Origin of the sequence: Rhizobium sp. rho-13.1 (assembly GCF_007000305.1) — a bacterium.
Classification (GTDB): domain Bacteria; phylum Pseudomonadota; class Alphaproteobacteria; order Rhizobiales; family Rhizobiaceae; genus Rhizobium; species Rhizobium rhododendri.
Genome location: NZ_SCFL01000007.1, coordinates 57672 through 115342 on the forward strand (window position 1 = coordinate 57672; position 57671 = coordinate 115342).

The 57671-nt window shown below is 61.3% G+C and carries 51 protein-coding genes and 1 pseudogene (2 of these 52 cut by a window edge); 34 read left to right on the forward strand and 18 right to left on the reverse strand.

The window, feature by feature from the left end; translation table 11 throughout:
• Nucleotides 1-250 carry the end of a glutathione peroxidase gene (locus tag EQW76_RS17780; protein ID WP_142830145.1) on the forward strand. 302 nt of this gene lie to the left of the window's left edge, so only the last 250 of its 552 coding nucleotides appear in the window; its start codon lies beyond the left edge, outside the window; the stop codon is at nucleotides 248-250.
• Between the two features lie 22 nt (nucleotides 251-272).
• Here EQW76_RS17780 and EQW76_RS17785 read toward each other — a convergent pair whose 3' ends face one another.
• The 6 genes from EQW76_RS17785 to EQW76_RS17810 all read right to left on the reverse strand — a co-directional run bounded on the left by EQW76_RS17785 (nucleotide 273) and on the right by EQW76_RS17810 (nucleotide 7248).
• The gene (locus EQW76_RS17785; RefSeq protein WP_143123046.1) at nucleotides 273-1787 is read right to left on the reverse strand and encodes a carboxypeptidase M32; all 1515 of its coding nucleotides are present in this window, start codon (nucleotides 1785-1787) and stop codon (nucleotides 273-275) included.
• 12 nt (nucleotides 1788-1799) lie between these two features.
• Entirely contained in the window at nucleotides 1800-2816 is a 1017-nt protein-coding gene (locus EQW76_RS17790) for an oligopeptide/dipeptide ABC transporter ATP-binding protein (RefSeq protein ID WP_142830141.1), read from the reverse strand.
• Nucleotides 2813-3811, reverse strand: coding sequence for an ABC transporter ATP-binding protein (locus EQW76_RS17795; RefSeq protein ID WP_143123052.1), 999 nt, complete (start codon nucleotides 3809-3811; stop codon nucleotides 2813-2815). The genes EQW76_RS17790 and EQW76_RS17795 overlap by 4 nt, the downstream gene beginning before the upstream one ends.
• A complete protein-coding gene (locus EQW76_RS17800) occupies nucleotides 3811-4662 on the reverse strand; it encodes an ABC transporter permease (protein ID WP_142830139.1) in 852 nt (283 codons plus the stop codon). Before EQW76_RS17800 ends, EQW76_RS17795 begins: the two co-directional genes overlap by 1 nt.
• Entirely contained in the window at nucleotides 4659-5591 is a 933-nt protein-coding gene (locus EQW76_RS17805) for an ABC transporter permease (protein ID WP_224128623.1), read from the reverse strand. The genes EQW76_RS17800 and EQW76_RS17805 overlap by 4 nt, the downstream gene beginning before the upstream one ends.
• A 79-nt stretch (nucleotides 5592-5670) precedes the next feature.
• A complete protein-coding gene (locus EQW76_RS17810; RefSeq protein WP_142830135.1) occupies nucleotides 5671-7248 on the reverse strand; it encodes an ABC transporter substrate-binding protein in 1578 nt (525 codons plus the stop codon).
• 187 nt (nucleotides 7249-7435) lie between these two features.
• Between EQW76_RS17810 and EQW76_RS17815 the strand changes: the two genes are divergently transcribed.
• The 6 genes from EQW76_RS17815 (at nucleotide 7436) to ggt (ending at nucleotide 13975) form a co-directional block, all read left to right on the forward strand.
• Nucleotides 7436-8458, forward strand: a complete 1023-nt coding sequence (locus EQW76_RS17815; RefSeq protein ID WP_142830133.1) for a GntR family transcriptional regulator — start codon at nucleotides 7436-7438, stop codon at nucleotides 8456-8458.
• 12 nt (nucleotides 8459-8470) lie between these two features.
• Nucleotides 8471-9172: a creatininase family protein gene (locus EQW76_RS17820; protein WP_142830131.1), complete on the forward strand. Its 702-nt coding sequence runs from the start codon at nucleotides 8471-8473 to the stop codon at nucleotides 9170-9172.
• Nucleotides 9169-10185: a 2-dehydropantoate 2-reductase gene (locus EQW76_RS17825; protein ID WP_142830130.1), complete on the forward strand. Its 1017-nt coding sequence runs from the start codon at nucleotides 9169-9171 to the stop codon at nucleotides 10183-10185. Before EQW76_RS17820 ends, EQW76_RS17825 begins: the two co-directional genes overlap by 4 nt.
• Nucleotides 10182-10937 carry an SDR family NAD(P)-dependent oxidoreductase gene (locus tag EQW76_RS17830; RefSeq protein ID WP_142830128.1) on the forward strand — a complete coding sequence of 252 codons (756 nt, stop codon included), beginning with the start codon at nucleotides 10182-10184 and terminating at the stop codon, nucleotides 10935-10937. Before EQW76_RS17825 ends, EQW76_RS17830 begins: the two co-directional genes overlap by 4 nt.
• The gene (locus EQW76_RS17835) at nucleotides 10934-12313 is read left to right on the forward strand and encodes a dipeptidase (protein WP_142830126.1); all 1380 of its coding nucleotides are present in this window, start codon (nucleotides 10934-10936) and stop codon (nucleotides 12311-12313) included. The genes EQW76_RS17830 and EQW76_RS17835 overlap by 4 nt, the downstream gene beginning before the upstream one ends.
• 72 nt (nucleotides 12314-12385) lie before the next feature.
• On the forward strand, nucleotides 12386-13975 hold the full coding sequence (ggt, locus tag EQW76_RS17840) for a gamma-glutamyltransferase (RefSeq protein ID WP_142830124.1): 1590 nt from the start codon (nucleotides 12386-12388) through the stop codon (nucleotides 13973-13975).
• A gap of 74 nt (nucleotides 13976-14049) precedes the next feature.
• On the opposite strand, the gene EQW76_RS17845 is transcribed toward ggt, so the two are convergent.
• Nucleotides 14050-14307, reverse strand: a complete 258-nt coding sequence (locus tag EQW76_RS17845) for a DUF2171 domain-containing protein (RefSeq protein WP_202617168.1) — start codon at nucleotides 14305-14307, stop codon at nucleotides 14050-14052.
• Nucleotides 14308-14483: 176 nt separating this feature from the next.
• Between EQW76_RS17845 and EQW76_RS17850 the strand changes: the two genes are divergently transcribed.
• From EQW76_RS17850 to EQW76_RS17870, 5 genes are all read left to right on the forward strand, one after another.
• Nucleotides 14484-15365, forward strand: coding sequence for a hypothetical protein (locus EQW76_RS17850; protein ID WP_142830122.1), 882 nt, complete (start codon nucleotides 14484-14486; stop codon nucleotides 15363-15365).
• A gap of 3 nt (nucleotides 15366-15368) precedes the next feature.
• Nucleotides 15369-16139 (forward strand): transporter substrate-binding domain-containing protein, encoded by a 771-nt coding sequence (locus EQW76_RS17855; RefSeq protein WP_142830120.1) that lies wholly within the window; start codon nucleotides 15369-15371, stop codon nucleotides 16137-16139.
• Nucleotides 16140-16273: 134 nt separating this feature from the next.
• Nucleotides 16274-17605, forward strand: coding sequence for an efflux RND transporter periplasmic adaptor subunit (locus tag EQW76_RS17860; RefSeq protein WP_142830119.1), 1332 nt, complete (start codon nucleotides 16274-16276; stop codon nucleotides 17603-17605).
• Complete coding sequence (locus tag EQW76_RS17865; RefSeq protein WP_142830117.1) at nucleotides 17602-20718, forward strand: efflux RND transporter permease subunit; 3117 nt, start codon at nucleotides 17602-17604, stop codon at nucleotides 20716-20718. The genes EQW76_RS17860 and EQW76_RS17865 overlap by 4 nt, the downstream gene beginning before the upstream one ends.
• Nucleotides 20715-23834, forward strand: a complete 3120-nt coding sequence (locus tag EQW76_RS17870; protein ID WP_143123048.1) for an efflux RND transporter permease subunit — start codon at nucleotides 20715-20717, stop codon at nucleotides 23832-23834. Before EQW76_RS17865 ends, EQW76_RS17870 begins: the two co-directional genes overlap by 4 nt.
• Here EQW76_RS17870 and treZ read toward each other — a convergent pair.
• Entirely contained in the window at nucleotides 23831-25639 is a 1809-nt protein-coding gene (gene treZ / locus EQW76_RS17875) for a malto-oligosyltrehalose trehalohydrolase (RefSeq protein WP_142830254.1), read from the reverse strand. The genes EQW76_RS17870 and treZ overlap by 4 nt on opposite strands.
• A 231-nt stretch (nucleotides 25640-25870) precedes the next feature.
• On the opposite strand from treZ, the gene EQW76_RS29055 reads away from it, so the two are divergent.
• The gene (locus EQW76_RS29055) at nucleotides 25871-26047 is read left to right on the forward strand and encodes a hypothetical protein (protein WP_153816483.1); all 177 of its coding nucleotides are present in this window, start codon (nucleotides 25871-25873) and stop codon (nucleotides 26045-26047) included.
• Between the two features lie 391 nt (nucleotides 26048-26438).
• Nucleotides 26439-27206: an SDR family oxidoreductase gene (locus EQW76_RS17880; RefSeq protein WP_142830114.1), complete on the forward strand. Its 768-nt coding sequence runs from the start codon at nucleotides 26439-26441 to the stop codon at nucleotides 27204-27206.
• A gap of 2 nt (nucleotides 27207-27208) precedes the next feature.
• On the opposite strand, the gene pncB is transcribed toward EQW76_RS17880, so the two are convergent.
• The 8 genes and pseudogenes from pncB to EQW76_RS17920 all read right to left on the reverse strand — a co-directional run bounded on the left by pncB (nucleotide 27209) and on the right by EQW76_RS17920 (nucleotide 35813).
• Complete coding sequence (pncB, locus tag EQW76_RS17885) at nucleotides 27209-28513, reverse strand: nicotinate phosphoribosyltransferase (RefSeq protein ID WP_142830112.1); 1305 nt, start codon at nucleotides 28511-28513, stop codon at nucleotides 27209-27211.
• A gap of 274 nt (nucleotides 28514-28787) precedes the next feature.
• Nucleotides 28788-28982, reverse strand: a pseudogene (locus EQW76_RS17890) (hypothetical protein); the annotation flags it as partial.
• A 114-nt stretch (nucleotides 28983-29096) separates the two neighbouring features.
• Complete coding sequence (locus EQW76_RS17895) at nucleotides 29097-30725, reverse strand: ABC transporter ATP-binding protein (RefSeq protein WP_142830108.1); 1629 nt, start codon at nucleotides 30723-30725, stop codon at nucleotides 29097-29099.
• Entirely contained in the window at nucleotides 30722-31222 is a 501-nt protein-coding gene (locus tag EQW76_RS17900; RefSeq protein WP_224128621.1) for a type II toxin-antitoxin system VapC family toxin, read from the reverse strand. Before EQW76_RS17900 ends, EQW76_RS17895 begins: the two co-directional genes overlap by 4 nt.
• On the reverse strand, nucleotides 31222-31482 hold the full coding sequence (locus EQW76_RS17905) for a hypothetical protein (RefSeq protein WP_143123049.1): 261 nt from the start codon (nucleotides 31480-31482) through the stop codon (nucleotides 31222-31224). Before EQW76_RS17905 ends, EQW76_RS17900 begins: the two co-directional genes overlap by 1 nt.
• Nucleotides 31483-31551: 69 nt before the next feature.
• Nucleotides 31552-32700: an ABC transporter permease gene (locus EQW76_RS17910; RefSeq protein WP_142830102.1), complete on the reverse strand. Its 1149-nt coding sequence runs from the start codon at nucleotides 32698-32700 to the stop codon at nucleotides 31552-31554.
• A gap of 1 nt (nucleotide 32701) precedes the next feature.
• Complete coding sequence (locus tag EQW76_RS17915) at nucleotides 32702-33793, reverse strand: microcin C ABC transporter permease YejB (RefSeq protein WP_111215967.1); 1092 nt, start codon at nucleotides 33791-33793, stop codon at nucleotides 32702-32704.
• A gap of 181 nt (nucleotides 33794-33974) precedes the next feature.
• Entirely contained in the window at nucleotides 33975-35813 is a 1839-nt protein-coding gene (locus tag EQW76_RS17920; RefSeq protein WP_142830100.1) for an extracellular solute-binding protein, read from the reverse strand.
• Between the two features lie 280 nt (nucleotides 35814-36093).
• On the opposite strand from EQW76_RS17920, the gene mepA reads away from it, so the two are divergent.
• From mepA to EQW76_RS17950, 6 genes are all read left to right on the forward strand, one after another.
• The gene (mepA, locus tag EQW76_RS17925; protein ID WP_224128632.1) at nucleotides 36094-37050 is read left to right on the forward strand and encodes a penicillin-insensitive murein endopeptidase; all 957 of its coding nucleotides are present in this window, start codon (nucleotides 36094-36096) and stop codon (nucleotides 37048-37050) included.
• A 106-nt stretch (nucleotides 37051-37156) separates the two neighbouring features.
• Nucleotides 37157-37531, forward strand: coding sequence for a methylglyoxal synthase (locus tag EQW76_RS17930; protein ID WP_142830096.1), 375 nt, complete (start codon nucleotides 37157-37159; stop codon nucleotides 37529-37531).
• A gap of 38 nt (nucleotides 37532-37569) precedes the next feature.
• Complete coding sequence (locus EQW76_RS17935) at nucleotides 37570-38595, forward strand: glucokinase (RefSeq protein ID WP_142830094.1); 1026 nt, start codon at nucleotides 37570-37572, stop codon at nucleotides 38593-38595.
• Nucleotides 38596-38685: 90 nt separating this feature from the next.
• Nucleotides 38686-40512 carry an ABC transporter ATP-binding protein gene (locus EQW76_RS17940; protein ID WP_142830092.1) on the forward strand — a complete coding sequence of 609 codons (1827 nt, stop codon included), beginning with the start codon at nucleotides 38686-38688 and terminating at the stop codon, nucleotides 40510-40512.
• Nucleotides 40509-41333 carry a 4-hydroxy-tetrahydrodipicolinate reductase gene (dapB, locus tag EQW76_RS17945; protein WP_142830090.1) on the forward strand — a complete coding sequence of 275 codons (825 nt, stop codon included), beginning with the start codon at nucleotides 40509-40511 and terminating at the stop codon, nucleotides 41331-41333. Before EQW76_RS17940 ends, dapB begins: the two co-directional genes overlap by 4 nt.
• A gap of 22 nt (nucleotides 41334-41355) precedes the next feature.
• A complete protein-coding gene (locus tag EQW76_RS17950; protein ID WP_142830088.1) occupies nucleotides 41356-41991 on the forward strand; it encodes a 2,3-bisphosphoglycerate-dependent phosphoglycerate mutase in 636 nt (211 codons plus the stop codon).
• A 66-nt stretch (nucleotides 41992-42057) separates the two neighbouring features.
• Here EQW76_RS17950 and phnF read toward each other — a convergent pair whose 3' ends face one another.
• Nucleotides 42058-42795 (reverse strand): phosphonate metabolism transcriptional regulator PhnF, encoded by a 738-nt coding sequence (gene phnF, locus EQW76_RS17955; protein ID WP_142830086.1) that lies wholly within the window; start codon nucleotides 42793-42795, stop codon nucleotides 42058-42060.
• Nucleotides 42796-42891: 96 nt separating this feature from the next.
• On the opposite strand from phnF, the gene phnG reads away from it, so the two are divergent.
• From phnG to phnN, 14 genes are all read left to right on the forward strand, one after another.
• Nucleotides 42892-43371, forward strand: a complete 480-nt coding sequence (gene phnG, locus EQW76_RS17960) for a phosphonate C-P lyase system protein PhnG (RefSeq protein WP_142830084.1) — start codon at nucleotides 42892-42894, stop codon at nucleotides 43369-43371.
• The gene (gene phnH / locus EQW76_RS17965; RefSeq protein ID WP_142830082.1) at nucleotides 43368-43973 is read left to right on the forward strand and encodes a phosphonate C-P lyase system protein PhnH; all 606 of its coding nucleotides are present in this window, start codon (nucleotides 43368-43370) and stop codon (nucleotides 43971-43973) included. The genes phnG and phnH overlap by 4 nt, the downstream gene beginning before the upstream one ends.
• Nucleotides 43974-43976: 3 nt before the next feature.
• Entirely contained in the window at nucleotides 43977-45086 is a 1110-nt protein-coding gene (locus EQW76_RS17970) for a carbon-phosphorus lyase complex subunit PhnI (protein ID WP_142830080.1), read from the forward strand.
• A complete protein-coding gene (locus tag EQW76_RS17975; RefSeq protein WP_142830078.1) occupies nucleotides 45083-45964 on the forward strand; it encodes an alpha-D-ribose 1-methylphosphonate 5-phosphate C-P-lyase PhnJ in 882 nt (293 codons plus the stop codon). Before EQW76_RS17970 ends, EQW76_RS17975 begins: the two co-directional genes overlap by 4 nt.
• Nucleotides 45961-46737 (forward strand): phosphonate C-P lyase system protein PhnK, encoded by a 777-nt coding sequence (phnK, locus tag EQW76_RS17980; protein WP_111215949.1) that lies wholly within the window; start codon nucleotides 45961-45963, stop codon nucleotides 46735-46737. The genes EQW76_RS17975 and phnK overlap by 4 nt, the downstream gene beginning before the upstream one ends.
• A 12-nt stretch (nucleotides 46738-46749) precedes the next feature.
• A complete protein-coding gene (phnL, locus tag EQW76_RS17985) occupies nucleotides 46750-47469 on the forward strand; it encodes a phosphonate C-P lyase system protein PhnL (protein ID WP_142830076.1) in 720 nt (239 codons plus the stop codon).
• A gap of 78 nt (nucleotides 47470-47547) precedes the next feature.
• Nucleotides 47548-48165, forward strand: a complete 618-nt coding sequence (locus EQW76_RS17990) for a DapH/DapD/GlmU-related protein (protein ID WP_142830074.1) — start codon at nucleotides 47548-47550, stop codon at nucleotides 48163-48165.
• A 156-nt stretch (nucleotides 48166-48321) separates the two neighbouring features.
• Nucleotides 48322-49176 (forward strand): phosphonate ABC transporter ATP-binding protein, encoded by an 855-nt coding sequence (gene phnC, locus EQW76_RS17995; RefSeq protein WP_142830072.1) that lies wholly within the window; start codon nucleotides 48322-48324, stop codon nucleotides 49174-49176.
• 89 nt (nucleotides 49177-49265) lie between these two features.
• On the forward strand, nucleotides 49266-50174 hold the full coding sequence (gene phnD, locus EQW76_RS18000) for a phosphonate ABC transporter substrate-binding protein (RefSeq protein WP_142830070.1): 909 nt from the start codon (nucleotides 49266-49268) through the stop codon (nucleotides 50172-50174).
• Nucleotides 50175-50252: 78 nt separating this feature from the next.
• Complete coding sequence (phnE, locus tag EQW76_RS18005) at nucleotides 50253-51218, forward strand: phosphonate ABC transporter, permease protein PhnE (RefSeq protein WP_142830068.1); 966 nt, start codon at nucleotides 50253-50255, stop codon at nucleotides 51216-51218.
• A 7-nt stretch (nucleotides 51219-51225) separates the two neighbouring features.
• Nucleotides 51226-52569: a phosphonate ABC transporter, permease protein PhnE gene (gene phnE / locus EQW76_RS18010; protein WP_142830066.1), complete on the forward strand. Its 1344-nt coding sequence runs from the start codon at nucleotides 51226-51228 to the stop codon at nucleotides 52567-52569.
• A gap of 122 nt (nucleotides 52570-52691) precedes the next feature.
• Nucleotides 52692-53387, forward strand: coding sequence for a DUF1045 domain-containing protein (locus EQW76_RS18015; RefSeq protein ID WP_142830064.1), 696 nt, complete (start codon nucleotides 52692-52694; stop codon nucleotides 53385-53387).
• Nucleotides 53388-53400: 13 nt separating this feature from the next.
• Nucleotides 53401-54540 carry an alpha-D-ribose 1-methylphosphonate 5-triphosphate diphosphatase gene (locus EQW76_RS18020; RefSeq protein WP_142830062.1) on the forward strand — a complete coding sequence of 380 codons (1140 nt, stop codon included), beginning with the start codon at nucleotides 53401-53403 and terminating at the stop codon, nucleotides 54538-54540.
• Complete coding sequence (phnN, locus tag EQW76_RS18025; RefSeq protein ID WP_224128618.1) at nucleotides 54540-55142, forward strand: phosphonate metabolism protein/1,5-bisphosphokinase (PRPP-forming) PhnN; 603 nt, start codon at nucleotides 54540-54542, stop codon at nucleotides 55140-55142. Before EQW76_RS18020 ends, phnN begins: the two co-directional genes overlap by 1 nt.
• 17 nt (nucleotides 55143-55159) lie before the next feature.
• On the opposite strand, the gene polA is transcribed toward phnN, so the two are convergent.
• A protein-coding gene (polA, locus tag EQW76_RS18030; RefSeq protein WP_142830250.1) for a DNA polymerase I crosses the window boundary here: on the reverse strand, nucleotides 55160-57671 show its 3' portion. It continues 482 nt past the right edge of the window; 2512 of the gene's 2994 nt are visible here — the last part of the coding sequence; the start codon falls outside the window, past its right edge; the stop codon is at nucleotides 55160-55162.

A 57671-nucleotide genomic window follows, 5' to 3' on the forward strand; every position in this document is an offset into this window, starting at 1 on the left:
CGCGGCCAAGCACCCGCTCTACAAAATGCTGACAGCCTCCCCCGTACCGACCACCGGCGATGGCCCGATGCGCGAAAGGCTGAAGGGCTACGGCGTCGATACGGGCGCCGCCAGCGACGTCCTCTGGAATTTCGAGAAATTCCTGATCGGCCGTCATGGTAGCGTCGTTGCGCGCTTTGCGCCGGATGTCACGCCGGACGATCCGCGCCTGCTCTCCATGCTCGACGAAGAACTGGCAAAAAGCGCCTGATGCGTGGCGCCCCTCTGGATGATCAGGCCGTGAGGTCGGCGACCTTGGCGGTCAGGTCTGCAATATAGGCATCTGCCGACAGGTCCGAGCCGGTGGCCGCCACCAGGATATCGCCCGGGCTTTTCGAGCGCCCGTGTTGATGGACATTGTGCTGGAGCCACGATTTCAGCGGCATGTAGTCACCGCTCTCCAGGCCTTTTTCGACGGCAGCCTCCTTCCGCGCCGTGGAAAACAGCTGCGAAGACATGATGTTGCCAACTGTGTAGGTCGGGAAGGAGCCGACCATGCCCGATGACCAATGCACGTCCTGCAGCACGCCTAGCGTATCCGTGGGGACATCGAGACCGAGATAGGACTTTACCTTGTCGCGCCAGATTTCCGGCAGGTCGGCAACCCGGGTGTCGCCGGCAATCAGGCCGGCCTCAATTTCCGAGCGCAGCATGATGTGGAAATCATAGGTCAGTTCGTCGGCCTCGACGCGGATGAGGCTCGGGCGGGCGGCATTGATCACACGCCAGAAATCATCGACCGAGACATCCGACAGCTGCTCAGGGAAAACGGCCTTGAGTTCATGGAAGTGCAGGTCCCAGAACCGGCGCGAGCGGCCGACGCGGTTTTCCAGCAGCCGCGACTGGGATTCGTGCATGCCGAAGCTGGCGCCGCCGACGGCGTAGAGATTGACGAAATCCGTGGTGAAGGTCGAGCGCGAAAACTGCTCCGAGATGCCCTGCTCGTAGAGACCGTGGCCGGCCTCGTGCCAGACCGCAAACAGGCCGCCCGGCAGCCAAGTTTCACGGAAACGGCCGGTGATGCGGACATCGGAGCGGGTGAAGGATATTTCGAACGGATGCACGGCGTCATCAAGCCGGCCGCGACCGAAATCGTAGCCGAGCCGCGTAGCCATCAAGCTGGAAAACTCACGCTGTTTCTCGACAGGATAAGCGCGATCGAGGATTTCACTGCGCACCCGCGCCTCTTTCGCCTGCGCCAGCAGCGGGATCAGCGATTTCTGCAGCTGCCCGTAAAGCGTCTGCAGCTTCGACCAGCGCATGCCGGGCTCGTAGGTATCGACGAGAGCGTCATACGGGTGCTCCTCGTAGCCAAGCGCGCCGGCGATCTCTCGTTGCATTTCCATGGTGCGCTCGAGGACGGGCGCGAAGCCTGCAAAATCGTTGGCGGCACGGGCCTTGACCCAGGCCGCCTGGGCCAGCGTCTTCAGGGTGGTCGAGGCAGCAACGAGCTTTGCCGGAATGCGCGACAGCTTGGCGATAGACGCTGCCGCCTGCTCGACAGCGACGAGGCGCAGATCATCCGATGGTGCCCCCGCTAGCTCCGAGCGCGCCGTCGCGATGGCACGTTGCAATTCGTCGCCTGTCGCCATATCGCGGGCGATGCCAACCAGCGTGGCGATCTGCTGGCCGCGCGCTTCGACACCACCAGCCGGCATCATCGTGCGGGAATCCCACGTAAGCAGGTTCACCGCACAGAGGATGTCGTTGATCCGGGCAATTTCGGTTTCGAACACAGCAAAACTCATGGGAAAATGCCTCTAGGCGTTGGATAGCGTTTGGGGTGCACCGAACTCGGTCAGGTGGCAGGCGGCGGACTGGCCGTTGCCACGCGGCGTCAGCACGGGTCGCTCGACGAGGCAGCGCTCGAAGACATGGGGACAGCGGCCGGCAAAGGGGCAGCCGACAGGCAGGTTCATCGGGCTCGGCAGTTCGCCACGGGTGGCAGCCGTACGCGTACGGCGGGTCGGGTCTAGCTCGGGCGCCGCATCCAGCAAGGCCTTGGAATAGGGGTGGCGAGGCGAGGTGAACAGCGCCTCAGACGGGCTCACCTCCATGACCTGACCGAGGTACATGACGGCGACGCGATGCGAGATGTGACGCACAAGCCTCAGGTCGTGGGCCACGAAAACCACGGTGAGCTGCAGCTGTTCCTGCAGTTGCAGCAAGAGGTTGACCACCTGCGCCTGGACGGAGACGTCGAGAGCCGAGACTAGCTCGTCGGCGACGATGACCTCGGGCTCGACCGCGAGCGCGCGGGCAATGCCGATGCGCTGGCGTTGTCCGCCGGAGAATTCGTGCGGATAACGGCCGGCGGCGTCCTGCGGCAGACGCACAAGTTCGAGCAATTCGGCAATACGGCCCGGTATGTCAGCCTTCGGCCGCATGTTGTGAACCCCGAGCGCCTCGCCGATGATCTGGGCAACGGTCATGCGCGGGTTGAGGGAGCTGTAGGGATCTTGAAAGATCATCTGGACGCGCCGGTTGAAGCCACGCCGTTCCGACGGTTTCAGGTCAGCAATATCCTTGCCCTCGAAGCGGATAGCACCACCGTCCGGATCGAGCAGGCGAACCATGCAGCGCGCCAGCGTAGACTTTCCGCAGCCGGATTCGCCGACGATACCCAGTGTCTCGCCGCTGTTGACCTCGAGGTTGACGTCGCTGAGCGCATGAACCGCAAGCGCCGGCTTGCCCGCCAGCCGGCGCGCGAGCGAATGGGGGCCTGCAAAGCGCTTGGTGACGCCATCGATGGATATGATCGGCCTTACCGTGTTCATAGGATAGCCTCCGAGGCCGCGACCCGGTCATGGTGGAAGCAGGCGGCCATTCTGCCCGGCGCGACCGGTGCCAAAGGCGGCCGCTCGCGTCGACATTGTTCCGTGGCGAAGCTGCAGCGCGGATGAAAGGCACAGCCGTCGGGCAGGTCCGTGAGGCTCGGCGGCGTACCATCGATGGAAGACAGCATGGTGCGCACCGCACGGCCGCGTGGCACGGAGCCGAGAAGGCCGCGGGTATAGGGATGGCGCGGCTGGGCAAACACATCGACGACGGTGCCGGTTTCGACGATCCGTCCGGCATACATGACAGCCATCCGGTCACAAGTGGCTGCCACGACGCCGAGATCGTGAGTGACCAGCACGACGCTCATGGCGAGTCGGTCGCGGAGGTCGAGAAGCAGTTTCAGGATCTGGTCTTGGATCGTCACATCGAGCGCCGTCGTTGGCTCATCGGCAAGCAGCAACTTCGGCGAACAGGCGAGCGCGATGGCAATCATCGCCCGCTGGCGCATGCCGCCGGAAAACTGGTGGGGATATTCGTTCAGCCGCCGTTCGGCGTCTGGGATGCCGACGATGGTCATCAACTCCAGCGCCCGGGCACGACGCGCGCGGCGGTCGAGGCCGGTATGAGCGCTCAGGTTCTCCTCGATCTGCAGGCCGACCGGCAGCACCGGATTGAGCGCGGTCATTGGCTCCTGGAAAATCATGGCAATTTCGCTGCCGCGAACCCGTCGCAGATCTTCGTCGGACATAGCCATCAGGTCGCGACCGCCCCATTCGACGCGTCCCGTCACCTTGCCCGGCTCACGGATCAGCCGCATGACGGAGCGGAGCGTCACGCTCTTTCCTGAGCCGGATTCGCCGACCAGACCGACGACCTCGCCGGGAGCGACATCGAAATCGACATCGGCTGCCGCGATTGCCGTGCCACGCGCGGTGTCGAATGTGGTGGTCAGTCCACGGACGACCAGGCCGCTGTTGTCGCTTGCCGGCATCATCGGCGTATCCTCAAAAGTTCGGCGACGCCATCGCCTGCGAGGCTGAACCCCAGTCCGGTCAGGACGATGGAGACACCGGGGAAAACGGAGATCCACCAAGCCGTCGTCATGTAGTTCTTGCCATCGGCGATCTGCACGCCCCATTCGGAGGCCGGCGGCTGCGCACCGAGGCCGAGATATCCGAGGCTGGAGCCGAGCAGGATGGCGAGCGCCATGTCGGTCATCCAGTAGACGATGGCCGGCGTGATGGCGTTCGGCAGCAGGTGGCGGAAGACGATGCGCGTCGGCGTGTAGCCCATGACCCGGCCGGCATCGGCGTAATCCAGCCGCTTCTGAACCTTGACCTCGGCAGCGACGATGCGGGCATAGAACACCCAGCCAACGACGCCGATCGCCACATACATGTTGCCGAGCCCCGGCCCCAGGACAGAAACCACGGCAATGACCAGAACCAGAAACGGAAATGTCAGGACGGCATCGACGATGCGTCCGAAGATGATCTCGGTTATCCCGCCGGCATAGCCTACGAAGGCGCCGACGAGGGTCCCGAAGATGAAGGGGCCGGTGGTGGCAAAGACGGCGATCTGCATGTCGATCGTATAGGCATGGATCACCCGCGACAGCACATCGCGGCCGAAACTGTCGGTGCCAAACGGATGAGCCCAGGTTGGACCTTTCAGCAGCGCGTTATAATCGAAGGCGATGGGATCGTAGGGCGCGAACCACGACGGGAAAAAGGCGAGCAGCAGGCTGGCCAGCAGGATGAGGCCGCCGAAGACCAGCGTCTTCGGCCATGTCCGGGGCTTCAATCGCCACTTCGCGCGCGGGGCATCGGTGACGGCACTCATCGGGCCACCCTCGGATCGAGCCAGGCCTGGACGATATCGGTCACCAGGAAGGTCAGCGACACCAGCACGGCGAGCGCGATGGTGAGGCCCTGCAACACGGGATAATCGCGGCCGTAGATACTGTCGATCATCAAGCGACCCGCACCGGGAACCGCAAACACCGTCTCGGTAATGACCCCGCCGCCAAGCAGCGAGCCGATTTGCAGGCCGAACAGGGTGATTGTCGAGATAAGCGCGTTACGTAGCACGTGACGGATGAGAATGACGCGGGATTTCAGACCCTTTGAGCGAGCAAAATCGACATACTCGGCATTGATGACGCCGATGATGGCGGTGCGCAGGTTGCGCATCAGCACGGCGGCAAAGCTCAGGGCCAGAGTCAGAGCGGGCAAGAACAGGTGGTAGAGCTTGCTGCCGAACGTATCGCCATAGCCGCCGACCGGAAACCATTTGAGGTTTGCGGCAAACAGCGTCAGCAGCAGGATGCCGATATAGAACACCGGCATGGAAAGCCCGACCTGGAAGGTGCCGCGGATGACGGTATCGGCGGTCTTCTCGCGGCGAAGGGCGGCGACGAAGGCGAGCGGCACGGCAAGCAGCAGCGCAATCACCGCAGCCATGCCGATCAACATCAGAGTGACGGGCATTCGCTGCGCGATCAGATCGACGACCGGTGTCTTCAGCGTGATCGAATCGCCGAGGTCACCGGTGGCTATACGACGGACAAAGTAGAAAAACTGCACGATCACGGGTTTGTCGAGGCCGAGGCTGGCATTGATGCGCAGGACATCGGCATCCCGGGCGCGGTCTCCGAGCATGGCGCTGGCTGGGTCGCCGGGCAGAAGCCGGATCAACACGAAAGTCACGATCAGAATGAACACGATGGTCGGGATCATCTGCAGAATGCGACGGACTATATAACTGAACAATGGCAAAGAGCCGCCCTCGTATTCCAGGTGACATCAGGGATGTCGCAGACTGCCGGGGCAGCCTGCGACAATCGCAATCTCACTTATCGAGCCAGGTCTTGGTGAAGATGTTGTTGCCGAGCGGGATCTGCAGGAAGCCATGCACCTTCTTGCTGAGCGCCACCGGATAAGGCGTCTCATAGAGCGGCACGATCGGACCTTCCGCGTTGTAGATCGCCTGGATGCGGGCATAGTCGGCCGCACGCTTGGTCACGTCGATTTCCTTCTGGGAAGCCTCGAACAGCTTGTCGGCCTCTTCGCTCTTCCAGCCGGTGTGCAGCGCACCGATATTCGGAGAGTAGACGAAGTAGGACGTGATCTCGTTCGGATCGGCGATATCGTCGGTCCAGGCAGATTCACGCATCGCGAACGTGCCGGCCCGGTACTGCGCCGTCCGGCTGGCATTGTCGACCTGCTGCAGCTCGAGCTTGATGCCGATCTGCGCCCACATCTGCTGCAGGGCCGTGGCGATGCCGATTTCATCCTGGTTGCCGGCCAGAACCAGCAGGCTCGTCGAGAAGCCGCTTTCGAAGCCGGCTTCCTTCATCAGGCTCTTGGCCTTGTCGATGTCGTAGGGGAACAGCGGCTTGTCGCCGGTGTGCAGCGGCGTCGCTGATGACATATAGGAGGTCATCGGCTTGCCGACGCCGTGGGTAACGATCTGGATGATCGCTTCCTTGTTGGCGGCATAGTTCATTGCCTCGCGCACCTTGGCGTTCGACAACGGGTTGTCTTTACCATTCAACTGCGGCCGCGTGTTCAGCGTGATGTACTGGACGCGGGTCGAAGGGTAGAGTTCCATGTTCAGGTTGCCGGCGGACTTCAGCTCGTCGACGCGCGAATAGGGAATGAACTCGGCGCCATCGAGCTCGCCGGAGTTGAGCTTGAGGATGCGGGTCGCATCGTCCGGGATGACTTCGAAGTTGATGCCGTCGAGATAAGGCAGCGGCTTACCGTCTTCGCCCATGCCCCAGTAATAAGGGTTTCGCACCAGCTTCATGGTCGAGCCGCGATCCCAGGACTTCAGCATGAACGGGCCGGAACCGATCGGATGCTCGGCAAAGGCCTTGGCCTTTTCTGCCTCTGTCGTGCCGGCAGCGGCTTCGAATGCCTTTTGCGGCATGATGCCTGTGTTGAAGACGGTCAGCGCCGTCAGGATCGCCGGATCGGTGTTCTTCAGCTTGATGACAACTGTCTTGTCGCCCTCCGTCGTCACGTCGCCGATGGAGCCGACGATGAAGGTCCACTCGCCATTGTCAGGCTTGGCGGCGCGCTTCAGCGACCAGGCCACGTCCTGGGGGGTGATCGGCGTGCCATCGGAAAACTTGATCCCGTCGCGCAGCGTCAGTGTGACGCTGAGGCCGTCATCGGCAAGCTTCCAGGCGGACGCAAGACCGGCCTGAACGCCCTTGCCGTCGTCGGTCGGCAACAGCAGCGTGTCGTAGAGATTGGACAGGACCCAGATATCGACATTGGCGTCGTTGAGCACGGGTTCCAGGAAAAGGCTGTCGGCGTAGCGGCCGTAATTCAGGGTGCCGCCGCGCTCGACGGCATGGGCCGACAAGCTGGTGCCCAGAAGAAGTCCGGCGACGAGGGCCGCCTTGGCGATCGTTTTCATTGAATTCCCCTTGCTCTGATAAACGCATGAAGTGTTCTTATAGGGTATAACGATTTCATGCGTTTTCTGCGGAGTCAATCGCTTTCTTATAGGGTTCAACTATTGCAAAGGAGCCGGTTGACACAGCAATTTCGCCGGAGCAGGATAATCGTCATAGTTCACTATAACAGCCAGATTGTGCCTTGACATGGAGTTCTTTATTGATCGCGAGTTGCCCGTCCCGCTGAGGACGCAACTCCACGGCCTCATCGAATATGGCATTGCCTGTGGCGAGCTGACGCCCGGAGAGACCTTGCCGTCCGTGCGCGAGCTTGCAGAGAAAATCGGCGTTGCGCCGATGACGGTGAGCCAGGTGTACGCCGACCTGAAGGTCGCCGGTCTGATCGACGCGCGACCGGGCTCGGGCACCTTTGTCACTGAAAGCCGCCAGTCGCGTCTTGCTGGGCGCAACGACACAGCCAACCTGCATCGCCAGATCGAACAGTTGATCGACGAAAGCCACTCGCTGGGCATCAGGGCGACGGAACTCGTGTCGATGATCAGTTCGCGCATCTTCTACCGAGACAGTATCGGCCCTCGGATGCGCATCGTCATGGTCGGGCTTTTTCCGGAGGCGACGGCGAGCTATGCACGTTTCATCGCAGCGCGGCTGGGCCGCGGCGTGACTGTCGAGCCGCTCACCATTTCTGCCATCGAGCGGGAGACGGGTGCCAAGGCACGCGCCAATTCTGCCGATCTTGCCATCACCTTTGCCAACCGACATCGGGAAGTCGCAGGCCTGCTGCCGAACACCAAGGTGGTTTCGATCAGCTTTACGCCGTCAGAGGAGACGCGCCTCTCCCTCGCCGCGCTGGATTCGCTGGCATCGGTTGCCGTGGTCTCCCGTTTTCCCGATTTCCTGCCGATCATGAAGAGCGGCGTGCAGCGCTTTGCGCCCCATGTCGGAGAGATCGCTGCGGCGACACTGGAAACGACGGGGCTAGATGAGCTCCTTTGCCGCTCCAGCGTCGTGATCTATGCCTCTGGTGCCGAGGGTGCCGTCGGCCGCGCGCCGGCCGGCATACAGGCAATCGAATACCGCCATGCACCCGATACCGCTGATATCGAGCGGGTCATCGTGCCCATCATCCGTGCCGCAGGCGTCGCGCAGCCGCCCACAGAAGTGCCGCCAGCCCCCGTCATCGTACCGGCGCCGATCGTTCAGAGCTAAAGAGGAATAACCATGAAGATCTCCGACACCAACTGGCAGCAGATCGAGGCCTACCTGAAGACCGACGACCGGGCGATCCTGCCGCTTGGCAGCACCGAGCAGCATGCTCATCTGTCGCTGTCGGTCGACTCGATCCTGGCCGAGAAAATTGCCCTCGATGCCGCCGAGCCGCTGGGTCTTCCGGTGTTTCCGGTGCTTGCCTACGGCATCACGCCCTATTTCCTCGCCTATCCCGGCACCATCAGCCTGCGCCAGGAGACCTATATCCGCATCGTCCGCGATATCCTCGATGGACTGCGCTTGCAGGGTTTTCGGCGCATCCTCATCGTCAACGGCCATGGCGGCAACCAGCCGGCAGGCAGCCTGGCGGTCGAATGGATGGCCGACAATCCCGACACATCGGTCAAGTTCCACAACTGGTGGAACGCACCCAAGACCTTTGCCAAGGTGCAGGAGATCGACACCGTCGCCTCGCATGCGTCGTGGATGGAGAATTTTCCCTGGACGCGCCTGCCGGGCGTCGTCCAATCGACCCAACAGAAGCCGATGGTCGATCTCGCCCACATGCGAGCGATGAACCCCGCAGGTGTCAAAGCCCTGCTCGGCGACGGCAACTTCGGCGGCTACTACGAGCGGCCGGATGAGGAAATGCAGGCGATCTGGGATGTGGCGGTGACGGAAACACGTGAGCTTCTCGAAGGAGGCTGGGCATGAGCACGCCTATTGTCATCTGGGGCGCCGGCGCCATCGGGGGAACCTTGGGCGCCGCTTTCATCCGCGCCGGCCATGAGGTCATTTTCGTCGACAATGCCGCAGACCATGTGTCCGCCATAAACGACAGGGGCTTGACGATCGAAGGGCCGATTTTTGAGGATACCGTCAAGGCAAAGGCCTACCTCCCGGAGCAACTGGAGGGCGTCTACGAGCGCATCTATCTTTGCGTCAAGGCCCACCACACCGAGGCGGCGAGCCATGCGCTTGTGGATCATCTCGCCTCCGACGGTTACGTCGTTTCGGCACAGAACGGCCTCAACGAACAGGTCATCGCGCCGGTCGTCGGCATCCAGCGGGTGATCGGCTGCTTCGTCAATTTCGGTGCCGATTATCTGTCGCCGGGCGTGGTGCACTACAGCGGGCGCGGCGCGGTCGTGGTCGGGGAACTCGATGGCAAGACGACAGAGCGAATCGAAACAATCCACCGTCTGCTGCACGAATTCGATTCCAAGGCTATCCTTACCGACAATATCTGGGGCTTCCTGTGGGGCAAGCTGGTCTACGGCGCGCTGCTGTTCGGCACGGCGCTGACTGACGACAGCATCGCCGATGTGCTGGCCAATACGCGCTACCGGCCGGTGCTGACCAAGCTGGCGCTGGAAGTCGGCCGCGTCGCTAGCGCCAACAACATCAAGCCAGAGGCTTTCAACGGCTTCGATCCCGCCGCCTTCTCACCGACGGCAACCGCTGCCGACACCGAGCGGTCGTTCGACGAGATGGTGGCGCATAACCGCACCTCGCTGAAGTCCCATTCCGGCATCTGGCGGGACCTGGCGGTGCGCAAGCGCAAGACCGAGGTGGACGCACAGGTCCAGCCGGTGGTCGATGTCGGTCGCTCGCTCGGCGTCCCGACCCCGATCGCCACGCGGCTGGTGGAAATGATCCACGAGATCGAGGATGGCAAGCGTCCTCTTTCGCTGAGGAATCTCGACGAACTGGAGAGCGTGGCGTGAATATCGACTTTGCCGGAAAGACCGTTGTCGTCACGGGTGCCGCCCATGGCTTTGGCCGAGCGATCGCGTTGGCCTTCGCCAGCCGGGGAGCCATCGTCCACGCATGCGATGTCAACGAAGCCGGGCTTGCGGACACGGCTGCGCTCAGCGACGCCGTCAGGACCCACCGGCTCGATGTCGGCGATCGCAGTGCTTGCCAGCGGCTGATCGCCGCTATCGAAACAGACGGTGCGACGGTGGATATCCTCGTCAACAACGCCGGCGGCGTGCGTGGCCAGACTGGACGGCCGATCGAGGAGATTTCCGAACAGGACTGGCAGTCGATCTTCGACGTCAACCTCTCCGGCGCCTTCTTCATGGCACAGGCCGTGGCGCCCGGCATGAAGAGGCAGAACTACGGCCGGATCGTCAACATCTCCAGTGGTGCCGGCCTCGGCATATCGCTGACCGGCATACAGGCCTATGCTAGCGCCAAGGCCGGCCAGATCGGCCTGACGCGACAGCTTGCCCACGAGCTCGGAGCGTGGGGTATCACCGTCAACAATGTGGCGCCCGGCTTCGTGCGTTCCAATCCGACGACGGAACGACAATGGGATGCGATGGGCGACGAGGGACAAGCCAAGCTCCTCCAGAACATCGCCCTCAAACGGCTCGGCGTGCCGGATGACATCGCAGCGATGGTCATGTTTTTCGCTTCGGATTTTGCCAACTGGATTAGCGGACAGGTCATCAGTGTGGATGGTGGCAAATGAGCGAGATGGAGAGCTACCTCGACGCGCATTTTGCCGAGGCGCTGGAAGACCTCAAGGCCTTCTGCCGTATCGCGAGCGTCAGCACCGATCCGGCCTATGCCGACGGTATCTCCGAGGCGGCCCGGTTCGTTGCGGGACGCATGACGCAGGCCGGCTTTGCTGCCGTCGAACTGCTTGAAACCGGCGGCCATCCGGCAGTCTACGGAGAACTGATCAGCGATCCCTCGCTCCCGACATTCCTGATCTATGGCCATTACGACGTGCAGCCGCCGGATCCGCTGGAAAAGTGGCAGACACCGCCCTTCGAGCCGACCGAACGAGACGGTCGGCTGTATGCGCGGGGTGTCTCCGACGACAAAGGGCCTCTGCTGATCCCGATCCTTGTCGCGGAAGCCTTCATGAAGACGGCGGGGCGCCTGCCGGTCAATCTCAAGGTGCTGATCGAGGGCGAGGAGGAGTCCGGCAGTCCGAATTTCGAAGCCACGCTCCAGACTTACCGCGAGAGGCTAGACTGCGACCTGGTCATTTCGGCCGATGGTGCGATGTGGCGGCCCGACCGGCCGTCGATGACCGTTGCCAGCCGGGGTCTGGTGGCTATGGATATCTCCGTCACCGGCGCTTCGAAGGACCTGCATTCCGGCCGGCACGGAGGCAGCGCCCCCAATCCTATCCGGGCGTTGGCCGTTCTGCTCGCCTCCCTGCACAGAGATGATGGGCGAGTGGCCGTCGACGGCTTTCTCGACGGTACGGCGCCGCCGGATCCGACGATCATCGCCGCCATCGAAGCGGCAGATTTCGACGCCGGCGAATACTATCGCGACATCGGGGTTCAGGGACAGGCGCCGATCGCAGAGGGCCGGGATCTGCTGATCCGCCAATGGCTGGAGCCGACGCTGGAGTTCAACGGAATTTCGGGAGGCTACCAGGGCCAGGGCACGAAAACCGTCATTCCCTCCTCCGCCACTGCCAAGATCACCTGCCGGCTGATTGCTGGGCAGAAACCGGATCACATTCTCTCGGTCGTCACCCAACATCTGCAGGCGAGACTCCCGCCGGGTTTCACCCTCGACATTCACCGGCACGGGCCCGGGAGCGAAGCATTTTTCGTCAATCCCGAATTGCCCGCACTGGCGGTGGCCGAGGGCGTGCTCGAGGAACTGTTGGGACAGAAGCCCCTGCGCGTTGCGATGGGCGCCACGATCCCGATTGGCGCGTCGTTCCGCAAGCATCTGGACCGAGAGGCGATCTTCTTCTCGTTCTCGACATCGGACGAGGATTATCATGCGCCGAACGAGTTCTTCCGGCTTGCCAATTTCCGCATCGGGCTGACCGCCTGGGCAATGCTGCTGACACGGCTGGGAATCGGCGGGGCTTGATCGCGCCGCCCTTGTCGCGCATCAATAGCCGATGATTTTCAGCAAACTGCCGTAAAGCATAAGGAAAACAGCATGCAATCCCGTGATTTCTTCAAGCCAGGCCGTTCGGTGGCAATTTCGGACCGGGGCATGGCGGCGACATCGCACCCGCAGGCAAGCCTTGCTGCCGTCGATATCCTGCGTGCCGGGGGCAGTGCCGTCGATGCCGCCGTGGCCGCTGTCGCACTGCAATCGGTCATCGATCCGCTGATGACGGGCATCGGTGGCGATTGCTTTGCGCTGTACTGCCCTGCGGGTGGAACACCTGTCGCCCTCAATGGATCCGGCCGTTCGCCACAGAAGGCAAACCTTGGCCATCTGCTTGAAAAGGGCCTGACAAGCATCCCCGATGACAGCCCGCATGCAGTCACAATTCCGGGGGCAGTCGATGCCTGGTGTCAGTTGATCGAGCGGTATGGTGCCTTCGGGTTGGATCGTGTGCTGGCACCGGCCATCGCGGCAGCAGAAGGCGGCTACGTCATCACCCCCCGGGTCGAACTGGACTGGACGCGCTATGCAGGCCGCGTTGCCAAATTTCCAGATTCAGCCGCTTATTTCCTGCGCAATGGCCGGGCGCCGCGAACCGGTGAGCGCATGGCCAATCCAGCGCTCGGCGCAACCCTTCGGGCGATCGCCAAGAGCGGTCGAGACGGATTTTACCGGGATGCCGTGGCGGAGGAGATCGCCACGCTGCTGCAATCGCTCGGCGGATTACATGAAGAAAGCGATTTTGCAAATTACAAGGCATTTGAGACCAAGCCGATTTCGGGCCAGTACCGTGGGCTCGATCTGCTGGAATGCCCGCCTAATGGCCAGGGATTGGCAGCACTGTTGATTACCCGCATCCTCGACGGCTTCGACCTGCGCGATCCTAAGCTGACGGAGGCCGACCGTATCCACCTGCTCGCTGAAGCGACCAAGGCAGGCTATGCTCGTCGCGATCAACTGATCAGCGACCCCGACCACCTGACATTCGATATCGACGAACTGCTGTCGGATCGTTCTGTAGATGCGATGCGCCGCGAGATCAGTCTCGATCGTGCGTCTGCCGCCTCCACGTGGGAAGGGCCGACCCACAAGGATACCGTCTACGTTTCGGTGGTAGACCGCGATGGCAATGCAGTTTCGCTGATCAACTCCGTCTTCTTCCCCTTCGGCAGCGGCATCTACGCCCCGCGCAGCGGCGTATTGCTGCAAAATCGCGGTGCCGGTTTCGTGCTGACGGAAGGCCACTCGAATGCCATCGGCCCAAACAAATTACCTTTCCATACCATTATCCCGGGCATGCTGATGGAAAGCGGACGGCCGCGCATGAGTTTCGGCGTGATGGGCGGCCAGTATCAGGCCTGCGGGCACGCGCATCTGCTGAGCCAGATTCTTGACCGAGATCTCGATCCGCAGCAGGCCAGCGACCAGCCGCGCAGCTTTTACTTCGGTGGCACCCTGTCGCTAGAGCCGACCATTTCGCCGGAGGTCAAGGCCGATCTCGATCGACGAGGGCACCTCACGGAGTGGGCCGACGAGCCGATCGGCGGCGCGCAAGCAATCCTCATCGACTATGAGCGCGGCATATTGCTCGGTGGTTCCGACCATCGCAAGGACGGCATCGCGCTCGGCTGCTGATCTGGCGCTAGAGTGTATAACTCACAAAAAAAGCCCCGCGTTTAGCGGGGCTCCGATTGTGAAGCTGTGAAGGATCAGGCCTGCTGGCCGCCTTCTTCTTCCTCGAATGTCACAGCGACATCGGCGTTTGCCGACAGGCGAACGCGTTCGCCTTCGACTTCGGCAACGAGGCTCAGGTCGATGAAGTGGTGATGGCCTTTGTGCGAACCTTCGCCGCTGTCCTTCTTGGTCAGCTTGATGCGGCTGCCGACGACATGGTCGACGGTGCCGACGTGGACGCCATCGGCGCCAATAACTTCTGCGTGTTCTTTTATTGTTGAAGCATTTATCATAACGTTCTCCTTGTAATAGAATTAAAACGCATCGATAGGCTTTTGGATGCGAGACGATAAAAATAAACTGAGAATCTCGAAGCTCTTTGTTCAGTCGGAGCTCAGGGGACCAACGAGACGATAGGCAAACGCATCCGGTTGCGGCGCACCGGCACTTTATTACTTAGGCAAAATTCATGACGTTTAAAGCCAAAGACCTTAGCGCTAACCAGCATTTTCTGACCGCAATCCTTCGCTGTGCCGACGAGCTTATTGCAATCTATCGTGAAAATCCACGCATTGCTTCTATTTTCGCTGCGCAGCAACGCTGGCTTCTTGCCCATGCGGGTTTCGCGCTTCATTACGGATACCCTGACGAGCCAGGATCGGGCCTCTATGCGGCGCGTTATGTCGATCTCGTGCTGAAGCACCAGATCTCCAGCCGCAACACCGCCGTCGCCTTTCTCCAGGAGATGCTGGCCTACCGGTTTCTGGCCGCTGTTCCAGACCGCGCAGACCGGCGGACACGACTGCTGGAGCCAACACCAACCGCTGTCGACTATCTCGGCCGATGGCTGCAGACGCACCTCTTCATCCTCGATAGTCTCGACGGTGGCTCGCGGATCGAACAGATGTTGGCCAATCCGGACGCAATTGCGGTCATGCAGCCGATGATTGCCAGGCAAATCATCAACAGCGATGCGGTCCGCAATCCCGGACCGAGTTTCGCGCTCTTCAACTGGGTCAACTCCGGTGGCGTGGTGATGGATTACCTGATCTCCCGTATACAGACGATGGAGGGAGATACGGACAAGATCCTGATCGGCCCCATTTCCATGCGCGATATCCACCAGCAGTTCATGATTTCAAATGCGCACCTCAAACGCCTTCTGAAACAGGCCGCCGGCATGGGAAGTGTCGGCTGGGCCGGCGCGCCCGGCAAGAGCAGCTTCTGGCTGTCTCGCAGTTTCGTGGCAGAATACTGGAATTATCAGGCCGAAAAATTTGCTGTGATAGACGCCGCCGCACAGGCGGCGCTGGAAGACCGGCAAGCGCCATCGCGCGTCATCAGGTCCTAGATTTTGACAGGCTCGAAAACATACGGCAGCGCCGACGATGCCGGAAGGCGCGAACTTCTTCCCACCGGCACCCTCAGGGCCGGCGTTGTAGCAGCACCTGCGCCATCGGCACTGTTCGTGACACTCGACGAGGCTAGCGGAATATATAAGGGTGTTACGGTGGATCTCGTTACCGAACTCGCCCGGCAGCTGGGCAGCCCGCTGGCGATCACCGGATTTGCAAACTCCGGTGACTGTACGCAAGCCCTCGAAGACGGCAGGATCGACGTGAGCTTCATGCCGGTGGATGCAGAGCGAAGCACGCGCGTGGCTTTCGGGCCGGCCTATTACATCCTGGAAAGCACCTATCTCGTCAGCCACGCCTCAGGCATCGTCGATTTGACCGGCGTCGATGACGACCGAGTGCGGGTCGTCGGCATTGCCAATACCACGACTATTCGCAGTGCGGCGCGCACCCTTTGTCATACGGCGCCCGTTGCCGTTTCGACGATTGCGGAGGCCGTCGAACGCCTACGATCGGGAAATGCCGATGCTTTGGCGTTGTCGCGGGATGCATTCCAGACGCTTCTGCCGCTGCTCCCCGGCGCGCGCGTTCTCGATGGCGGCTTCCAGGCAACGGGCATCGCCATTGCTGTCGGCCGCGAGAAACCCATGGCTCTCTCGATTGTCAGCGAGTTCATGGAGAAAGCCAAGCGATCGGGACTGGTCCGCCGCGCACTCGATTCAGCCGGGTTTGCCAATGAGCCGGTCGCACCGGCGGTTGTCACGCCTTAAACTGCTGCGAGCACTGCTGTTTTGCCCGTCCACGTGGACAAAATTTAATTCCGCTACAAATTCCTTCTGCGCCCGCTGCACGATAAGGTCGTGACCGACGGCTCTTGTCTGGAATCGCGAAAGAAGGTGAATAAATGGCTCGGACTTCTCGGGTCTTGATATCGGTCGTAATCGTCGCCGCCATCGGCGTCGGAGCCTACGTCCTTCGCGACAGCTGGCTGGGACCGGCCGAGCGCATGCTTGGCGTGGGTCAAGCTGCAAACACCCAGCAGGCAAGCGGAACACGCGGTGGCGGGCGACGACGCGGGGCGGCGCAATCGACGGGCCCGACGGCAGTGCTGACAGCCGTGGCAAAGGCGACGGATGTGCCTGTCTACATCGACGGTGTCGGCTCGGTGAAACCGCTCAACACCGTCACTGTTCGGCCGCAGGTCAGCGGCGAGCTGGTAGAGATCCATTTCGAGGAAGGCCAGGACATCAAGAAGGGCGACGTGATCGCCCGTATCGACGATGCCGTCTACAAGGCCACGCTCGACCAGGCCGTTGGCAAGAAGGCCCAGGACCAGGCGCTGCTGCAAAGTGCCCAGAACGACTTCGAGCGCTACCAGCGGCTGCTTCAGTCGAACTCCGGTACGCAGCAGCAGGTCGATACGGCAAAATTTCAGGTTGCCCAGTACCAGGCGCAGGTGCAATCCGACCAGGCGGCCATCGAGAGCGCGCAGGCAACGCTCGACTATACGACCATCAAGGCACCGATCGACGGACGCACCGGTATCCGCAATGTCGACATCGGCAACATCGTCAGCTCGACCGATACGACCGGTATCGTGACGCTTTCCCAGATCCGGCCAATTTCCGTCGTCTTTTCCGTGCCGCAGCAGCAGCTGGCCAAGGTCAATGCCGCCAACGCAGCAGGCACTCTCAGCGTTCAGGCCCTTGCAGGCGGCGACCAGGCCGTTGTCGATACCGGCACGCTGGCAGTCGTCGACAACCAGGTCGACGTGACCACCGGCACGGTGAAGCTCAAAGCCAATTTCCCTAACGAAAAGCTGGCACTCTGGCCTGGTGCTTTCGTCAATGCACGCCTGCTGATCGAAACAATGAAAGGCGTGATCGTCGTGCCGACCGCAGCCGTCCAACGCGGTCCGAACGGAACCTTCGCCTATCTCCTCCAGCCCGACCAGACCGTGCTTATGAAACCGATCAGGGTCGGACAGCAGGACGATGTCCAGGCCGTGATCACCGACGGTATCGCCGCCGGCGACATCGTCGTGACGACAGGATTTGCAAGGCTGCAGACGGGCTCCAAGGTCGAGGTCTCCGATCCTTCGAAGCCGGCCGTCGATAAACCGGCGACAACAACCGGAGCCGATGGCAAGCCGCACCGGCATCACAACAGCGACGGCGGCGACAAGCCCGCAAACGATGGAGCGGCGCCGGCCAACCCGCCGGCAGCGACGCAATGAGCGTCTCCTCGCTCTTCATCAACCGCCCGATTGCGACATCCCTGCTGGCAGTAGCCGTACTGCTGGGAGGGTTGCTCGGCTACGCGCAGCTGCCGGTGGCGCCACTGCCGCAAGTCGATTTCCCGACGATCCGGGTGACGACGCAGCTTCCCGGCGCCGATCCGGATACAATGGCGTCGCTGGTGACGGCACCGCTCGAGCGACCGCTCGGCCAGATCCCCTCGCTTGCCTCGATGACCTCGTCCAGCGCCTTCGGCATAAGCCAGATCACCCTACAGTTCGACCTCGGCCGCGATATCGACGGTGCTGCGCAGGACGTGCAGGCTGCCATCAATGCCGCCGGGTCGACATTGCCGAAAACCCTTCCGTATCCGCCGACCTATTCCAAGGTGAACCCAGCGGACACGCCAATCATCACGCTGGCGCTACGTTCCTCCAGCTATTCGATCCGCGATCTCAGCGATTTCGCCGATACGATGATGGCCCAGAAGCTGAGCCAGGTCAGTGGCGTCGGCAATGTCACGATCCAGGGCGGCGTCAAGCCGGCGATCCGTATCCAGGCAAACCTGCCTCGCCTCGCCTCGTACGGGCTTGCGCTCGAGGACATCCGCAGCGCTATCGTCGCTGCCAGCGTTGCCGGTGCGAAGGGTGCGCTCGACGGCACGCACCAGTCCTTCACGCTTGCCGCGAACGACCAGATCGTCGATCCCGAGGCCTACAAATCGGTGATCGTCGCCTACCGCAACAACGCGCCCATCCTGCTGAAGGATATTGCCGATGTGGTGCAGGGCCTTGAGAACACGCGCGTCGGTGCCTGGTACCAGGGCAAGCCGGCGGTCATCATCGATGTCATGCGCCAACCCGGCGCAAACGTCATCAAGACAGTCGGCGATGTCCTCAAACAGCTACCGCAGTTGAAGGAAGCACTGCCGGCCGGCATTGCCCTCGATATCGTCAATGACCGAACGGAAACCATCCGCGCTTCGATCCACGATGTACAATGGACGCTGGCGCTCAGCGTCGGGCTGGTCATTCTCGTCGTGTTCGTTTTCCTGCGGACGATCACCGCCACCATCATCGCTGCTGTGGCGCTGCCGCTCTCGCTGATCGCCACTTTCGGCGTCATGTGGTTTGCCGGATTCAGTCTCGATAACCTGTCGCTGATGGCACTCACGATCGGCACCGGCTTCGTTGTCGACGACGCCATCGTCATGATCGAAAACATCGCCCGCCACATCGAGGAAGGTGACGACCCGATGCACGCGGCGCTGAAGGGCGCAGGCGAAATCAGCTTTACGATCATCTCTCTGACCTTCTCGCTGGTCGCGGTTTTCATTCCACTGCTGTTCATGACCGGGATCGTCGGGCGGATGTTTCGCGAGTTCGCGCTGACGCTGACAATTGCCGTCGTCGTGTCGGCAATCATCTCGCTGACGCTGACGCCGATGATGTGCGCCCGTATCCTGCGCAAGCCGGCAGAGGGTCGCCGCGGCATGCTCGCCGGCGCTGACCGGATGATGGACCGCCTGATTGGTGGCTATCGCCGGAGCCTCGTCTGGGCCATCGATCGCAGCCCGCTGATGCTGCTTCTGACCGTAATGACACTGGTTGCGACCATCGGCCTCTACATCTTCATTCCAAAGGGTTTCCTGCCGCCGCAGGATACTGGCCTCATTACCGCAGTCATTGAAACGGAGCCGACGACGTCCTTCGAATCCATGAAGCGGACGCAGGCGCTGGTGACGGAGCGGCTTCGTGGCGACAAGGACGTCACCGGCATCGTCTCGGTGGTCGGGGCCAGCGCCAACAACCTGACGCTCAACACCGGTACTCTCAGCCTTGTGCTCCGCCAGCGCAGCGATCGCACCTCGTCCTCGACAGAGATCATCGACCGGTTACGCAACGAGGTCGCCGGAATGCCGGGGGTTCATGTGACCTTCCAGAGCGTGCGGGACATCAGCATCAGCACCCGGTCGAGCCGTGCGCCGTACCAGTACACCTTGACTGGCACCGATACCGCTGTCGTCGTCGACTGGGCGCAGAAACTGGCGACCCAATTGCAGAAGGCGCCGACCCTGGTCGATGTCTCCTCCGAAGTTCAGACGGGCGGCGGACGCATCTTCGTCGATGTCGACCGGGAAACGGCGTCGCGCCTCGGTGTCTCGATGCAAGCGGTCAGCGACACGCTGAACGACGCCTTCGGACAGCGCCAGATTGCCACGATCTACGGGCAGTCGAACCAGTACCGCGTCATCGTCGAGGCGGCACCGCAGTTTCAGGCGGATCCGAAATCGCTCGACAAGCTCTATGTCGCCGGCACCGGCGATGTCCAGGTACCACTCAATGCCTTCTCGACCGCAACCTTCACCACTGCGCCGCTGGTCATCAGTCATGACGCGCAATTTCCTTCGGTGACGCTCAGCTTCGATTTGGCGCCAGGCGCGTCACTCAGCGATGCCGTCAGCGCGGTAACGGCAGCCGAAAGCGAAATCGGCATGCCGAACAGCATCCAGAGGGCTTATTCGGGGGATGCAGAGGAGTTTTCGTCATCGCTTGCCGGCGAGCCCTGGCTCATCCTGGCGGCGGTCGTGACCATCTACATCGTTCTTGGACTGCTCTATGAAAGTGCGATCCACCCGATCACCATCCTGTCCACCCTGCCGTCGGCCGGTGTCGGCGCGCTTCTGGCGCTGATGCTGTTCGGCCAGGACCTGTCGCTGATCGCATTGATCGGCATCGTGCTTTTGATGGGGATCGTCAAGAAGAACGCCATCATGATGATCGACTTCGCGTTGGAGGCAGAGCGCAGCGGCGGGCTGCCACCGCGCGAGGCGATCCTGCAAGCGTCGATCCTGCGTTTCCGGCCGATCATGATGACGACGCTGGCAGCTCTCTTCGGCGCGTTGCCACTGGCGCTGGCAACCGGCACGGGTTCGGAATTGCGCACCCCGCTCGGTATCAGTATCGTCGGCGGACTTGTGCTCAGCCAGTTGCTGACACTCTACACCACGCCAGTGATCTACCTCGCCTTCGAGCGGCTGCGCAGCCGCATCGTCGGCCGGCCGACGGGCACCCCGGCACCAGAGGCGAGCGGAGCGGGAGGCCGGGCATGAACATCTCCGAGCCGTTCATCAAGCGGCCTGTCGGCACGGTGCTCCTGTCGATCGGGCTGATGATCCTCGGCTTCGTCTCCTATTTCTTCCTGCCGGTCGCCAGTCTTCCGGCCGTCGATCTGCCCACCATCATCGTGTCGGCCAGCCGGCCGGGCGCCGATCCTGCCAGCATGGCGGCCAGCGTCGCGGCCCCCCTCGAACGGCATCTCGGCACGATTGCCGGCGTTACCGAACTGACGTCTGTGAGTTCGCTCGGCTCGACCAGCATTGCCATACAGTTCGATCTTTCCCGCAGCATCGATGGTGCCGGGCAGGATGTGCAGGCGGCACTCAACGCTGCTGCCATCGACCTCCCGGCTGACTTGCCGACACTGCCGTCGTTCCGCAAGGTCAATCCGGCCGCAGCACCTGTTCTCATCCTGGCAATGACCTCCGACAATCTGGCACCGAGTGCCGTTTACGATGCTGCCGACACGGTGGTGGTGCAGCAGATTTCACAGGTTGATGGCGTCGGTGAAGTGACCGCCAGCGGCGCCGACCAGCCAGCGGTGCGCGTCCGGCTTAACCCCGACCGGCTATCGGCCATCGGGCTTTCACTCGATGCAGTACGCACCGCCATCGTCAATGCCAATACGCTTGGACCCATCGGCTCTATCGACGGCAAGGATGCAGCCTTCGCCATCAGCATGAATGCACAGTTGAAGACGCCAGAGGCTTTCGGCCGCATCATCATCCGAAGCGGCGATGGCACGTCGGTTCGCCTGTCCGATATAGCCACCGTCGAGCCCGGCGTCCGCAACAGCCGCTCCGACGCCTGGTATAACGGCAAGCCTTCGGTGCTGCTCAATATCACCAGGCAGGCGGACGCCAACGTCATTTCAACCGTCGACGCGGTAAAGGCGCTGATCCCCGAACTGCAGAAAACCATTCCCGCCGGGATCAACATCGCAATTCTTTCCGACCGGACAACCACCATCAACGCCAGCGTCGATGACATGCAGTGGACGCTGCTCGCAACCGTGTTCCTCGTCATGGCGGTGGTCTTCGTATTCCTGCAACGGACGACGCCGACCCTGGCCGCCGGGGTGACCGTGCCGTTGTCGCTGGCCGGCACCTTTGCGCTGATGTGGGCCTGTGGGCTGTCGATCGACAACCTGTCGCTGATGGCGCTGGTTGTTTCCGTCGGCTTCGTGGTCGACGACGCCATCGTCATGATCGAGAACATCTACGCAAACCTCGAAAAAGGGATGCGGCCGATGGAGGCGGCAAAAGAAGGCGCGCGACAGATCGGCTTCACCGTCATTTCGATCAGCCTGTCGCTGCTGGCAGCCTTCATACCGCTGTTCTTCCTCGGCGGGATCATCGGTCGGTTCTTCCAGGCATTTTCGCTGACGCTCGGTTTTGCGATCGTCGTCTCGACCGTCGTCTCCCTGACCGTAACGCCGATGATCTGTGGCCACTGGCTGCTGGCTCACGACAACGAAGCGCCGCCGAATTTCTTCGCCCGCACAGTCGAAAGGACGCTGGACGCCGTTGTCGGCTTCTACGGACGGACCTTGAAGGCTGTTCTGCACCACCGCGCGATGGCTATTGTCGTCATTTTCGGCTGCGTCGCCATCACGGCGTTTCTGTATGTTAAAGTGCCGAAGGGCTTTATTCCGCAGGACGATACCGGCTTCATTCAGGGCGGCACCGAAGCCTCTACGGATATCTCCTATCCCGCCATGGTGCTGTTGCAGCAGAAGGCGGCAGCGATTGCCAGCGCCGATCCAGCCGTTTCCGGGGTTGGATCATCGGTTGGTGGTGGTGGCTTTTCCAGCTCGATCAACAGGGGGCAATTGCTGATTTCGCTGAAGCCTGCTGCGGAACGCGTTTCGACCGACGAGGTCATAGCCCGGTTACGAACGCAGCTGGCCAAGGTGCCAGGGCTCAGTACCTTCCTTTTCTCCCCCAGTGACATTCGCGTCGGCGCGCGGTCGTCACAATCGCAGTACCAGTTTACTCTCTGGGATTCCAATTACGACGAACTCGTTGCCTGGGCGCCGAAGGTGCTGGCGGCGCTGCAGGCAGAACCGGCGCTTGCGGATGTCGCCACCGACCGCCAGCCGAACGGGCTTCAGGCGACCGTCAACATCGACCGCAGCGAGGCGGCACGGCTTGGCGTCAGCATCCAGTCGATAGACAGCGCTCTCAACAATGCTTTTGCCCAGCGACAGATCTCGACGATTTATACTCAGCGCAACCAGTATCGCGTCGTGCTTGAAGCCGATCCGACCTATGCCCTTGATCCGGAAGCGATCACCAATCTCTACGTACCGGCTGCGGATGGCACCCAGGTACCCCTCAGCAGCGTTGCCAAGGTGCAGCGCACACTGGCGCCACTAGTTGTCAACCACCAGGGGCAGTTTCCAGCCGTCACCCTTTCCTACAACCTTGCGCCCGGGGGCACGCTACAGGCCGCCAACGACAGCGTGATACGCGCCGTCGCCGATCTGCACCTTCCGGATTCGCTGCATGCAGACTTTGCGGGCGATGCTGCAAGCGCCGCGCAATCGTCCGGTGGCCAGCCGCTCCTGCTGTTGGCCGCGTTGGTCGCCGTCTATATCGTGCTGGGGGTTTTGTACGAGAGCCTGGCGCATCCGCTGACCATCATCTCGACGCTGCCATCGGCAGGGCTTGGAGCCTTGCTGGCGCTGGAAATCAGCGGAACGGAGCTTAGCATCATTGCCTTTATCGGCATTGTGCTGCTGATCGGCATCGTCAAGAAAAACGGCATCATGCTGGTGGATTTTGCCCTTGAAGCAGAGCGCACGCGCGGTCTGTCATCGGAAGAAGCGATATTCCAGGCCTGCCTGCAGCGGTTCAGGCCCATTCTGATGACGACGCTGGCTGCCATCATGGGTGCCGTGCCGTTGATCATCGCCACTGGGCCGGGCTCCGAACTTCGCCGCCCGCTCGGGATCACCATTGTCGGCGGCCTGGTGATCTCGCAGGTCCTGACGCTTTATACCACCCCGATCATCTACATCATGCTCGCCAAGCTGCACCGCCGCTGGTCTTTCCGGCGCCGGGCTAAGCCTGTCGATGTCAGGGATGGCGAGTCTTCCGAGGCCTAACCTATCGACCAGATGACCGACCAGGGCGAGAGGATACCATCGGCAAACTTGCCCTGGCTCCAGATGACCCGGCCTTGCAATGCCTCTCCGTGGTGCAGCTCGTCGGCACCGACGTTTGCGAGCAGCCGTAGCGAGGTGCCGTCGACGAGCGACCAGTTGACCGCCACCAGCTTGCCCTCGACGCTGTACCCGCCGCCGGCACTGACAATGCCCGGAAGGCGGGGAATGATTTCCTGACGCCTTACCTCAAGGAGGTCGCGGTAAAGGGCCAGCCGCGCGGCGCCCGCTTCTTTTTCCACATCCTGCCAGTCGAGTTTCGCAGACAGGAACGTTTCGCGCCGCGTCGGGTCCGGCACATCGGCAACGTCATCGTCGAAGCCGGGTAGCCGCGAGAGCTCCTCCCTTCGACCCTTCCGGACGATCTCGTTCAGTTCGTCGTTGAAGTCGCAGAAATACGGGAAGGGCTGCCTTGCGTCCCATTCCTCACCCATGAACAGCATCGGGATCTGCGGTGCCAAGAGGTAGATCGAGGCCATGGCTTCGATTGCCTCTGGCGACGCTGTCTCGTTGAGACGATCCCCGAAGGCACGATTGCCGATCTGATCATGGTTCTGGATGAAGGATATGAAGGCTGTCGGCGGCAGTGCTCCACTGGGCTGGCCTCGCGCCGCACCACGGTAGGGCATGTGCTCGCCTTGAAATACGAAGCCCTCGGCCAGTCCGCGTCCGATCTTGGCGGGATCGTCGGCGTAGTCTGCGTAGTAGCCAAAATCCTCGCCCGACGCCGCGACGTGCATCACGTGGTGCATGTCGTCATTCCACTGGGCGGTATAAAGCTCGGGCTTGCCATAGTTGTTGCGAAACAGCAGCGCGCTGTTGTTGTCCTCGTTCTCGACAATGAGGTGGATATGCCGTCCGGAGATTTCGCTGCGGATGCGTCGCGCCATTTCCTTCAGGAGATGCTCGCGGCTGTCGTCGACAATCGCGTGGACAGCATCGAAGCGAAGACCGTCGACGCGAAACTCCTGGAGCCAGTACAGAGCATTCTGGATGACGAATTCGCGGACGAACTGCGATCCCTCGCCATCGTAATTGATGCCCTGCCCCCAGGGCGATTTGTGTTTGTCGGTGAACAGCGGCGCATAGGACGGGAGATAGTTTCCGTCCGGGCCGAAGTGATTGTAGATCACGTCGAGAAAAACGCAGATGCCCCGCTCGTGAGCGGCGTCGATCAGCGCCTTGAGATCCTCCGGGCGTCCATAGCTGCCATGCGGCGCATAGGGAAGGACGCCGTCATAGCCCCAGCCCCGCTCGCCCGGAAAATCATTGACCGGCATGAGTTGAAGCGCGGTTATCCCGAGTGACTGCAGGTGGTCCAGCCGGTCGATGACCGCTCGAAATGTGCCTTCCTGCGTGAATGTGCCGACATGAAGTTCGTAGACAACAGCCTCTTCCCATGCCAACCCGGTCCACCCCGTTGACCTCCACACATAAGATTTGGGGTCGACCACCTCACTCGGGCCATGCGGGCCGTCAGGCTGAAACCGGGACGCGGGGTCAGGAACTTCCAGGCCATCCTCGAGAACGAACTTGTAAGCGGTGCCGTCCCCGGCGCCATCTATGTTGACGCTGAACCAGCCATCGACACCGGCAGCCATGGGGACCGGCGCCACATCGCCTATTCGCAGGGATACAGCCTGTTGGCGGGGCGCCCATAGACGGAAAAGCATGCCGCTGGCGGTAAAGACGGGGCCGAAATGGGCGAGGCTCACAGGCGTACTTTCTCTCAAGACATACAAACGCATCAGGAAGGTGTGGTCGCCTAACTGGCTGAGAACGAAATTTGTTCCGAGATCCAAGGCCAAGCCGCCCGCTCGCCGGGGGTGCCGGCAGCGCCTGCGCAAGAAGGAGGACAGGCACGAATGTTGATCCACCCAGGCGCAATGGAAAGAAGCGAACGAAAACAATGCCGCATAAACGGGAACCGATTAGCCGCTCAAACGGTTTGACGGGCATAACCTTACAAGGAGTACATCATGGTTCGTGGCAATATGGTTCGTGGCCGGTTCAAGGTCTTTGTTGCAGTGATTTTTGCCGTGGCCTGCATCGTCGCAGCTGGCTACGTATTTCTGGGTCATCCCGGAGACCCCAAGACAGACGTAAAACCGCTCGATACGTCTTCGATCTCTTTGCCTGAAAAGGCAGTTGCCTAGCGAAAATTGATCGTCCCAAAACGAAAAAGCCTGCCGCGGGAGGAGGTGCGGCAGGCTTTCGAAAAGAACCGATCGACAACTGGGAGGAGGAGTGTTGCCGATCCTACGGAAAACCCTGGGAGGAGGAGTAGGCTTTCCGTACCATCGAAGCTCTGCGGGAGGAGGTGCATTGCTTCGATGAAAACGACTATACCGATATTTTGCTCAAAACCTAGGCAGAAATTCGCAGGGCAGCTATGCGCTATGCGCTTAGCGGTTGGCTCTCGTTGAGCTAACTCGCGTCATCCCCTTATGTGAACAATAAACGCTCTCCCGCGTCCGATTGCGTTGCCAAGCGAGGCGGGATCACTATCGTAGTGCTCTCGGAGATGTCGAATACTGGAGAGCAAGAATGGCGGGCAGGCTCAAGGACAAGGTTGCGATCATTTCAGGAGGCGCGACCGGCATGGGCGGAGCGTCCTCCCGGCTTTTTGCTGCAGAGGGCGCCAAGGTGGCGATCATCGACCGCAATGGCGATGCCGCAGCGGAAACGGTCGCGGATATCCGGCGACAGGGAGGCATCGCGGATCACTGGACCGCTGACGTCTCGCAGGAGGCAGAGGTTAACGCTGCCGTCGCGTCCGTGGAAAAAGCCTTCGGGCCGACGACGGTCCTTTTCAACCATGCCGGCACCATCGTCATCAAACCGTTTCTGGAAACGACGCTCGAGGACTGGGAATGGCTGCACGCCGTCAACGTCCGCTCGATGTTTCTGATGACGAAAGCCGTGATGCCGCAGATGCTCGCAGCCGGCGGCGGCTCCATCGTCTGCACCTCCTCGATTTCTGCCGTGGCAGCGACGCCTATGGAGGTGCTTTACGATACGACGAAGGGGGCTGTACACATGTTTGCACGAGCGATCGCCGTGGAGTTTCGCGACCGAAATATCCGCTGTAATGCTGTTTGCCCCGGTTTCATCCGCACGCCCCATGGCTTGAAGGAAGTTGCCGAATTGCAGGCCCTCGGCGTCGATGTCTCGGATGCGGCAATCGCTGCCCAGCAAGGCCGCATCGGCGAGCCCGAGGATGTCGCTCGGGCAGCGCTGTACCTTGCGAGCGACGACTCCAACTTTGTCAACGGCGCCCATCTCTTCGTCGACAACGGCTTTACAGCCATGTAGCTTCAGACGAGGACCGGCTGCTCGACCCTCTCCTCAGTTCCGAAGAATTTCAGGTATCTCTCGACTTCGGCCGGTTCGCCGGTCGCCTTTTGCGGATTGTCGGAGAGTTTGACGGCGGGGCGGCCATTGGCCTCGATCACCTTGCAGACGACAGAAATGGGCGCAAGGCCGCGGATCTCTGTCGGGGCGCAGCCGGCGAAGTCGTTTGTGAGGTTGGTGCCCCAGCCAAAGCCCATGCGTGCCCGTCCATCGAAATGGCGATAGGTGTCGATGATCGCATCGACATCCATGCCGTCTGAAAAGATCAGCAGCTTCTGGCGCGGATCGCGGCCCATCTTTTCCCACCAGGCAATGATCTTCTCGCCGCCTTCGATGGGAGGGGCGCTATCCGGACGGAAGCCGGTCCAGTCCGCCACCCATTCAGGGGCATCGCGAAGGAACGCGGCCGTGCCGAAGGCATCGGGAAGGACAATAAGAAGATTTCCGCCGTAGAGCCGGTTCCAGTCGCGCAGCACCTTGTAGGGCGCATTCGCCAGCTCCTGGTCGGTTTGCGCAAGTGCTGCCGCCACCATCGGCAATTCGTGGGCGTTCGTGCCAACGGCTTCCAGGTCCGAGTCCATAGCCAGAAGCACGTTGCTGGTGCCGGTGAAGGCCTGCCCCACACCTTCCTTCAACGCCTCGACACACCAACGCTGCCACAGGAAGCTGTGACGCCGCCGCGTCCCGAAGTCGGAAATCCGCAGGTTTGGCAACTCGCGCAGGCGCTCGACCTTGCCCCACATCTTGGCCTTGGCGCGCGCGTAGAGAACATCGAGCGTGAAGGGCCCGAGCGCCTTCATGGCTGCACGCGAGCGCAGTTCGTTGATGATAGCGAGTGCGGGGATTTCCCACATCGTCGTCTCTTTCCACGAACCGTGGAAATTCAGGACATATTGGCCGTCCTTTTTCGTCAGCTCGTACTCAGGAAGCTGAAAGTGCGATAGCCAGGTCAGAAATTCGGGCTCGAAGATCTGCGCGCGACCGTAGAACGAGTTACCGGCGAGCCAGATCATCTCTTTCTTGGAGAGGCGCAGGGTGCGCGCATGATCGAGCTGCTCACGCAGATCGTTCTCATCGATCTCGTCGGCGAGGCGCACTGTGCGGGTACGGTTGATGAGCGAAAACGTGGCGTCGACATCCGGATAAAGCTTCCAGATCATCTGCAGCATCAGCAACTTGTAGAAGTCCGTATCGATCAGGCTGCGGATGATCGGATCGAGTTTCCAGGCGTGATTGTAGACGCGGTTGGCGATATCCGTCTTGGTCATGCTGCTCGTCCCGTATCACTGCATGCTGCTTTGCACGTCCCCGCTGCAGGCCTAAAGCAAAGCAGGTGGGGGTCGCGGCTATTCTTATCAAAAAATGCTGCGGAAGAGTCCAGTCGCAGAACAAAGATTGATGCAAATTCGTGCCCTGCCGCTTTTTTCGCGTGCAGGGTTGCTGAAGTTTTGACCAACCGACCGTGCCAAGCTCCTGTTCGTAGCGCGGCTATGGTGCCGGTTTAGCCGGGGCGGTGGGTGACTGGGTCTCCGTTGTCGTTGTAGGAGATGCCTGTTCGGCCTTGTGGCTGCCCCAGATCTCGACGGGGATCCAGACGATGAAAGAGAGGACGAGAGCTGCCACGAGAACTGTCAGAACTCGGCGCCCGACGCGACCCTGCCGCGCCTTTGTGGCGGGAAGCCCGCCTTCGGGTACGCTTGAGCTTTCCGGCTCCTGCCAGCGGTTCTTTGGATCGATGGTTGCCATTCTCTCCTCCTTTGGTTGACGAAGCGCTGCCGCCCTGCGCTGCCGTTAACAACTCAGAACGGACGTTCCTGCCGAAGGTTCCACCCGTGCAAGGATCGGCCGGCCCTAGTGCTGCAAAGCTGGCGTCGGCACAGCCTCGATATCGAATGCAGCGGCGAGCAGCGCACGTGTATATTCGTGCTGCGGATTGCGGAATACATCTGCCGATGCGCCCTGCTCCACCACCTTGCCGAAGCGCATGACGATGAGATCGTTGGCCAGCGCCTTGACCACCTTCAGATCGTGGCTGATGAACAGGTAAGCCAAGTCGTGCTTGCGCTGGAGATCGCGCAGGAGATCGACCACCTGGGCCTGGACGCTCATATCGAGTGCCGATGTCGGTTCGTCCAGCATGACGAAGCGGGGCTTCAGCACCATGGCCCGGGCGATGGCGATGCGTTGCCGCTGGCCGCCGGAAAACTCGTGCGGGAAACGCCAGCGGGTTAGCGGGTCGAGACCGACCTCCTCCAACGCCCAGCAGACGCGCTGATCCCGTTCATCTGAGCTGAGGCCGCGCTCATGCACCTTCAATCCCTCGGCGATGATGTCGCCGACCGACATGCGCGGACTGAGCGAGCCATAGGGATCCTGGAAGACGACCTGCAACTGGTTGCGCAGCGGTCGCATCTCCGTGAAGGAATAGGCCTCGATATCACGACCGACGAAGCTGATACGACCCTTCGAGGAAATCAGCCGCGCCAGTGCGAGGCCGAGCGTCGTCTTGCCGGAACCGGACTCGCCGACGACGCCAAGCGTCTGGCCGGCGCGCAATGTCAGGTCGATGCCATCCACCGCCTTGACGTGATCGACGACCTTGCGCATCAGCCCTGACTTGATCGGAAACCAGACCCGGATATCCGACCCCTGCATGACCACCGGCTTGCTGGCATCCGCCAAAGGCGGCTCGCCGCGCGGCTCGGCTGCCAGAAGATGGCGCGTATAGTCATGCTGCGGGCGGCTGAAGACATCTTCGACACTCCCGGTTTCGACGATCTGCCCGTTGGTCATGACGCAGACCCGGTCGGCAAACTTTCGGACAATGCCCAGGTCATGGGTGATGAACAGCATCGACATGCCGTGCTGCCCCTTGAGATCGCGCAGCAGCTTTAGGATCTGGGCCTGGACGGTGACGTCGAGCGCCGTCGTCGGCTCGTCGGCGATCAGCAGTTCCGGCCGATTGGCGAGCGCCATGGCGATCATCACGCGCTGGCGCTGACCACCGGATAACTCATGAGGGTAGGCTTTCAGCCGCTTTTCGGCATCGCGAATGCCGACCTGATCGAGCAATTCGAGAATGCGGACGCGGGCGGCCTGCCCCGTCAGGCCCTGGTGAAGTGCCAGAACCTCGCCGATCTGCTTCTCGATCGAATGCAGCGGATTGAGCGACGTCATCGGCTCCTGGAAGATCATGGTGATATCGTTGCCACGCACAGAGCGCAGCTGGTTGTCCGATGCTTTCAGAAGATCCATGCCCTTGAACAGGATTTCTCCGGAAGGATGGCTGGCCGAAGGGTAAGGCAGCAATCGCAATATCGAATTGGCCGAGACCGACTTGCCGGAGCCCGATTCCCCGACCAGCGCCACCACCTCGCCCTTCCGGATATCAAAGGATATGCCATCGACAGCCGTCGTGGTTCGTCCGCCCTGATGGAAAGCGACGGAGAGATTGCGGACGGACAGGAGCGGTTCGGTCATGAGGCCAGGCTTTGCAGGAGGGATGTCAAGGTGGGTTCGTCCGGGCGGAGAATGTCGAGCAGCGGTGGAGCTTGGCCCAGTACGTTTTCGCTGCCAGGAAGTGCGTACTGACCCTTGATACCATGATCATTGGTGAGGATATGCGAACAGTTTGCTTCCATGGCCGTCGCAACATGGATCGCGTCCGGCAACTTCAGATAAGTGTTATGGGCGCGAAGAGAAGCAGCGGAGGTAAGAACGGTCCTTCGAACGGGGATTACCTCCATCCAAGGACTTGGTCTGATGAGTGCTTCATAGCGCAAGACTGCTTGAGGGTCGTTGTCTCTCATAGGCCGAACAAGAAGTTCGGACAATGTGAGCTCGCTGGTAGCAAAGCGCGCACCCGGCTGGCTATCGATATTGCCAAAAATCTCTGACAGCTTTTCACTGATTTCATCTTCAGCTTCGAAAGCTATGACGAAAATATTGGTATCCAGATAGATCGTCCCGAACGCCATCAATCATCCCACTCGTCGCGCAATGCGCGGATACGCGCGACGGCCTCTTCGGTCGTCACGGATGGCCTACCGAGCGCTTTATAACTTCTGATGGCTTCGACAACGTCTTTACCGGTCATCGGCTTTGTTTCGATGTGCAGAGCGGGAACGCGATCTTCAACCTCTATGACCACGCGGACAGTCCCTACCGGATTGAAGCCCTCTCGCAGATCTTCCGGCAGTTTCGATACAGGATAATGGTCACGCACGAGCTTGTTCATGGTTCAACCTTTCCATGCAGTGGACACAAGATCCTAACCCGATCGGAGCGTGATGACGAGCCCAAGCCTTCACCTGAACGTCTTCCTCGGATCGAAGGCATCGCGCACGGCTTCGCCGACGAAGATCAGCAACGACAGCATGATCGACATCGTGAAGAAAGCCGTCAGGCCGAGCCACGGGGCCTGGAGGTTGGATTTGCCCTGCGCGATCATTTCGCCGAGCGATGGCGAACCGGGCGGCATGCCGAAGCCGAGGAAGTCGAGTGACGTGAGCGTCGTGATCGAGCCGGAGAGAATGAAGGGCAGGAAGGTCAGCGTCGCCACCATCGCGTTCGGTAACAGGTGGCGGACCATGATCGTGCGGTTGTTGACGCCGAGCGCGCGGGCGGCTCGGACATATTCGAAATTGCGGGCGCGCAGGAATTCAGCCCTGACGATGCCGACGAAGCCGACCCAGGAAAACAGCAGCATGATGCCAAGCAGCACGAAGAAGCCGGGCGGCAGGATGGCGGCAATGATCAGCAGGATGTAGAGCACCGGCATCGACGACCAGATCTCGATGAAACGCTGCAGCAGCAGATCGGTCCAGCCGCCGAAATAGCCCTGGACGGCGCCGGCCGTGACCCCAACAATTGCCGAGCAGATGGTCAATGCGAGGCCGAACAGCATGGAAACACGGAAGCCGTAGATCATCCGCGCCATGACGTCGCGGGCCTGGTCGTCGGTGCCGAGCCAGTTCATGTTGCCAAGCCGGCAATCGGGATCGGCAGCCTTCTGCGGATAGGCGGCGCAGCGCTCATCTTTGCTCATCAGCCAGAAAGGCGGCGTCGGCGCCGAGCGCGGTATGTTGGAATTGACCGTCTGATAGGAATAGCGAATGGGCGGCCAGAGCATCCAGCCGTGTGCCTCGATTTCGTCTGTGATGAAGGAGGAGCGATAGTCGGTCTGGGCCAGGAATCCGCCGAACTTGTCCTCCGGATAGTTGACGAAGATCGGAAACAAGATCTCGCCTTTGTAGGAAGCGACGATCGGGCGATCGTTCGCAAGGAATTCAGCGCCCATGCTGAGAACGAACAACAGCAGGAACAGCCAGAACGACCAGTAGCCGCGCCGGTTTGCCTTGAAATTTTCCCAGCGGCGCAGGTTCGGCGGCGACAACAGGCCCTTGCGCGGCGGCTTGACGGGAATGGCTGCGGCAGTGGAGATCGGTGTATCCATCTCAGACATCCCTTCGATCGAAATCGATGCGAGGATCGATCCAGGTGTAGAGAAGATCGGAAATAAGTCCGACAAACAGGCCCATCAGCGAAAAGATATAGAGCGTCGCAAAGACGATCGGATAATCGCGATTGACCACCGAGAGGTAGCCGAGACGGCCGAGACCATCGAGCGAAAAGATATTCTCGATCAGCAGCGAGCCGGTGAAAAAGGCGGAGATGAAGGCGCCCGGGAAGCCAGCAATGACGATCAGCATGGCGTTGCGGAACACGTGGCCGTAGAGCACGCGGTGTTCTGTGAGACCCTTTGCACGCGCCGTCGTCACATATTGCTTCTTGATTTCCTCGATGAAGGAATTCTTGGTGAGCAGCGTCGTCGTGGCGAAGGCTGCCAGCGACAGCGAAACCAGCGGCAGCAGCAGGTGCCAGAAATAGTCGAGCGGCTTCTGCCACCAGGGGAGATCGGCGAAATTGTCGGAGACGAGGCCGCGCAGCGGAAACCAGTCAAAGAACGAGCCGCCGGCAAAAACGACGATCAAAAGGATGCCGAACAGGAAGCTCGGGACTGCATAACCGACGATGATGATGCCAGAGGTCCAGACGTCGAAACTGGAGCCGTCTTTCACCGCCTTGCGGATGCCGAGCGGGATAGAGATCGTGTAGGAAAACAACATGATCCAGAGGCCCAGAGAAATCGACACCGGCATCTTGTCGATGATGAGGTCGATCACCGATGTGTTGCGGAAGAAACTTTCGCCGAAATCGAAGCGGATGTAGTTCCACATCATGTCGAGGAAGCGGGTAAGCGGTGGCTTGTCGAAACCGAACTGTTTCTCCAATTTGGCGATCAGTTCCGGATCAAGCCCCTGCGCTCCGCGATAGCGGGAATTGCCGTCATCGAAGGATTGCTGCGCCATTTGGTCGCCACCGCCCGAGAGGCGGTCGGAGGCGCTGTCGCTTTGTCCGGTGAGTTGAGCCACGACCTGCTCGACGGGTCCGCCGGGGGCAAATTGCACGACGGTAAAGGAGATCGCCATGATGCCGATGACGGTCGGGATCATCAGCAGAAGCCGGCGCAGAATATAGGCGCCCATCAGCCCACAACCCCGGTTCTGCCGGCGTTTTTCTGACTGTCCTGCGCTGCTATCTCTATCAAGGCATCGTCCCTTCGCGACCGGCGCTCTGCCGGTCGAAACCCGTCATCGCCAAGCATAAATCCTGCTGATTCGGTCAGGGCCATTTGGACCCCAGCCGCTCCGCCAATGCAAGAGCCGCTCATTTTGCGGCCGACTTCGACCACCAGACGTCCGGAAAGCCTAGGGAATATTCCGGATAGCTGGCCGGACGCGCGAGTCTATTGGAATAGGCGATTTGAACGGTCGAGGAATAAAACAACGGAATGACATAATGATGCGCCAACAATACGCGATCAAGGGCTCGGGCCGTTGCGTTTTTTTCCTCGCGGTTCTGAGCTTGGACAACCTTTGCAATCAGCGCATCCACTCCAGGATCGGTAATGCCTGCGTAGTTTTGCGTTCCCTGCAAATTGGCTGCTTTAGAACCCCAAAAGCTGTTTTGTTCGTTGCCAGGATTTACGCTCTGAGACCAGATCCCGTAAATCATATCATAATCGAAGCTACGAATACGGCTTGTATATTGCGCAGTATCGACAGTCCGGAGTCGCGCTTCAATGCCGATTTTTTTAAGATTATTGGCGAATGGCAGAACAGTACGCTCGTAAGACTGGTTCTGGAGCAAAATTTCAAAACTCAAAGGCTTGCCGGTGGCGACATTGACCATGTTATTGCCCCTGAGCTCCCACCCCGCTTCCTTGAGGAGTGCGATAGCCTTGCGAAAATTATCACGCATTTTCTGCGGGTCGCCGCCAACAGGATTGGTATAGGGCGTGGTGAAGACCTCCGGCGGAACCTTGTCTTTTACTTCGTTCAAGATTTCCAGTTCTCGCCCCTGCGGCAGGGCGGATGAAGCAAGTTCGGTGCCCCAAAAATAACTGTCGATACGCTGGAAAGCGTTATAGGCGAGATTGCGGTTCAGATCCTCAAAATCGAAGGCGTAGTTTAACGCCTCGCGGACCTTCTCATCTTTGAATTGGTCACGCCGTAGATTTGGAACGAATGCCTGCATGATGCCTCGGCTGCGCAGCGGGTTTGCAACCTGTTCTCGCAATATGCGTCCATCCTTTATCGCCTGAAAGTCATAGGCGGTGGCCCATTTGCTGGCCGACTGTTCCTGGCGGAAATCGGTATTTCCTGCCCGAAATGCCTCGAACTTGACCTGGCTATCGCCGTAATAAGTGTAGGCAATCGCTCCGAAATTGTTTTCGCCGACGTTGACCGGGAGATTCTTACCCCAATAATCGTCGCGCAGCTCGTAGCGGATCGTTGAACCCGGTGAGAAAGCAGCGATCTTGTAAGGCCCGGAGCCCATCACTGGCTCAAGCGTCGTGCGTGAAATGTCACGGGGCTTGCCGTCCGACCCATTGGCCTCCCACCAAAGTTTCGGCACGATCAAAAACTGACCTAGTATCCACGGCAACTGGCGATTGCCCTTCTCGTCGAACGAAAATGTGACGTCGCGGTCGCCGGTCTTTTCCGCCTTGGTGACATGGGCATAGTAGCTCTTGGTCACTGGATCCAGCTCCTTCGTCTTGTCGAAGCTGTAGACGACGTCCTCCGGAGTCACGGGCGTCCCATCCGCCCATTTCGCTTCGCTGCGAAGCCTGAACGTGGCGCTGGAAATATCATCGGGGTAGGCTACGCCTTCGGCCAGCAGGCCATAGGCGGAGCCGGTCTCATCATCGGAGGACTTTAGAAGCGTATCGAAGACCAGCGAGAGGCCTTCGGCCGTCTCGCCCTTTTTCAGCACGGGGTTAAAGGTGTCGAAGGTGCCGTCTGCCGACAGCTTCAGATCGCCGCCTTTGGGCGCATCGGGATTGACGTAGTCGAAATGCTTGAAGCCCGGGGCGTATTTCAGGTCGCCGAGAATGGCGGTGCCGATCCGGAACTGGGCGTCTTCGGCGCGGGAGACAACCGGCAAGGCCAGCAGGGAAATCAATAGAAAAACCGAACCCGTCTTCGACAACGACAATGCCATTCACATACCCCAAGATTCGCGATGACCGCAGGATAGGCGAAATACAGGAGAAATATAGGTGCTGAGAGATTTCGTCGTGGTCGTACCATCCGCAAGTCCCGTTGGTGGTTGCTGTACGAACCTTTCGATATGGGAATGCCTCTGCGCAAAGATCGATTCACCAAGCGGGCTTTTCGCGCTAGGCTCAATCGCAAATCACATCGGCATCGGCCGACCCAACCCAAGGAACTGCATGACTTTTCGCCCGGCCCGGACACTTCGTACCTTCTGCAGCGCCGTCATGGTCGCAACGATCGCCATTGCCGCTACACTCGGCGGCGCTGCCGCAGAGCCAGCAGTTCCGACGCCCGGCAGTGCCAAGGCTCTCTTCGGCGCCGTCGCGCTGCCGACACTGGGCCCGCCGCAGTCGATTGGGTTTTATGCGAAGGGCTGCCTGGCCGGGGCAGTCGCCCTGCCGACGGATGGTCCGACCTGGCAGGTAATGCGGCCTTCGCGCAACCGACGCTGGGGGAGGCCCGAGACAATCTCCGTGATCGAACGTCTGTCCCAGGACGCAGCAAGGCTCGACGGATGGCCCGGGCTTCTGGTGGGCGATATCTCGCAGCCTCGCGGCGGACCGATGTTCAGCGGCCACGCCTCGCACCAGATCGGCCTGGACGCCGATATCTGGCTGATGCCGATGCCTAAGCGGACATTGACAGCAGCCGAGCGCGAAACCATGCCGTTCACCAGCATGCTGGCCAAGGACAAGTTCCTGACGGTCGATCCCGGCCTTTGGACGCAGGCCCGTGCACGACTATTGATGCGCGCCGCAAGCTACCCCGAGGTCGAGCGAATCTTCGTCAATCCGGCGATCAAGAAGAAAATGTGCGAGACCTGGGCCGGCGACCGAACCGCACTCGGCAAGCTGCGGCCGGAATACGGCCACGATGCGCATTTTCATATACGATTGCGCTGCCCCGCCGGGGAAATCGGCTGCACGGCGCAGGCCCCGGTGAAGGCGGGGGACGGTTGCGACAAGAGCCTTGCCTGGTGGTTCACGCCGGCACCGTGGGCAAAGCCTGTCCCGAAACCCAATGCAGTGCCGGTGAAGCCGCGTGAAATCATGGTGGCAGACCTGCCGGCCGCCTGCAAAGCGACGTTGGCAGCACCGCCGGTGTCCTCCGCACGCATGACCACCCCCAGCAGTTCAGCGCCCACTGGGGCCGAGCAGGACGCCTTACCGGCTGCACAATGACTACCGGGAAAATCTGCGGGCAACGTCTTTCGCCAAGACTTTCAATGAGCACTGGCATGGTATAGGAAAGCTGCAAATCGATTTAAGGCGTGGCGGGAGGCATGTCATGGCAGAAGTTAAACGCATCGCGCTGATTGCGCATGACGAGAAAAAAACGGCCATGGCAGACTTCGCCCGGCGGTTCGAATCGATGCTGGCAAAATGGCAGATCTTTGCCACCGGCACGACCGGAGCGCGCGTGCTGGCGGCCTGTCCTGACCTCAATGTCATCCGCCTGAAAAGCGGTCCGCTCGGCGGCGACCAGCAGATCGGCGCCATGATCGCAACCGCTGAGGTGGACGCGCTGATTTTCTTCGTCGACCCGTTGACGCCGATGCCGCATGATGTCGATGTGAAAGCGCTGATGCGCCTTGCCATCGTCTACGACATTCCGATGGCACTCAACGAAGCCACCGCCGAACGACTGATAGCCACCCTTTGACCAATCCGCCTGTCGGCGGCTGACCACGGATAGGGCCCATGCCTAAGCTCAACCATAGTGATATTCCCCTGCCCTTTCCCGTTCTGATGGGCGATATCGGCGGCACCAATGCTCGTTTCTCCATTCAGGTGGATGCTTACAGCGAGGCGAAGCCGTTTCCGATCATGCATGCCGCCGATTACGCAACGATCGACGATGCCATCCGTGAGGGCGTTTTATCGAAGAGCACCGTCGTTCCACGCTCGGCGATCCTTGCCGTTGCCGGCCCGATCAATGGCGACGAAATTCCGCTCACGAATTCCGACTGGATCGTTCGCCCTCGGACGATGATCACCGATCTCGGCATGGAAGACGTACTGATCATCAACGACTTCGAAGCCCAGGCGCTGGCCATTTCCAACCTCGCAGACGACGGCCGCGAGCCTATCGGCGCCGCCCGCGATGGGTTGATTGCGTCACGCGCCGTGCTTGGACCGGGCACCGGCCTCGGTGTCGCGGGCCTTATCCACGCCAAGAACTCCTGGATCCCAGCGCCTGGCGAAGGCGGCCATATCGATATCGGGCCCCGCAGCAAGCGCGACCTGCAGATCTGGCCGCATCTCGAGGCGATCGAAGGCCGCATTTCGGCCGAGCAGATCATCTGCGGTCGTGGCCTGCAGAACCTCTACAGGGCACTCTGCCATGTCGAGGGCGTCGAGCCGACGCTGAAGGAACCGGCCGATATCACCAACCACGGCCTTGCCGCCAGCGATCGGCTGGCTGTGGAGACGCTGACGTTGTTCGTCACCTACCTCGGCAGGCTGGCCGGCGACATCGCGCTGCTGTTCATGGCACGCGGTGGCGTCTATCTGTCGGGCGGCATTTCCCAGAAGATTATTCCGGCGCTGAAGAAGCCGGAATTCCGTGCTGCCTTCGAGGACAAGGCGCCGCATAGCGCCATGCTTCGCTCCATACCCACCTATGTCGTAACCCATCCGCTGGCTGCCCTCGAGGGCCTTTCCTCCTATGCCCGCATGCCCCAGAAGTTCGGTCTCTCGACGGAAGGACGCCGCTGGCGCCGCTGAGTGCGCTAGCCAAACCCAGCCGAACGCTTTATAGAACCGCCGAAAGCGCGGGCATCCGCCGCTCGCTTGGTTCAGACAGGAAGTCGATTTTTGAAATCGCCCGAGACCAAAAAAGTTGTTGTTAACAGCGAGACCGTGACCGGCGTTCTCAAGCGGGTAATCGCAGAAAACGGCCGGGATCATATCAAGGGCTACACGATCGCGATCATCTGCCTGATCCTGGTCGCTTTATCCACGGGCTTTATCGCCTTCATCATGAAGGTCATCATCGACCAGGCATTTGTCGATCGCAATGCCGGTATTGTCGGGCTTGTCTGCGTAGGCATCTTCGCAGCATTCCTGGTGCGCGGCTTCGCCGGTTATTTCCAGTCGGTCATTCTGAGCAAGATCGGCAATAACATCATCGCCCGATACCAGCGCCGGATCTATGCCCATCTGATGACGCTTTCGGTCGGCTATTTCAGCGAGGCGAGGTCGGCCAAGGTTGCGGCGCAGGTCAGCCAGAACGTTTCGGGCATCCGTGATGTCATGAACCTGACGATCACGTCGACGGCGCGCGACCTGCTGACATTCGTCGCCCTGCTCGCCAACATGGTCTACCAGGACCCGATCCTCAGCCTTGCCGTGTTTGTCATGGCACCGCCGCTTCTCTACGCTCTTCGTTACGTGTCCAAGCGGTTGCGGTCGGCAACGCGAGAGGCTGTCAATCTCAACAGCCACGTGCTCGGCGCCATGCAGGAGACGATCCAGGGGATTGCCATCGTCAAGGCATTCACCATGGAGGAGCAACTGGAACGCAAGATCCAGAAGCTCATCACCACGGCCGAACATCGTCAGAACCGCATTGCCCGGCTTTCGGAGCGCAACGGACCACTGACGGAGACCTTTGCCGGTGTGGCAGTCGGCAGCATCTTCGCCTATGCGGCCTATCGAGCGATCTACTATAACGTCCCTCCAGGCGCATTTTTCTCCTTCGTTGTATCCTTGCTCATGGCCTACGATCCGGCGCGCCGGTTGGCCAAGCTGCAGGTGCAGATGGAGCGTGCCGTAGTCAATGCGAGCATGATCTACGAACTGCTCGACATGGAGACCCGCCAGCGGGACCTGCCCGACGCCAAGGAACTGACGATCACCGAGGCGCGGATCGAGTTTCGCGATGTGACGTTCGGTTATGCGAATGGCGAGCCTGTACTCGACAAGGTCAATTTCGTGGCCGAGGGTGGCAAGACGACGGCGCTGGTCGGTCCTTCCGGGGCTGGCAAATCGACGGTCATCAATCTCATTCCGCGCTTCTACGACCCTGCTGCCGGGCAAATCTTCATCGATGGGCAGGATATCAGCCACATCACCAAGCAGTCGCTGCGCCAGCACCTCGCCTACGTCTCCCAACAGCCCTACCTTTTCGAGGGTACAATCCGCGACAACATCCGTTACGGCCGGCCGGAATCGACCGATGCCGAGGTCGAACAGGCGGCACGGCTTGCCTACGCGCACGATTTCATCATGGCGCAGCCTCAGGGCTACGATACGCCGGTCGGTGAAAACGGCGTGACATTGTCCGGCGGCCAGCGCCAGCGCGTTTCGATTGCCCGCGCGCTTGTGCGCAATGCTCCTATCCTCCTGCTCGACGAGGCTACCTCCGCACTCGATACCGAGTCCGAGGCGGCTGTCCAAAGGGCGCTGGATGAAGCGATGAGCGGGCGCACCGTGGTGGTGATCGCCCACCGGCTTTCGACTGTCGTGCGGGCCGCGAAAATCGTGGTCATGCAGCAGGGCCGCGTCGTCGAGGAAGGCAATCACGAGACACTGGCAAAATCGCCGGAGGGCCTTTACGCTCGCCTCAACAACCTTCAGGCGCCGGTGAAAGCACCGGTGCGGACACGGGCCCGCAAGACGCAGAGCAAATCGATCCTATGAGCGAACAGGCCATGAAACTGGTTGTGGTGGGGGCGTCAGGCCGAATGGGCCAGGCGCTGATCCGCATCATCCATGCCACCGAAGGCGCAACGCTGCACGCTGCCGTCGGGCGCGAGGGGTCTCAATTTCTCGGCAAGGACGCCGGCGAGATCGCCGGGCTCGGTCCGGTCGGCGTGTTGCTGACCGACGATCCGCTAACCGCCTTCCTGCACGCCGACGGCGTCATTGACTTCACACGGCCGGAAACGACGATCGTCTACGCTGGTCTCGCCGCGCAGGCGCGCATCGTCCATGTTATCGGCACCACCGGTTGTTCTCTGGACGACGAGGCAAAGATTTCAGCTGCTGCGCGTCACGCCCGGATCGTCAAGTCCGGCAATATGAGCCTCGGCGTCAATCTTCTCAGTGTTCTCGTCGAACAGGCGGCGCATGCCTTGCCGGCCGACGAGTGGGACATCGAAGTGCTCGAGATGCATCACAAGCACAAGGTCGACGCTCCCTCCGGCACGGCGCTACTGCTCGGCAAGGCGGCCGCCAACGGGCGAGGGATTGATCTTGCCGACAATTCCGTGCGGGTTCGCGACGGGCACACCGGAGCGCGGGCGAGTGGCAGCATCGGCTTTGCGACGCTGCGCGGCGGCTCGGTCATCGGCGACCACTCCGTCATCCTCGCCGGGGAAGGCGAAATGGTCACCCTGTCGCATTCCGCGGGGGATCGCTCCATCTTTGCGCGCGGCGCCGTCAAGGCGGCGCTGTGGGCGCGCGACCGGAAACCTGATCTCTATTCCATGCTCGACGTGCTCGGGCTGTCTTCACGCTGATACTGTTACGGAGGAATAAACTATGAGCGGTACCCTCGTCCTCGTTCGCCATGGCCAGAGCGACTGGAACCTGAAGAACCTTTTCACCGGCTGGAAAGACCCCGATCTGACGGCGCTCGGCATCGAGGAAGCCACGGCTGGGGGACAGGCGCTGGCCGATTACGGCATCACCTTCGACGTCGCCTTCACCTCGGCCCTCACCCGCGCCCAGCACACGCTGAAGCTCATCCTCGACAAGGTCGGCCAGCCCAGCCTGGAAACGATCCGCGACCAGGCACTGAACGAGCGCGACTACGGCGATCTCTCCGGCCTCAACAAGGACGATGCGCGCGCCAAGTGGGGCGAAGAGCAGGTGCATATCTGGCGCCGTTCCTATGACGTCCCGCCACCCGGTGGCGAAAGCCTGCGAGACACCGGCGCCCGCGTCTGGCCCTATTATCTCACCGAAATCCTGCCGCGCGTGCTGGCTGGCCAGAAGGTGCTGGTTGCTGCCCACGGCAATTCGCTGCGTTCGCTGGTGATGGTGCTCGATCGCCTCAGCAAGGAGCAGATCCTGGCGCTCAACCTCGCGACCGGGGTCCCTATGGTCTACAAGCTGAAGGCCGACTCGACGGTCGCGTCGAAAGAAGTTCTCGGCGATATGTCTGCCGCTCACTAAAGTCAGTTAAAAACCAGGCGTCCCCATCGGGGGATGCCTGAAAACCCGAGTCGACGCTGCAGAACCTCAGTTTTCTATGGTGAACTGGACACGATCTGCTGCGAAGCGGGTGATGGAATACTGGACCGGCGCGCCGCCGAGTTCTGTATTGAGGGCTCGCGTCATCATGACGATGGCGCCCGGCGACAATTCGAGATCGGCGACATCGGCTGTTTCTGCATGCATGGCGGTGATTTCGGTGATGGCACGGACGTAGTCCTCCAGACCCATCTCCGCAAATGATCGCGTAACCGAGCCCGTCCGGCGATAGACTTCACCGATATTGGCGAAACGATCCGCAGGAAACCAGCTTGTGGAGCGCGATACGGGCCGCTTGTCCACGGTGCCCAGCGTTTCCAGCCGAACAACGGGGGTCCCCGGCTTGATTTTTAGCCAGCCCGCGATGTCGGCGCCGGCGGTCTCGCAGGCTACGTCGATCAGCACGCCGCGCGCTTCCTTTGCCTGATTGCCAACCCCTTGCGAGAACCGGGTGCGGCGGGATATCGGGAAGTTCAGCTTTTCCTTGCGCTCAACCATCGTACCGCGTCCCTGCACGGCGCGCACAACACCCTCCTGCGCCAGCGCCGCAAGCGCGCTTCTCACCGTGTGGCGGTTGACACCAAACTGCAAGGCCAGCGCCGTTTCCGCCGGCACCATGCCGGAATCATCGAAATCTCCGTGATTGATCGACGCTCTGATGCGATCGGCAATCTGCCGCCAGAGGGCCACTCCGGTCTGCCGCTGCACCTGTTTCTGAACTGCCATTCTTCCCCATCCCGTCACACGCTTGTCATCCCGCGCCCTTAAAGCTACAAATAGCTTGTATGGTTGTCTATATCAATAGATATTTGGAGACGAGAGATGAATTCGGCGCAAAGACACGAGGCGGCCGCCCGGGAACTCCGCACCCGCAAGCGCGTCACGGACCTGCTGGCCAAGGCGGAAGGCGAAGAGCTGCAAGCCGTCTGGGAAACACTGGCCCAAAAGCCGGTGGCAACGGCGGTGCGCGGGCCCGAAACCGGGCTTGTGATGGTCCGCGGTCGCATCGGCGGCGGCGGCGCCATGTTCAACCTTGGCGAAGTAACCGTCACGCGGGCGACGTTCAGGCTCCCCTCCGGGACCGTCGGTCATGCACAGGCGCTCGGCACCGACATGGAGCGGGCGCGGCTGGCAGCGATCTTCGACGCCTTGTGGCAGGAGCCCGATACGAGGGATTTCGTCGAGCAGGCGATCCTGACGCCTGTTGCGGAGCGAATTGCAGCGGCGGACCACCAAAAGGCGGCGGAAACTGCGGCAACGCGCGTCGATTTCTTCACCATGGTGCGCGGAGAAGATCAATGAGCGTCAATCCCGATACTTTTAGCGGCGGCTTTGCCAACCCGGTTTTCGAAAGCCAGAGCGTCTTCAAGGCGATCATGGACGGCATGGCGCGCCCCGGCACGATCCAGACGATCGGCCCGGAGATTGCCCCACCCGCTCCGCTTGGTATTGCTGCGGGCGCAATTGCGCTGACGCTTTGCGATCACGAGACGCCCGTCTGGCTGTCGGCATCCCTTGCCAAGTCTGCGCTCCCCGCCTGGCTGGCCTTCAACACGGGCGCTGCGCTCGGCGACAAGCTGGAAGCGCGCTTCGTCTTCCTTGAGGACGGCACGATGCTGTCGTCATTCAGCCAGTTCGCGTCGGGCAGCCAGGAATATCCGGATCGCTCGGCAACCATCGTGCTGGAAGTCAAGGCTCTGGAGGGCGGCCGACCGCTCGCTCTTTCCGGGCCAGGCATCAGGGACATCGCGACGATTGCACCTATCGGTCTTCCCGAGAGCTTCCTGCGCCTCTGGAATGACAACCGCGCCATTTTCCCGCGCGGCGCCGATATCGTCCTGACAGCGGGCAAGCATTTCGTCTGCCTGTCGCGTACGACCAAAATCACTGCAACGGAGATCTGACCGATGTATGTTGCCGTCAAGGGTGGCGAAGCCGCCATCGCCAATGCCCACCGGCTGCTCGCCGACCGCCGTCGCGGTGACCGCTCGCTGCCGGCCATCGGCATAGACCAGATCGTCGCGCAGCTTTCGCTCGCCGTCGATCGCGTCATGGCCGAAGCCTCGCTCTACGACCGGACCCTGGCGGCGCTGGCCATCCGCCAGTCACGCGGTGACATGATCGAGGCGATCTTCATCCTGCGCGCCTACCGCACGACGCTGCCACGTTTTGGCTATTCACAGCCGATCGATACCGCCGCGATGAAGATAGAGCGGCGCATTTCGGCGACCTACAAGGATCTGCCGGGCGGCCAGTTGCTCGGGCCTACCTTCGACTACACCCATCGCCTGCTCGATCCCTCGCTGCTGGGAGACGAAGCAGTCGAGCAAGGCGCGCAGCGCCAGGCCGAAGATGACCGCGTCATGCGCGTATCGGAAATCCTCGCGGAAGAAGGGCTGATCGAGGCAGATGGCGACATGCCGGAGGACCACGAGACCGGCGACCTGACGCGCGAGCCGATGGAATTCCCGATGACGCGCGACCTTCGGCTGCAGGCCCTGGCACGCGGCGACGAGGGCTTTCTGCTGGCGCTCGGCTATTCCACGCAGCGGGGCTATGGCCGTAACCATCCCTTCACCGGCGAGATCCGCATCGGCGAGGTCGAGGTCGAACTCGACGTGCCGGAACTCGGCTTCGCGGTCTCGCTCGGCACCATCCAGGTCACGGAATGCCAGATGGTCAACCAGTTCAAGGGCTCGGCCAAGGCACCGCCGCAGTTTACGCGCGGGTACGGCCTGGTGTTCGGCCAGAGCGAGCGCAAGGCGATGGCCATGTCGCTGGTCGACCGAGCGCTGAGGGCCGAGGAACTCGGCGAGGACGTGACCGCACCGGCGCAGGACGAGGAATTCGTCATCTCGCATTCCGACAATGTCCAGGCCACCGGCTTCGTCGAGCATCTGAAGCTGCCGCACTATGTCGACTTCCAGGCTGAGCTCGATCTTGTCCGCCGCATGCGCAGCGATTTCGAAAAGGCGCGCAAGGCCGGCCAGGAACCCCTTCAGGAGGCTGCCGAATGAGCGCGCTTGCAACATACAACTTCGCCTATCTTGACGAACAAACCAAACGGATGATCCGCCGCGCCATCCTCAAGGCGATTGCGATCCCCGGCTACCAGGTGCCGTTCGCCTCGCGCGAAATGCCGATGCCCTATGGCTGGGGCACCGGCGGCGTGCAGGTGACGGCGTCGATCATCGGCCCTGACGACGTTCTCAAGGTCATCGACCAGGGCGCAGACGACACGACCAATGCCGTGTCGATCCGGGCCTTCTTCCAGAAGGTCGCCAATGTTGCTGTCACTACCCGCACCAGCGAGGCGACGATCATCCAGACCCGCCACCGCATTCCCGAAGAGAAACTCGGGCCCAATCAGGTGCTGGTCTACCAGGTGCCGCAGCCGGAGCCATTGCGCTTCCTGGAGCCGCGCGAGACCGAGACGCGCAAGATGCATGCGCTGGAAGAATACGGCCTGATGCACGTCAAGCTCTACGAGGACATCGCCCGCAACGGCCGGATTGCCACGACCTATGCCTATCCGGTCAAGGTCCAGGGCCGCTATGTTATGGACCCTTCGCCGACGCCGAAGTTCGACAACCCGAAAATGCACCAGTCGGAAGCCTTGCAGCTATTCGGCGCCGGTCGCGAGAAGCGGATCTATGCCGTGCCGCCCTATACCGACGTGGTCAGCCTCGACTTCGAGGATCATCCCTTCGAGATCCAGAGCTTCGACAAGCCCTGCGCACTCTGCGGCGCGGAAGACGTTTACCTTGACGAGGTCATCCTCGACGACAAGGGCGGGCGGATGTTCGTCTGCTCCGACACCGACCATTGCGAGGATCGCCGGGCCCATGGGCATGTCGGCGAGATGCTGGCACCCGCCAAGGAGGCTGCGGAATGACTGAGACGCCACTCCTCAGGGTCAAGGATATCTCGAAATTCTACGGGAGCCGCATCGGCTGCCGCAATGTCTCGTTCGACCTCTGGCCGGGCGAAGTGCTGGCGATCGTCGGGGAATCCGGTTCCGGCAAGACGACGTTGCTGAACTGCCTGTCGACCCGGCTGATGCCGACCACCGGCAGCATCGAGTACCACATGCGCGACGGGCAATATCGCGAGCTCTTCCACATGAACGAGGCCGAGCGGCGCTTCCTGATGCGCACCGACTGGGGTTTTGTGCACCAGAACCCGGCCGATGGACTTCGCATGACGGTTTCCGCCGGGGCTAATGTCGGCGAGCGACTGATGGCCGTCGGTGATCGCCACTACGGCAATATCCGCGCGACCGCCATTGACTGGCTCGGACGCGTCGAGATCAATGCCGACCGCATCGACGACCAGCCGCGCGCTTTTTCCGGCGGCATGCGCCAGCGCCTGCAGATTGCCCGTAACTTGGTGACCTCGCCCCGCCTGGTCTTCATGGACGAGCCGACCGGTGGTCTGGACGTCTCCGTGCAGGCCCGCCTGCTCGATCTCGTGCGCGGCCTCGTCCAGGATCTCGGCCTCTCTGCAATCGTAGTCACCCACGATCTCGCCGTCGCGCGGCTGCTCTCGCACCGGATGATGGTGATGAAGGACGGCAATGTCATCGAGCACGGCCTGACCGACCGCGTGCTGGACGATCCGCAGGAGCCCTACACGCAACTGCTCGTATCCTCGATCCTGCAAGTCTAGGGAAAGAACGTCATGGCAACCCCTCTCGTCGTCTCCGAAGTTTTCAAAAGCTTCGTCATGCATCTGCGCGACGGCATTCGCCTGCCTGTTGTCGCCGACGTCTCGTTCTCGGTCGCCGCCGGGGAGTGCGTCGTGCTCGGCGGTCCATCGGGCATCGGCAAAAGCTCGCTGCTGAAAATGACCTACGGCAACTACGCCGTCGATGGTGGCCAGATCCTCGTCGTCCACAAGGGCCGCATCGTCGACCTTGCGACCGCGGATCCCCGCACCGTCATCGACGTGCGCCGCCACACGATGGGTTATGTCAGCCAGTTCTTGCGCACCGTACCACGCGTCGCCGCCATCGATGTCGTCGCGGAACCGCTGACGGCGCGTGGCGAAAGCCACATCGTGGCCCGGGAACGGGCCGCAGAACTGCTATCGCGGCTCAACCTGCCCGAGGAACTATGGCAGCTGCCGCCGGCGACATTTTCCGGTGGCGAGCAACAGCGCGTCAACATTGCCCGCGGCTTCATCACCGATCACGCGATCCTGTTGCTCGATGAGCCGACGGCATCGCTCGACGCGCGCAACCGCGCTGTCGTCGTGGAGTTGATCGCCGCCAAGAAGAAGGCCGGCGTGGCCTTGCTCGGCATCTTCCATGACGATGAGGTTCGGGCTGCTGTCGCCGACCGCATCCTCGATGTCAGTGCGTTCTCGCCACGCATATCCCGCGTTCCGGCCGAGGCCTGAACTTTGCCAATCCAACGAGAAACCTATGGCGCCGCAGACCTGCGGCGTGAAGGTGAAACTGCGCCCGGAGACATTGAGATGACCAGGAAAATTGGCGAGCAGCCCTCTATCGATCCGACGGCGCGCGTCAGCCAGTCGACCCTCGGACGCTATACCGAGGTGTCCGAGCGCTGCCGGCTCGATGAGGTCGATATGGGCGACTATTCCTATATCATGCAGGATGGTGCAGTCTGGTGCACGACCATTGGCAAATTCGTCAATATCGCCGCCGCCGTGCGCATCAACGCGACCAACCATCCGACATGGCGCGCCACCCTTCACCATTTCACCTACCGTGCCAAGGACTACTGGCCGGATGCCGACCTGGAAACCGACTTCTTCGCCTGGCGCCGTGAGAACCGCGTCGTCATCGGCAACGACGTCTGGATCGGCCATGGCGCGACTGTGCTTCCCGGCGTGAAGGTCGGAAACGGTGCCGTGATCGGCGCCGGAGCAGTGGTTTCGAAAGACGTCGCGCCCTACACAATCGTCGGTGGGGTGCCCGCCAAACTGATCCGCGAGCGATTTTCAAAGGCTGTCGGCGAGCGGATGGATGCCTTGGCCTGGTGGGATTGGGACCACAACCGGCTGCGCACTGCGCTGGAGGATTTCCGTGCCCTTTCAGGCGAGGATTTTCTTAGCCGCTACGGTGGCTGAAGGACGCCTCCGACGGGATTTGTGACAGCAGTTACACAAATCTGACATCGGAGGTTCATCAACCTTCGGTAAGCATTTCAACCGATAGGCGCGTTCAGACGCGCCTTTTTTGAAAGCTTCACACATGACGTGTGTCGTCGCGAAAAGAGAGACCAGATGTTCGAACTCAGGGATGTAACCCGCACTTTCGGAAACAAGATCGCTGTCGATTCCGTGACGCTGGACATCCCGCAGGGCCAAATGGTCGGCATCATCGGTCGATCGGGCGCCGGCAAGTCGACGCTGCTGCGCATGATAAACCATCTCGCACTTCCCTCGTCGGGCTCCATCCATTTCGCCGGCGCCGAGGTTTCGGCATTTCGCGGCAAGGCCCTGCGCAACTGGCAGCGCGACTGCGCGATGATCTTCCAGCAGTTCAATCTCGTGCCCCGCCTCGATGTACTCACCAACGTCATGCTCGGGCGGCTCAACCACCGGCCGACGGCACTCAGCCTGCTCAATATCTTCACCCGCGAAGAGCGCATCGATGCCATCATGGCGCTAGAGCGTCTCGGTATCGAGCAGACGGCAATGCAGATGGCAGGCACCCTTTCCGGCGGCCAGCAGCAGCGTGTGGCAATTGCCCGGGCACTGATGCAGAAGCCCAAGATGCTGCTTGCCGACGAGCCGATCGCTTCCCTCGATCCTCTGAATGCGAAGATCGTCATGGATGCGCTGCGCGACATCAACGAGCGCGACGGTATTACGGTCATCACCAACCTGCATACGCTGGATACAGCCCGCAATTATTGTGAGCGCATCATCGGCATGGCGTCCGGCCGCGTCGTCTTCGACGGTCCGCCTTCAGCGCTGAGCGCCGACGCGGTCAATGCCATCTACGGCACCGATCGGGATGGCGCGGGCATCGACGAGACGATGACGTCGACGAGCATCAATACTGCCAGCTTGCCTGCTGCAAGCGTGGCTCAGCAATCTGCCGGCGCCTCGCCGCTGGCACTGGCCGGTCTCTGAGGGAGAGACCGGGATCGAAGGCCCACGTCACGGGTGCATCCATTCAGACCGAACATCCGGGGACACCGGTTAATCAGGAGACGAAACCCATGTTGAAGAAGACACTTCTTGCAGCCACGGCGATCCTTTCGCTCGTCGGCCAGGCAGCATCCGCAGCCGACCTCAAGGAATTCCGCGTCGGCATTCTCGGCGGCGAGAACGAAGCCGACCGTCTACGCAACTACGCCTGCCTTGCCGAGCATCTCAAGGAAACCTTCGGTTTTGAAAAGGTCTCGCTGTTCCCGGCTGCCGATTATGACGGCGTTATCCAAGGCCTGCTGGGCGGCACGCTCGATTTCGCAGAACTCGGCGCCTCCGGTTATGCCGCGACCTTCATCAAGGATCCGAAGGCCGTCACCCCTATCCTGACGACTCAGCAGGCCGACGGCGCGACCGGCTACTACTCCATCGGTCTGGCCCTGAAGTCCTCCGGCATCAAGACCATCATGGACGCCAAGGGCAAGAAGCTCGGCTACGCCGACCCGGACTCCACCTCCGGCTACCTCGTTCCGCTGACACAGATCCCGAAGACCACGGGCGTTCCGAACGACAAGTTCTTCGGTTCGACGCAGTTCAACGGCGGCCACGAGAACAACCTGCTCGCAGCCTATGACGGTAAGGTCGATGTTGCAGTCGACGATTCCTCCGGCATTGGCAACTTCAAGGACGGCTACACCTCCGGCACCTTCCGCAAGGAAGTCAACAAGGGCGCTGTCGACCCGAACAAGCTGGTTGAAGTCTGGCGTTCGCCGCTGATCCCGAACGGCCCGCTGGTCGTTTCCAACAAGCTCGGCACTGAATGGCAGACCAAGCTGGCCGACTTCTTCACCCAGCTCCCGACCAAGGACAAGAAGTGCTTCGACGCCATCGAAGGCGGCGACTTCAAGGGCTACGTTCCTGTCAAGGCCGACTTCTACAACGCAATCGTTGAAGTCCGCAAAGCAGCTATCGGCGGCTGATCCGAGATCACTGAAGGCGGCCGGTCCCACCGGCCGCCTTTTTGACGTGCCTGAACTCCGTCCGACGAGCAGCGTTTCATGACCCTAGCCGACACCCATTCGCAGATGCCAACGTCGCAGCAGATCGGCGACAGCTGGGCGAGGCAGGTCGCGCGCCGGCGGGTCTACACGATTTTCGGACTTCTGGTGCTGCTGGCGGCCTTCGTCTCGTCGATGCAATTTGCCAATGACAGCAATGCCGGACACTTCTTCGAGCGCCTGCCGCATCTCTTCGACTTCGTCAGCTGGCTGGTTCCGAAAGACTGGAACGACGTCTGGCGCGCCCTCTTCGACATAGCCAGCCCCAACGATCCGGGAACGGGCGGCGAGGAGTTCAATTTCCCGCGCGGTCGCGTCTATGTCTTCGGCGATTTCTATATCCCCGAATACTTCGAACTGATGCTCATCACCATCAACGTGGCGCTGGTGTCGACGATCATCGGCTTCATCTTTGCCCTGCCACTGTCGTTCATCGCATCACGCAACCTGACGCCGTCGAAGCCTTTGCGGATCGTCGTCAAGCGCGTCATGGAGGTGCTCAGGGCCTTTCCGGAAATTGTCATTGCCGGGCTGTTTGCCGCAATCATCTCGATAGGGCCGGTCTCGGCCATCATCGCCGTCGGCCTTCACTCGATTGGCGCGCTGGGCAAGCTGTTCTATGAGACAATCGAAAACGCCGACATGCGGGCCGATGAAGGCATCCGCTCGGTCGGTGCCAGCTGGAGCGAGCGGGTACGGTTTGCGACCCTGCCGCAGGTCCTGCCTAACTTCATGTCCTATACCCTGCTGCGGGTGGAGATTAACGTGCGGGCCTCGACGATCATCGGCGCCGTCGGCGGCGGCGGCATCGGCGAGGAACTGAAGCTCTCCATCTCGCGCGGCTTCGGCGCCAAGACGATGGCGCTGATCCTGCTGCTCTTCGTCACCATTCTCGCCGTCGACCAGTTCTCCGCCTGGCTGCGCAAGCGGCTTGTTGGCGAACACGCCTTCCTGCTGCATCACTGAGGCTCCCATGACGCTGACCGACGCAAGCCATGCGGCATCCATCGAAGAGCGCTTTCCGCAAGCCTTCAACCCGCCCTTCCGCAAGCGCTTCGGCGGCCTCCTGGTGGTGATCGGGCTGCTGCTCTACGCCCTCTATTCCGTCTGGTTCTTCCAGCTGCCGAAGATCCTCGGCGAAGCTCACTGGGACCGGGTCGGCATCTTTCTCAGCCAATGGGTCAGCTACGACGTGCAGCCGGAGTTTCGGCTCTCCGGAGATCAGGTGGCGCCACATTATCCGCGCTTTTCGCCGCTCGGCGACGATCCGCATCCGGATTGGGTAAAGGCCAACGCCGACGGCAGCACGACGGTAGAGGTTGCCGGCAAGGCCAAGATGATCGAGATCACCAAGACGGAGGTGACAGTCGTTGCCAACGGCGAACGGGTCGCAGTATCGCTTGTAAGCGGCCAGCCGAAGGTGATTGGCCCTGTGCCTGCCTGGATGACCGTCTATGACGACAACGTGCTTGCCGACCTCGGCTTTGCCGGTGACGTCAGCATCGACAACGACCGGGTCAAGATCCGCAAGCGCTTTCTCGGCTGGCCGAACTTCATCTTCGACACGAGCTCGAAGTTTTTCGAGAAATCACCTTCCGAAATCGCAACCCTGTTGTTCAGCGGTCCGCAGCTGGTCAAAGGCCAGTCCAACTGGTCGCTGGCATTCGACGATTTCTGGAACAACAACCAGTGGCAGCACGGCGATGTGCTGACGAAGCTGCTGCAGACGATCGTCATGGCATTTCTGGGCACGCTGCTCGGCGCCATCGTTTCCTTTCCGCTGGCTTTTCTGGCGGCGCGCAACATCACATCGAGCCGCATCGTCAACCACATATTCAAGCGTTTTTTCGACTTCCTGCGGTCTATGGACATGCTGATCTGGGCGCTGTTTTTCACGCGGGCCTTCGGACCGGGGCCGCTGGCAGGCAGCGCGGCGATCTTCTTTACCGAGACCGGTACGCTCGGCAAGATCTACGCCGAAGCGCTGGAGAACATCGACGACAAGCCACGCGAAGGCATCCTGTCGACCGGCGCATCTGAAGTGCTGGTGCAGCGCTACGGCGTGATGCCGCAGATCGTGCCGATCATCGTCAGCCAGACGCTATACCAGTGGGAATCGAACGTCCGCGGTGCGACGATCATCGGTGCGGTCGGAGCCGGTGGTATCGGCCTTAAGCTTTGGGAGGCGATGCGTACCAACAAGAACTGGGAAAACGTTGCCTATATGGTGCTTCTGACGCTAGCCGTGGTAATGATCTTCGATGCCGCTTCCAACGCCCTGCGCACCCGGCTCATGGGAACGCAGAACGAGCGATAAAGACGGCATACCGCGCGTTTGATCATCATTCTGTCACGGAAATCTTTTAGCGCAGAACCATCTTGCCGTCGGTGGAAAAATCACGTCACTGTGCGCTCCCCGCATGACCCAAGGATGGCCACTTGCGCTACGCCCTCTACTTCACGCCGCCGCATGACGATCCGCTGACGACGGCGGCCAGTCGCTGGCTTGGCCGCGATGCGTTTACCGGCGAGACGTTTCCGGCAGCAGATGCCGGTGATATCAACGCGGACGAGCGGGTGGCGATAACGGAAGATCCTCGCCGCTACGGTTTTCATGCCACGCTGAAGGCGCCTTTCGAGCTTGCCAGCTCTGTCACCGAGCGCGATCTTCTGGAAGTGGCTGCCGAATTTGCTGCGAAAACGCCGACGTTCACGCTGCCGAAGCTTGTTCTAGGCCAGCTCGGGCGCTTCTTTGCGCTGGTACCGGGCGATCTGTATCCGACGCTGCAGGAGTTCTCCGCCGACGTCGTGCGCTCGTTCGAGCCCTTCCGCGCCGCGTTGTCGGAGGCAGATATTGCCCGCCGCAAGCCTGAACAACTCGATGACGCCCACCGCGCCAATCTGCTTCGCTGGGGCTATCCCTATGTCATGGAGCAGTTTCGTTTCCACATGACCCTGACCGGCCAGGTGTCGCCCGAGCGCCAGGATGCGTTCAGGACCGTGCTTGGCGACAAATTTGCCGATTATATTGGCCGCCCCCTTCCCATCTCCGGCCTCGCCGTCTTCGTCGAAGAGACACGCGGCGCGCCATTTACCGTCCGCGCCTGGTTACCCCTCGCCCACGCTGCAAGCTGAAAGACCGTCTGACATGTCCCAGGAAACCATCCTCTCCAATGCCCGTATCATTCTCGAAGACCAGATCGTGTCGGGCACAGTGATCATCCGCGACGGCAAGATCGCCGAGATCTCCGAGGGAGCGTCCGCTGTCGGAGAGGATTTCGAGGGCGATTATCTGATGCCAGGCCTTGTGGAACTGCATACCGACCATCTGGAGTCCCATTACTCGCCGCGGCCTGGCGTGCGATGGAACAAGACGGCGGCCATACAGGCGCACGATGCGCAGATCGTCACTTCGGGCATAACCACCGTGTTCGACTGCCTGCGCATGGGCTCCGACGAGGATGACGGCTTCGACCACGGCGAGATGCGTGACATGGCCGATGCCATCGAGGCGGCACAGAACGACGGGCGGCTGCGGGCCGACCATCTGATCCACCTGCGCTGCGAGGTGTCTTCGCAAAACGTACTCGAGCATTTTGCCGACTTCCAGCAGGACAACGCGGTTCGCCTCGTGTCGCTGATGGATCATGCGCCCGGCCAGCGACAGTTCCAGACGATGGACAAGTACATCTTCTACTACCAGAAGAAGCGCGGCCTGACTGACGAGGCTTTTGCGGTCTTCATTGCCAAGCGCCTCGAGGAGTCGGCCAAGTATTCGACGCCGCACCGCGACGCCATCACCAAGATCTGCCACGAGCGCGGCATCACCATTGCCAGCCATGACGATGCGACGCTCGAACATGTCGATGAGGCCGTTGCCTATGGTGTCCGTCTGGCAGAGTTTCCGACCAGCGTGGAGGCCGCCAAAGCCTCGCATGCTGCCGGCATGAGCGTATTGATGGGAGCGCCGAACATCGTCCGCGGCATGTCGCATTCCGGCAATATCGCCGCACGGGACCTGGCAGAGCTCGGCGTACTCGACGTGCTGTCGTCGGATTACGTGCCGTTCAGCCTGCTGCATGCACCGTTCATACTGGCCGACGAGGTCGAGTCGATCTCGCTGCCGAAGGCGATTGCGATGGTGACGGCAACCCCTGCCCGCACCGTCAGCCTCGACGACCGGGGCCGCATCGCGGTCGGACTGCGCGCAGACCTCGTGCGAGTGCGCCGCGATACCGGCGTGCCTGTGACACGCGCGATTTGGCGCGAAGGACGAAGGGTCGCCTGATGGCCGAGCTTGAGGCCAATCCGCAGACCGGCAATGCCGCGCCGACCGCAACAGGCATGATGGTGGTGGTGGTCGGCCCAAGCGGCGCCGGCAAGGACACGCTGATCGGCCGCGCCGCAGAATATTTTGACGGACGGACGGATGTGCACTTTGCGAGACGCGTCATCACACGCGGCGCCGACGCGGGTGGCGAGGACCATGTCAGCGTCTCCGAGGGCGGGTTCGACGCGATGGAAAGGGCCGGCAGTTTTGCCATATCCTGGGATGCACATGGCCTGAAATACGGGATTCCGGCCGCCGTTCGCCAGGAACTGGCACAGGGCAATATCGTCATCGCCAACGGCTCGCGGTCGGTACTCGATCGCTTCAAGGCTGCCTTCCCGAGACTGACGATCATCAACGTCACAGCCCGGCCGGAGGTGCTGGCAGAGCGTCTGGAAGCGCGCGGACGTGAAACCCGTGCGGACATCCTGAAGCGCCTGGAACGCGGATCGCTGACCGTGCAAGGCGACTTCGATGTCGTCACCATCGACAACAGCGGCACGCTGGATGCCGCGACGCATGCGATGATCGATGCGCTCGAGGCAATACTCCGCGGCTGACAGCAAGTCCGGTTCTGCTAGTGGGCTTCGTCCCAGTTGTCGGCAGCACGCGCATCGACCTTAAGCGGCACGCTCATCTCGACGGCCGGCATGGCAGCATTTTCCATGACGGAGACGATGACCGGCTGGGTCCGCTCGACATCGCCATCCTCCACTTCGAAAATCAATTCGTCATGGACCTGCAGCAGCATGCGGACGCGCTCGCCGAGCCCGGCTTCAGCCAATGCCGGCTCGATCTGGATCATCGCACGCCTGATAACGTCTGCGGCCGAGCCCTGGATCGGTGCGTTGATGGCGGCGCGTTCGTTGAAAGCGCGCATCGAAGGATTGGACGAGCGAATTTCCGGATAATGGATGCGGCGGCCGAAGATGGTCTCGACATAGCCCTTGTCACGGGCATAGGCCTTGGTGGCCTCCATATAGTCCTTGATGCCGGGGAAGCGCTCGAAGTAGCGCTTGATGTATTCACCGGCCTCGGAGCGCTCGATTGAAAGCTGGTTGGCAAGGCCGAAGGCTGAGATGCCGTAAATGATGCCGAAGTTGATCGCCTTGGCGCGACGGCGCACGTCCGACGGCATGCCCTCGACCGGCACACCGAACATCTCGGAGGCCGTCATCGCATGGATGTCCACGCCGTCGGAAAACGCCTGGGTCAGTTGCGGAATGTTGGCGACATGGGCCAACACGCGCAGCTCGATCTGGCTGTAATCGGCCGACAGCAGCTTGTGGCCGGGTGTCGAAACGAAAGCCGTGCGGATCTTGCGGCCTTCGACGGTGCGCACCGGAATATTTTGCAGGTTCGGCTCGGACGAGGATAGCCGGCCGGTGGTGGTCGCGGCCAGCGAGTAGGATGTGTGGACGCGTTTGGTCAGGGGGTGGATGTAGCCTGGCAGCGCGTCGGTGTAGGTCGACTTCAGCTTGGTCAACTGGCGCCAGTCGACAATCTTGCGCGGCAGCGGCAGGCCCTCGGCGGCCAGATCCTCGAGCACGCTTGCCGAGGTGGACCACTGTCCGGTCTTGGTCTTGCCGCCACCGGCAAGGCCCATCTTCCCGAACAGGATATCGCCGAGCTGCTTGGGCGAGCCGATGTTGAAGCGCTCGCCGGCCAGTTCATAGATCTCGTCCTCGAAGGCTGCCGCCTTCTGGGCAAGTTCGCCGGAGAGCCGTGACAGGATCTGGCGATCGACGGTGATGCCGCGCTCTTCCATGCGGGCGAGCACCGGCACGAGCGGCCGCTCCAGGCGCTCATAGACCGAGGTCAGTTTCTGCGCGGCGAGGCGCGGCTTCAGCACCATCCACAGCCGCAGCGTCACATCGGCATCCTCGGCGGCATAGGCCGTGGCCTTGTCGATGGCGACACGGTCGAAGGTGACGAGCGACTTGCCGCTGCCGGCGACATCCTTGAAGGCGATGGGCTTGTGCCCGAGCCAGCGCTCGGACAGCGTGTCCATGCCATGGGTCGTGGCACCGGCATCGAGCACGTAGGACATCAGCATGGTGTCGTCAAACCCCCGGGTGATGATGCCATAGCGCTTCATCAGCAGGTAATCGTATTTGAGGTTCTGGGCTACCTTGAGGACGGACGGGTCCTCCAGCAGTCCCTTCAGCAGGGCCAGTGCATCGTCCATGGGTATCTGGTCCGGCGCCAGCTTGACGCCGTCGCTGAACAGATCCTCGCTGCCGGTCTTGTGGGCAAGCGGCACATACGCGGCGTGGATGGTGAGGCCCGACGCATCGGCGGGATCGGCGTAGGCAAGCGAGAAACCGACCAGATCCGCCTGCATGACATCGATCGAGGTGGTCTCGGTATCGAAGGCGACCAGGCCGGTTTCGCGACAGGCGGCAATCCAGTTCGAGAGCGTTGGGAGGTCTCGGATGGTGACATAGGCAGAGGCATCGAGTTTGGCGGCGGCGAAACTTTCTGCCCGGCTCCTGGCAAGATCGGTAGGCGTTGCACCCCGATGCGGCGCCTCGACTGCCAGCGGGTCGGTGGGCGACGACTTGATCGTCTCTTCGGAGCGCTCCCCCTCGGTGGCGGAGGCGAGCGTGTCCATGTCGGGGCCGTGAGCCTCGGCAACCAGCTCGACCGCGACGACCGCCGCCTCGATGCCTGCAGCATTCGCGCCGGTCGCATCGGCGACGCGGCGGGTCAGCGAGGTGAATTCCATGGCCTTCAGGAAGGCGATGAGTTTCGGGCCATCCTGCGGCTCGAGTGTCAGATCCTCGAGGGGTACGTCGAGCGGTACGTCGGTGCGCAGTTCGACCAGCTGGCGCGACAGCCGTGCGAGATCGGCATTGGCAATGATACTTTCGCGGCGTTTCTGCTGCTTGATCTCGCCGGCCCGCGACAGCAGCGTTTCGAGATCGCCGAATTCTTCCAGAAGCTGGGCTGCGGTCTTCGGACCGATCCCCGGAATGCCCGGCACGTTGTCGGTGGAATCACCGGTCAGCGCCTGCAGGTCGATCATCTTTTCAGGCGCGACGCCCCATTTCTCGACGACATCGGGAATGCCGATCTGCTTGTCCTTC

Coding starts and splice junctions, on each gene's coding strand:
- EQW76_RS17865 (WP_142830117.1), top strand. CDS start 17,602: ATGAGCGTCTCCTCGCTCTTCATCAACCGCCCGATTGCGACATCCCTG.
- EQW76_RS17970 (WP_142830080.1), top strand. CDS start 43,977: ATGTATGTTGCCGTCAAGGGTGGCGAAGCCGCCATCGCCAATGCCCAC.
- EQW76_RS17895 (WP_142830108.1), bottom strand. CDS start 30,725: ATGACCGAACCGCTCCTGTCCGTCCGCAATCTCTCCGTCGCTTTCCAT.
- EQW76_RS17815 (WP_142830133.1), top strand. CDS start 7,436: ATGGAGTTCTTTATTGATCGCGAGTTGCCCGTCCCGCTGAGGACGCAA.
- phnG (WP_142830084.1), top strand. CDS start 42,892: ATGAATTCGGCGCAAAGACACGAGGCGGCCGCCCGGGAACTCCGCACC.
- phnE (WP_142830066.1), top strand. CDS start 51,226: ATGACGCTGACCGACGCAAGCCATGCGGCATCCATCGAAGAGCGCTTT.
- EQW76_RS17935 (WP_142830094.1), top strand. CDS start 37,570: ATGCCTAAGCTCAACCATAGTGATATTCCCCTGCCCTTTCCCGTTCTG.
- EQW76_RS17850 (WP_142830122.1), top strand. CDS start 14,484: ATGACGTTTAAAGCCAAAGACCTTAGCGCTAACCAGCATTTTCTGACC.
- EQW76_RS17870 (WP_143123048.1), top strand. CDS start 20,715: ATGAACATCTCCGAGCCGTTCATCAAGCGGCCTGTCGGCACGGTGCTC.
- EQW76_RS17810 (WP_142830135.1), bottom strand. CDS start 7,248: ATGAAAACGATCGCCAAGGCGGCCCTCGTCGCCGGACTTCTTCTGGGC.
- EQW76_RS17910 (WP_142830102.1), bottom strand. CDS start 32,700: ATGGATACACCGATCTCCACTGCCGCAGCCATTCCCGTCAAGCCGCCG.
- EQW76_RS17785 (WP_143123046.1), bottom strand. CDS start 1,787: ATGAGTTTTGCTGTGTTCGAAACCGAAATTGCCCGGATCAACGACATC.
- phnH (WP_142830082.1), top strand. CDS start 43,368: ATGAGCGTCAATCCCGATACTTTTAGCGGCGGCTTTGCCAACCCGGTT.
- EQW76_RS17790 (WP_142830141.1), bottom strand. CDS start 2,816: ATGAACACGGTAAGGCCGATCATATCCATCGATGGCGTCACCAAGCGC.
- phnN (WP_224128618.1), top strand. CDS start 54,540: ATGGCCGAGCTTGAGGCCAATCCGCAGACCGGCAATGCCGCGCCGACC.
- EQW76_RS17930 (WP_142830096.1), top strand. CDS start 37,157: ATGGCAGAAGTTAAACGCATCGCGCTGATTGCGCATGACGAGAAAAAA.
- EQW76_RS17905 (WP_143123049.1), bottom strand. CDS start 31,482: ATGAACAAGCTCGTGCGTGACCATTATCCTGTATCGAAACTGCCGGAA.
- EQW76_RS17860 (WP_142830119.1), top strand. CDS start 16,274: ATGGCTCGGACTTCTCGGGTCTTGATATCGGTCGTAATCGTCGCCGCC.
- phnK (WP_111215949.1), top strand. CDS start 45,961: ATGACTGAGACGCCACTCCTCAGGGTCAAGGATATCTCGAAATTCTAC.
- ggt (WP_142830124.1), top strand. CDS start 12,386: ATGCAATCCCGTGATTTCTTCAAGCCAGGCCGTTCGGTGGCAATTTCG.
- phnD (WP_142830070.1), top strand. CDS start 49,266: ATGTTGAAGAAGACACTTCTTGCAGCCACGGCGATCCTTTCGCTCGTC.
- EQW76_RS17835 (WP_142830126.1), top strand. CDS start 10,934: ATGAGCGAGATGGAGAGCTACCTCGACGCGCATTTTGCCGAGGCGCTG.
- EQW76_RS17795 (WP_143123052.1), bottom strand. CDS start 3,811: ATGCCGGCAAGCGACAACAGCGGCCTGGTCGTCCGTGGACTGACCACC.
- EQW76_RS17845 (WP_202617168.1), bottom strand. CDS start 14,307: ATGATAAATGCTTCAACAATAAAAGAACACGCAGAAGTTATTGGCGCC.
- EQW76_RS17915 (WP_111215967.1), bottom strand. CDS start 33,793: ATGGGCGCCTATATTCTGCGCCGGCTTCTGCTGATGATCCCGACCGTC.
- EQW76_RS17880 (WP_142830114.1), top strand. CDS start 26,439: ATGGCGGGCAGGCTCAAGGACAAGGTTGCGATCATTTCAGGAGGCGCG.
- EQW76_RS17800 (WP_142830139.1), bottom strand. CDS start 4,662: ATGAGTGCCGTCACCGATGCCCCGCGCGCGAAGTGGCGATTGAAGCCC.
- mepA (WP_224128632.1), top strand. CDS start 36,094: ATGGTCGCAACGATCGCCATTGCCGCTACACTCGGCGGCGCTGCCGCA.
- phnL (WP_142830076.1), top strand. CDS start 46,750: ATGGCAACCCCTCTCGTCGTCTCCGAAGTTTTCAAAAGCTTCGTCATG.
- EQW76_RS17900 (WP_224128621.1), bottom strand. CDS start 31,222: ATGGCGTTCGGGACGATCTATCTGGATACCAATATTTTCGTCATAGCT.
- phnE (WP_142830068.1), top strand. CDS start 50,253: ATGACCCTAGCCGACACCCATTCGCAGATGCCAACGTCGCAGCAGATC.
- EQW76_RS29055 (WP_153816483.1), top strand. CDS start 25,871: ATGGTTCGTGGCAATATGGTTCGTGGCCGGTTCAAGGTCTTTGTTGCA.
- phnF (WP_142830086.1), bottom strand. CDS start 42,795: ATGGCAGTTCAGAAACAGGTGCAGCGGCAGACCGGAGTGGCCCTCTGG.
- pncB (WP_142830112.1), bottom strand. CDS start 28,513: ATGACCAAGACGGATATCGCCAACCGCGTCTACAATCACGCCTGGAAA.
- EQW76_RS17920 (WP_142830100.1), bottom strand. CDS start 35,813: ATGGCATTGTCGTTGTCGAAGACGGGTTCGGTTTTTCTATTGATTTCC.
- EQW76_RS17950 (WP_142830088.1), top strand. CDS start 41,356: ATGAGCGGTACCCTCGTCCTCGTTCGCCATGGCCAGAGCGACTGGAAC.
- EQW76_RS17975 (WP_142830078.1), top strand. CDS start 45,083: ATGAGCGCGCTTGCAACATACAACTTCGCCTATCTTGACGAACAAACC.
- EQW76_RS18020 (WP_142830062.1), top strand. CDS start 53,401: ATGTCCCAGGAAACCATCCTCTCCAATGCCCGTATCATTCTCGAAGAC.
- EQW76_RS17990 (WP_142830074.1), top strand. CDS start 47,548: ATGACCAGGAAAATTGGCGAGCAGCCCTCTATCGATCCGACGGCGCGC.
- dapB (WP_142830090.1), top strand. CDS start 40,509: ATGAGCGAACAGGCCATGAAACTGGTTGTGGTGGGGGCGTCAGGCCGA.
- treZ (WP_142830254.1), bottom strand. CDS start 25,639: ATGCGTTTGTATGTCTTGAGAGAAAGTACGCCTGTGAGCCTCGCCCAT.
- EQW76_RS17820 (WP_142830131.1), top strand. CDS start 8,471: ATGAAGATCTCCGACACCAACTGGCAGCAGATCGAGGCCTACCTGAAG.
- phnC (WP_142830072.1), top strand. CDS start 48,322: ATGTTCGAACTCAGGGATGTAACCCGCACTTTCGGAAACAAGATCGCT.
- EQW76_RS17825 (WP_142830130.1), top strand. CDS start 9,169: ATGAGCACGCCTATTGTCATCTGGGGCGCCGGCGCCATCGGGGGAACC.